Source organism: Pseudoalteromonas sp. TB64, assembly GCF_000498095.1.
Classification (GTDB): Bacteria; Pseudomonadota; Gammaproteobacteria; order Enterobacterales; family Alteromonadaceae; genus Pseudoalteromonas.
In genome coordinates this window covers 1-41,721 of sequence record NZ_AUTQ01000194.1, presented here as the reverse complement: position 1 = coordinate 41,721, position 41,721 = coordinate 1, and the positions used below count along the sequence as shown (strand labels likewise).

Sequence of the window (41,721 nt, the reverse complement as noted above, 5' to 3'; positions counted from 1 at the left end):
AGTAGTTCGCTCCTCGCTAGGCGTTGGCGTTTCCCGTCTCAGTGGGGTCGCATTATAGGGATAAACGAGTGAGGGTCAATACTTTATTTCAGCTTTTTGACAATTAAATGAATTTAGTATGAAAGCTATACAAATAAAGGTCTGCACAGGGTTTTATGCTCAAAAATCAGGCTGCATTTACAACAATAGCTGTGTAAAGCACTATCTCTGACTCATAACTTAATAACACTGTTATATATACAATATAAACAACAAGTACAGTTGTGCTTATTTTTAGACATTTACCTATAACAGGATTAAAAGTATTAAGCTTTTGATAGAAGCCTTTTAAGCTCACCAAACCCATACCAGCTATATACCTTTATCGTATTATTATAGAAGGAGTAAAATACTGTGTTCACTATATATAGTATTAGATACATTTTTTAATCTGTTGTGACAAAAAGCTATGAACTCAATTTATATTTAAAGAACGCTAAAAAGACAGTAAAACGATAATAGCTTTAGAGGTCTCGCCTATTACAACATTTGATAACTACATTCTGATAATAACGAATATGAAGGTTTTAATTAAAATTCACTTAAACGTGAAAATATTTTAAATGGATGGTGTCCGCGAGTAAATGCAGTTGAGTTTGCCGCACTCAAATTTTTGACATAAAAAAACCCCGACCAATTTGGTCGGGGTTATAAAAAGTGGTACCAGCGGCCGGACTCGAACCGGCACTCCTTTCGGAAGGGGATTTTGAATCCCCCATGTCTACCAATTTCATCACGCTGGCGTCATTTTTCTTTGACCTTCTAAACACGAGAAGATAAAGAAAAACCACTTTAGAGCTAAAGCTTATTAATGTGCCTTCGTCTCTATGCTAAGCATTATACAAACAATAAAGGTAGCAGCAAGCGTTTTATAGTATAAGTGTGATCAACCGCTTAACAATTAAGCAACCATTAACATTTTCAGGCAACTCATATATCTACACTTTGTTGAGACAGCATAGATCCTAGTATTTATTAACCTATTTGATAAACTAACGTACATATTAATAATGAGAGTATATTTATGTCTGGTGAGTTTCCACGAGCTGGTTTTTGGCGCCGATTTGCGTCGTTAATTTACGATGCATTAGTTGTAATTTCTTTATCTATGCTAACCGCCATACTCTATTTTGCGGTTATTCAAGCATTAACTTCTTTAGGTGTTATTGCCCAAACAGAAGACCCTGCTGCTTTGATACAAGATTCACCTTTATTGTATGGGATTAGAAGTGCATTATTTGTCGGTATAAACATTTTCTTTTTTACTTACTTTTGGACTAAAAGTGGGCAAACCATCGGAATGCGCGCATGGCGTTTAAAAGTACAAACCAAAAATGGTGACCTTATTAGTTGGTCGCAATCTATTATTCGTTGTTTAAGCGCATTACTTGGATTGGGTAATTTATTATTAATTATTGATTTTAAAAACAGAAAAGCGCTGCAGGATTACATCTCTAAAACAGAAGTTATTGCGTTAACTAAAGAAGAAAACAAGCGTATATATCGTGAGCTAGATTAGAGTTAAGCAACCTAAGTACTATGAGCGAAGCTTGAATAGATCACTAATAACAAAAAAGCGTGACCATTGGTCACGCTTTTTTGTTTTATCTTGTAAGTTATTATCTAAACTATCTTAAAAGCATTAAACCCGCTTATTCATTAAGTAAGTTGCAAAACCTATAAATATAATACTTGGTAATACCGCCCCAACAAATGCAGGAATTTGATAAACCATTACAACAGGACCAAATATCTCGTTTGTTAAATGAAAGACGATGCCTGTCACTACGCCCATTATTATACGTGCCCCCATAGTTACAGTACGAAGGGGACCAAATATAAATGATAATGCGACTAATAACATGACTGCAACAGATATTGGCTGCATGACCTTGCGCCAAAGGGCTAGTTCATAAGTACTCGTATCTTGCTCATTTTGCTGTAAATAACTTAAGTATGACCATAAACCAGTAAACGATAACGACTCAGGTTTTACCGATACAACACCGAGCTTTTCAGCAGTGAGTTGTGAAGTATAAAATTCCTCAGCTACCTGCTCAGTCGAAGTTTTTTCATCTGTAATTATTACCTTGTTTACATTACGCAGTAACCAACCATCTTTACGACTTACAGCTTCTTTAGCTTTGGTTATTTGCGTTAAATCTAACGATTTATCAAAATGATACATATGCACACCATGCAGCATACCGTTTTGATCAACATCTTCTATATTAATAAAGTTGTTGCCATCTTTAGCCCATACACCTTTTTGTGCATTATAAACATCGCCGCCGTGTATTGCTTGATTACGCATTTCTTTTGCATGCAGCTGTGCTTCGGGAGCACCCCATTCACCAAGCGCCATCATACAGATAGCCATAAATACAGCGGTTTTCATTACAGATACAATTATTTGAAGACGTGACATACCCGCTGCCTGCATAACCACCAGCTCACTATTTGAAGCAAGTGCCCCTAAGCCGGTTAAGCCTCCGATCAATGCTGCCATAGGGAAAAAAACAACAAGATCGCCAGGTATTGTATACAAAGTGTAGAGCATGGCGGTCATTAAATCGTAACTACCGCGCCCTACCGACTTAAGCTGTTCAATAAATTTAATTAAAGTACTTATACCCACAAGCACCAAAAGTGCAAAGCCTGTCGTTTGTAAAATACTGCGACCCAAATACCAATCAAGCATTTTCATTATGAGCCTACCTCCCGCTTAGTTATTACAGCTTTAAGCCAAGCGCCAAGTGGTCGTCCCTTAATTATTAATAACCCACCAATAAAGAGAGCACTTAAGTGAATCCACCATAAACCAATTGAAGGTGGTATTTTCCCGTCTTCTACTGCAAATTTAGCGGCGTTAAGTAAAATGAAGTAACCTAAATATAGGCTAATCGCAGGTACTAATTTGGCAAATTTACCTTGGCGAGGATTAACCACGCTTAAAGGCACAGCAAGTAATGTAAGTAACGGAATTGAAAGCGGTATGGCTANGCCACTGCGCTATTGACTCTGGTGTATTAATCGCAAGTAGCTGATTGGTAGGTACCGCTTCTAACTTACGTCGCTGATGTTCTATTTCTTGTTCTCGAATTTGTACGCTATAACCATCAAACTCAGTTAAGTTAAGTGCAGGTGTAGTGCCATCTGTTTCGTAACGTTTACCGTCGGTTAGTACTAATTGTTGTTCGCCATTTTGCGCTTCAACAACAACACCTTGCTCTGCATATACTAGGCGCGCAAGGTTATCTTTTTCACTATCGGGTAATTGTGCTACAAACACTTTATTTAGCTCTTTGCCGCCTTTCTCAATATTATGAATAAATACGACCGCTTTTTCATTACCGGTTTCTTGAAAACGCCCTGCTCTGAGTGCAGATAACCCGGCATCCGCTTTAGCTTGTTCTTTTAATTGATATTCTTGCTCACTTGCCCAAGGCGCTAAATACATAGTGAGCGCGGCGGCTAAAAAGGCAAGCCCTGCACTTGATATAAGTGTTACTCGCACAACATACCACTCACTTACCCCACAAGCTTTGAGCACGGTCATTTCGCTGTCGGCATATATACGACTGTAAGCTAAAATAATGCCTAAAAATATGCTCAGCGGTAATATAAGAGAAGCAAGTTGCGGTAACTTAAGCGCTATCATCGATAACACTAATTTAGCCGGAATGCTCCCCTCAGAGGCATCACCTAAAATAACAACTAACTTTTGTGACAAAAATATGGTCATTAAAGTTAAAAATACGGCGACCTGCGATTTTAAAACCTCAGCGGTCAAATAACGGAAAATAAGCAATGCTCGCCCCTGTTAAACATGGAATTTCACTACAATAGTGATAATTGGATAGTTAAATAGCTATTTTATCCAGTTTGATCTGGCAAATAGAGTATTATTATAAGCCATCAAAATTAATTATCCTACCTAAGTGCACGATATAATGTTGCATTAGTAGCCCTTATGCATATAAAGTTCAATTACACAGTAAGAGTCAGAAAAAATCAGCTAAAATGAGTATTATCTCTACATAAGCTGAGCGGGTAAGACTAGAAATTATTTTTTTAGCCCTTATTAATAGCCTAAATGACTCAAAATCAGGAGTGACAATGGAATTTAGCGTAAAAAGTGGTAGCCCAGAAAAACAGCGCAGCGCATGTATTGTGGTTGGTGTTTACGAGCCACGTAGGTTATCCCCCATTGGTGAACAACTCGATAAAATCAGTGACGGTTATATCTCAAATTTACTTCGCCGTGGCGATTTAGAAGGTAAACCTGGTCAAGTTTTATTATTGCATCATGTACCTAATGTATTAAGCGAACGTATATTGCTTGTAGGTTGTGGTAAAGAACGTGAACTTGACGACAAACAATACAAACAAATAATTTCTAAAACAATAAATACCTTAAACGATACAGGCTCGATGGAAGCGGTATGCTTTTTAACAGAGCAACACGTTAAAGGTCGCGATACCTACTGGAAAGTACGCCAAGCAGTAGAAACTACGCAAGATTGTTTATATACATTCAATCAATTAAAAAGTAAGAAAGTAGATCCGCGCCGACCACTTCGTAAAATTGTATTTAACGTATCAACGCGTCGCGAACTGACTATAGGCGAAAGCGCTATTGAGCACGGTTTGGCTATTGCAGCTGGTAGCAAGCTATGTAAAGACGTAGCGAATATGCCACCAAACATTTGTAACCCCGCTTACTTAGGTGAACAAGCACAAGAGCTTGCAACTAATTTTGACAACATTACTGTTGATCTGATTGGCGAAGAACAAATGGCAGAGCTAGGGATGAATTCTTACTTAGCTGTTGGTCGTGGTAGTGTTAACGAATCGGTTATGTCGATTATTAACTATAAAGGCGCAGCCGATGATCAAGCCCCTATTGTACTTGTTGGTAAAGGTTTAACGTTTGATTCAGGCGGTATTTCATTAAAACCAGGCGAAGGCATGGACGAAATGAAATACGACATGGGCGGAGCGGCAGGTGTTATAGGTGCGATGCGTGCACTTGCACAGATGCAATTACCCATTAACGTTATAGGTATTTTAGCTGGTTGTGAAAACATGCCTGGTCCGAATGCTTATCGCCCAGGTGATATTTTAACAACTATGTCGGGGCAAACTGTTGAAGTGTTAAACACCGATGCTGAAGGTCGTTTAGTATTGTGTGATGCGCTAACGTATGTTGAGCGCTTTGACCCAGATACCGTAATTGATGTAGCAACCTTAACAGGTGCATGCATTGTAGCCCTTGGCGCGCATGCCACTGGTTTACTATCAAATCATAATCCACTAGCACACGACTTATTAAAAGCGTCGGAGCAAAGTGGCGATCGTGCATGGCAGTTACCACTGTGGGATGACTATCAAGATCAACTAGATAGCCCATTTGCTGACTTTACTAACTTAGGTGGTCGTTCTGCTGGCACCATTACTGCAGCATGCTTTTTATCTAAGTTTACTAAAAAATATAACTGGGCACATTTAGATGTAGCCGGTACAGCTTGGAGAAGTGGCGCTAAAAAAGGCGCAACCGGTCGACCAGTACCAATGCTTACTCAATATTTATTAAATAGAGCAGGTGTGAGCGAAGCAGCTCAAGATTAAACATTAAATTAAGTTAAACCTGTTTATAAGGCGCCGTTTGGCGCCTTATTTATTTGTGTATTAATTGAAGCAAAACGCGTTATATGGCAAAATCTGCCTCTTAATTTATGTGTATCAACTTAATACACATTCAATGTCATGGGAAGCCCCGATACAATGAACATGAACGCACAATTTTTCGTTCTAAAGCAACAAGATGAATCGTTGGCAAAGCCAGATGATCATTTTGCTTTGGCAGCTCAAATTGCAGCCGATCAGTATCGAAATGGTCAACGTGTATTTATATGTGTAGATAACAACGAAACCGCCTGTGCCATTGATGAAATAATTTGGGCATTCGATCCCGACAGCTTTGTGCCACATAATTTACAAGGCGAAGGTCCTAAAGGTGGCGCACCTGTAGAAATAGGCATAACGCCTCCTGTTGGTAATCGTAAAGTTTTAATAAATTTGGCTAATAACTTGCCGGATTTTATTCGTCGATTTAACCAAGTTTTTGATTTTGTACCCGTAGAACCCGTTGCTAAGCAAGCTGCTCGCGAGCGCTTTAAAAAGCTGCGCCAACTCGGTGCCAATATCACCACGCAAGATATTAATAACTAAAAACACGTTTAGTTAAATAGCTAACCAACTAATTTAAGTACTTATTTAAGGTTCTGTGTAATGGATAAAACCTACAATCCGCAAGATATTGAACAGTCTCTATATCAAGACTGGGAACAAAAAGGCTACTTTAAGCCATCTGGTAAAGGCGTACCATATTCAATTATGATCCCGCCGCCAAATGTCACTGGTAGCTTACACATGGGCCACGCCTTCCAAGATACAATAATGGATACCCTAACGCGTTTTAAACGTATGCAAGGTAACAACACATTATGGCAAGTAGGTACTGACCATGCAGGTATTGCAACGCAAATGTTGGTTGAGCGTAAGCTTCATGCCGAAGAAGGTAAAACACGCCACGATTTAGGTCGCGAAGATTTTATTAATAAAATCTGGGAATGGAAAAAAGAATCGGGCGGAACTATTACCAAGCAGCTTCGTCGCCTTGGCGCATCGGTTGATTGGGATCGTGAACGTTTTACAATGGACGATGGCTTATCTGAAGCCGTTAAAGAAGTGTTTGTACGCCTTCATAAAGAAAACCTAATTTACCGTGGTAAACGCCTAGTAAACTGGGATCCTAAATTACACACGGCTATTTCTGATCTTGAAGTTGAAAACAAAGACAAAAAAGGCCACATGTGGAACTTACGTTACCCACTAGCTGATGGCGTTACAACACAAGACGGAAAAGACTACATTGTAGTAGCTACAACCCGTCCAGAAACCATGCTTGGCGACTCGGGTGTTGCAGTAAACCCAGATGACGAACGCTACATAGATTTAATTGGTAAAGAGATTTTATTACCAATCGTTAATCGTCGTATTAAAATTGTTGCTGATGAACATGCCGATAAAGATAAAGGTACGGGTTGTGTAAAAATAACCCCAGCGCACGACTTTAACGATAACGAAGTTGGTAAACGTCATCAAATGCCAATGATCAACATTTTCGATAAAGATGCAGCTATTCTAACCCAAGGTGAAACATACACCTTTGATGGTAAAGAAATTGAGTTTGATGCGCCAATTCCTGAGCGCCTACATGGGCTTGATCGTTTTGCAGCGCGTAAAGCGATTGTGGCAGAATTTGAAGAACTAGGCTTACTAGAAAAAATTGAAGATCATGGTTTAACCGTACCTTACGGTGACCGCTCTGGTGTTGTAATTGAGCCACTACTTACCGATCAATGGTATGTACGTGTTGCACCACTTGCTGAACCGGCAAAAGACGCTGTTAAAAACGGCGATATTCAATTTGTACCTAAGCAATACGAAAACATGTACTTCTCGTGGATGAACGACGTACAAGATTGGTGTATTTCACGCCAGCTTTGGTGGGGTCATCGTATTCCAGCTTGGTACGACAGTGAAGGCAACGTATTTGTTGGTCGCGACGAAGCTGAAGTACGCCGTGAAAACAACATTGCAGACAGCGTAACGCTAAGCCAAGACGAAGACGTACTTGATACATGGTTCTCATCAGCGCTTTGGACGTTCTCTACACAGGGTTGGCCAGAAAATACCGATGATTTAAAAACCTTCCACCCGTCTGATGTACTGGTAACTGGTTTTGATATTATTTTCTTCTGGGTTGCGCGCATGATTATGATGACGCTGCACTTTGTAAAAGACGAAAATGGCAAACCACAAGTTCCGTTTAAAACCGTGTATGTAACTGGCTTAATACGTGACGACAATGGCGATAAAATGTCTAAGTCAAAAGGTAACGTACTTGACCCACTAGATATGATTGACGGCATTGAACTTGAAGACCTAGTACAAAAACGTACTGGTAACATGATGCAGCCAAAACTTGCCGCTAAAATCGAAAAAGATACGCGTAAAGTATTTGCAGGCGGTATTGAAGCACACGGCACCGATGCCCTTCGCTTTACCCTTGCTGCAATGGCATCTACCGGTCGTGATATTAACTGGGATATGAACCGCCTTGAAGGTTACCGTAACTTCTGTAACAAATTATGGAACGCGAGCCGTTACGTATTAATGAATACAGAAGAGCAAGACTGTGGTTTTGCAAATGGCGCTCAAACAGAGCTTTCATTAGCTGATCGCTGGATTTTAGGTCAATACGAAGCTACCGTTAAAACCTATACTGAACACCTAGATAACTACCGCTTTGACTTAGCTGCTAACACGCTTTACGAATTCACTTGGAACCAGTTTTGTGATTGGTACTTAGAGCTAACTAAGCCGGTATTATTTAAAGGCAATGAAGCGCAGCAACGTGGTACACGTAATACACTTATTACCGTACTTGAAAGCTTACTGCGTTTAATGCACCCAATGATGCCATACATAACAGAAACTATTTGGCAACGTGTTGCACCACTTGCAGGCATTGAAACAGCAAATACCAGTATTATGGTTCAGCCGTTCCCAGTATATAATGCAGCAAGCGTTGATGCTAAAGCGATGGACGATTTAGAGTGGGTTAAACAATTCATTTTAGCGATTCGTAATATTCGTGGTGAAATGGATATTAGTCCAAGTAAGCCACTTAATGTATTACTTGCAAATGCATCGAGCGACGACGTGCGCCGCATTGAAGAAAACAAATCATTTTTAGCATCACTTGCAAAAATTGAAGAGTTTACAATGCTTGAAAACAAAGATGACGCACCTGCATGTGCAACGTCTTATGTTGGCAACCTTGAAATTATGATCCCAATGGCAGGCTTAATTGATGTAGAAGCCGAGCTTTCGCGTATTAATAAGCAGCTCGAAAAAGCCGAAAAAGGCCTAGCACAAGTGCAAAACAAACTCGCTAACGAAAAGTTTGTAAACAACGCACCTGAAGCGGTACTTGCTAAAGAAAATGCAAAACTGGCTGAGTTTAGCGACGCTAAAACTAAGCTACTTGAGCAAAAAACTAAAATAGAAAGTTTATAAGCTTTCATAAAAATGCCTATTAACACTATTTAATAGGTATTAAAAAAGCCGCTCACTTATTAAGTGAGCGGCTTTTTTTATGCCCAGAGACTAAACCCTAAACATCTATACAAATATTAAAATTTGTAGTTGTACTGAGCACCAATTAATACTGCATGACCTTTTGATTCAAAAGACCATTCACTGCCAGAATCATCAGCTTCAGTAAAGTTTTGTGTTTTACCACGAATAATACTCGCACCTAAATCAACGTTAGAGTTTTGATCTATTGTGTAGTTACCACCAAACGAGAACCAAAAACGATCTGTATCTGGAATCGAAATTGATAGGTGTGTTTGTGATACAGGCGACTCATCAAATGCAACACCGGCACGAAGTAATAAATCTTCATTTAGTTGATAGTCAGCACCCACAGAGTAACGGAATGAATCACTGAAGCTTTCATCTTTTTCAAATCCAACAAACTTATCACCAGTTGGTGCTGTTACTTGTGCTTCTAAAGACTCAAAGCTACTCCAGCCAGTCCATAATACACTGTAGTGTAAACCTAATTTGTCGTCTAACTGATGAGAACCAGAAAACTCAGCAATAGCTGGTAAAGTAATTTCTACTGAACCAGGAAGCTCAGCACCACCAGTACCACCAGCGGCGGCTGGTAATCCGTTAGAAAAATCGCCATCAAACGTAATATCAGTTTCTGTACGGTAGTTAAAACCAAAACGGCTATTTTCATCTAACTGATACATTAAACCTACGTTTAAGCCAAAGCCAGTGTCGTCACCTTGAAGGTTTACTGCATCAGTACCAAAATCAAAGCCACTTGCATTTGCACCCACTTTACGAATAACAGTCGCATCAGCATAAATAGCATTTAAGCCTATACCAAAGCTAAATTGCTCAGATACTTTATATGCAACGCTTGCATTAAGGTTTACTGTAAATATTTCTGTCTCACCAGCAATTTGACCAGCTACATAATCATCTTGAAACTCTGTAGATAAACCAAAGTTAGAAAATGCACCAAAGCCAATCGATACTCTGTCGTTGTATGGCATAGTAAAGTAAATTGCAGGAACAATAGCGCTAGGAGCAATACTGTCATCATCTAATGCATTAGGATCAATACCGTTATTAGTGCCTTCACCTTCAATGCTTACATCAGGGATAACACCAATAGCTGCAACGCTTAGTTGCTTTTCTTTAAATAAAGTCATTAGTGCTGGGTTACGAGCAACAACAGACGCGTCGTCTGCAATAGAAGCTTCACCAGCATATGCACGGCCTAAACCCGATGCATTTTGCTCTGATAATTGAAACGCAGCTGCAAAACTGTCAGCTGAAACAAATGCAAGCGAAGCTGCAATAAGAGTTTTAGTAAATTTCATTGTTGTGTCCTCACCAAACGAACTGTTTGGATAACTATGTGTGTTGTTATTAGGGTTTCAAACCTTGTCACACTACCTTAATTTTTTGTAAAAAACTCTATGAATAAGTTAAAAAACAGCAAAAAACATGATTTTTAACGGCATTTTAACAACTAATTAAAACTCATCGGACTAGAAGTGTGCTATTAGAGCATATACTCTAAATGTAATTAGTTATCATTTAGATTGACTTGAAAAATTTAGCAATTTACACTGAGTATAAAATAACAAAGGGAATAAAATAGTGACCATTTCACTCATTGTGGCTGGACTTTTTTTTTGTGGTGCAAGTGTGTTCTGCTTTTACAAGGCTAACTACTGTGCATGTACCCAAGCAGGTCAATGCGATAATCCAGTAAACCATTATTGGCTTGGGGCTATGCTTAGCGCATTAATTTCATTAGCGCTTTGTTGCTTAGCACTGCATGTAGAGCTGGGTACTTTATTATGGTTAACGCTAATGGGAAGTTGTTTTTTAGGTGCGTTTATTTCAGCTAGGCAATATAAGTATAAGCAGTGCAAAAAATCTACGCTAACAAATGCTCCTTCAATAAACGAGATAAGTTAATTTGGTAGTCAAGTGGCTTAACACTCGCTAAAATTTTAAGCTCTTGAGTGTGCTCACTCAAATCGATGTCCTTTGCTGTAATATGATGTTTATGCTTAGCATTATAAAATAGCTTAATTTTAGGCTTAATAGGATTAAGTACATTCCCCTCAAGTACTAACGCTAAACGTTCGTTTGTTAACTTAACAATAGTGCCTACTGGATGAACACCTAAGCATTTTATAAATCGTTGTACTAACTCTCCATCAAATAACTGTTTATTGGCTAATAAATAACGTAATGCATTAATAGGCTCATCGCCCTCTTGATGAGGTCTGTCGGCAGTCATTGCATCATATACATCAACTATTGCCATTATACGTGCCGGACGGCTTAGTTTTTCAGCTTCTATTCCTCGAGGATAACCAGAGCCATCTAATCTTTCATGATGATTCACTATCATATCGAGCATAAGTGGTGTAACGCCCTTTTCACCCTTAACTAAAGCTAAACCTTGTGCTACATGTTTTTTAATTGCCAGCAGTTCATTATTCGTAACTTTAGTTGGTTTTGAGAATATACCTTGAGGTAATTTGGCTTGACCTAAATCATGGAGTAAAGCGCCCATGGCAAGTTCTTGCACAACAGCTTGTTTGTATCCCAAATATTTAGCAAATACAGCGGTAAAAATGGCGCAGTTAATCATATGACGCCAGTTGTAACTGTGTTTATCTTTGATACGAGTAAGAATACTCATAGCATTAGCGTTACGAAAAACAGAACTAACTATTTCATTAGCAATTTCATCAAGCACCTTCATATTGATAGTAAGACCTGATGTTAGATCACCATATAAGGATTGTAATTTTCGGTTATTTTGCTCATAGCTCACACTTGCTTTAGAGAATTCTTGCTCTATAGTTATAATTAATTTAGCTTTTTCAGGCTTTAGCTGACTGTTAGACGTTTTAAGTTTACTTTGCGGTTTATATTTGGCGGGTATTGCAGCATCACCTTTAGCAAAATCAATTAAAAGCTCAAGCACTCCCTCTGCAACTAAACGCTTAATAATAGATTTATCGCGCACTAAGCCACTTGTTTTAATTTTTATGCTGTTGACCCCTTCATGTTGCTTAGTAACGCTATCGACATACATGCCAGGTACAAGCTCTGATATAGGTAAAGTAATAAGCATAAAAGTGAGTTTTTCTACAAAAAATAAATATGTGTATTAAATAACACCTATCAACCCTAAAAGTCTACTTTTTGAGTTAATGGTAATGATAAATAACTAACACCGTAACTTGTAGTTCAATTTAAGTATTGTTGTAACGAGCGTTACTTTCTCTATGAGTAAAACTAAATCTTATTGATATTTAACTAATCATTATAAAAAATCGAACTTAATTAACCTAATTTGAACATAATATTGTTTAACCTCGGTCTAAATAAATATAACAACTAATAGCAGCTTTAAATATTTAAGAGTATTAACGTATATGACAAAACTAAACCAACCTGTATCAAATTTAAGTGTGGCAGCAATAAACACCGCTTCGCCATTAGGTCATATATTAAAAGTAGCAGCTCCGTTGCTCGACAGTTTATTAGGCATAAATAAACTACGTAATATTTACCTCTCTAATAATTTATCGGGTTTACCTAAACAAGAGTTTAGCGAGAAGCTTTTAAATGTATTAGGTATAAATGTAATTGGTGCTCAAGGTGTAACAAGTAAAATACCTCAGGAAGGTCCTTGTATTGTGGTTTGTAATCATCCTTATGGGATGATTGAAGGCGTGATTATTGCCAAGTTATTAACTAATTATCGTAAAGATACAAAAGTAATGGCTAACGTAGGTTTAAAAATATTTAAAGAAATAGAAGAGTATTTTATATTTGCTAATCCACTAAAGCCAAAAGCAGCTATTAATACTTCCGCTATTAAGCAATGCTTTAAACACATAAATAACGATGGTTTACTTGTTGTATTTCCGGCAGGAAGAGTCTCATTTTTTCAATCTGATAAACAGCGCATAACCGATGCTGAATGGAATAGATTAGCAGCTCAACTAGCACTAAAAACACAAGCCCCTTTATTGCCTGTTTTTATTAGTGGCGAAAACAGCCCAGCGTTTCATAATTTAGGACGAATTTATTACCGTTTTAGACTACTCATGTTGGTGCGAGAATTACTTAAAATACAAAAAAGCACTATTAGCTTAAGTGCTGGTAATTTACTAACATCAAAATTATTAGGTAAGTTTGACCAAACTGTCGACGTTAATGACATAGCTCGTTTGCAGTGTTATTTAAATGATGAACGTTACATAACACCTTGGCAAGATGATAACCAATCAACTCAACTTAAAGCAATTATGCCCGATGTTGATAAAACAAAAATGACGAACGAACTATCTAACTTGCCAAGTGAGCAGCATTTAGTCGATTTTAAAAACTACTCTGTTTATTACGGTTATCAACAGCAAATACCTAATTGCGTAGCGGAAATAACTCGCCTTAGAGAAATAACCTTCCGTACATTAAATGAAGGGAGTGGCGAGCCGTGCGATACCGATAAATTTGACGCAACCTATATGCATTTGTTTATTTATGATCATAAAAATGAAGAAATCATTGGGGCTTACAGAATAGGTCAAACTGATTTATTACTAAAAAATAATGACATAAGCGCTTTATATTTGTCGCAAATGTTTAACTTTGAACCCTCTTTTATTAATCAACAACAGCCATGCTTAGAAATGGGTCGCTCATTTATAGTTGAAGAACATCAAGGGAGCTACCATGGGTTGTTATTGTTGTTTAAAGGGATTGGTGTGTATATGGCGCAAAACCCACGTTACCGAACATTATACGGCACGGTTTCACTCAGTAAGCTTTATGATCCTCGCTCTGTAGCAATTATTGACCATACAATGGTAAATAATAAAGATGGCGTAAACGCAAATACACCTTTTGATAATAAGATTCACCCAGAATTTACCGATTTTATTAATAACCGCACATTAAACATAGAGCAAGTATCAACTTTAGTAATGGGGATAGAGACCGATAAAAAAGACCTGCCTATTTTATTAAAGCAATACCATAAGCTAGGCGCTCAATTTCATTGCATGGGAATTGATAGCAACTTTAATCACACTCCAGGGCTACTTTTGAGTGTTCACTTACCTAGCGCTCCGGAAAAGCTATTAAAGCTCTACCTTGGTAATAAAAAAGATAATTACGTAAACTACCCAGAAGCTGCTTATACTCATTCGCTTAATTAAATAGTCTATTTTGAGGTGAAAAGATCTTGACGATAACAAAGTAGAAATTTGTTATTTAGTTGTTCTCGCCAATTGCCCTGTGTTGCTCTATCTCCTGTATTCAGGTAGTCGTATATCAGAGATTTTTAACGCAGTTAGCGTCAGGTTTAATTCTTCAAATTGATTAAGTACTAATCCACTAAAAAGCCGAAGCAATTAATTGCTTCGGCTTTTTAAGTATTCATTTAAGCGCTATTTGATATAAATTACATGACTTATGATGTAGCTGATTTTAGACAATTAACACTACTAATTCGTTGAGATTGCTTATCTAAATAATCAAAGCTAATAGTATTACTTACCTGAATATGGCTAATGCTGACAGTCATAGCATCATCTCGGTGCATATTAACGCCATATTGACCTTGCTTATCTTTACTATAGTGAAATGCTAAAAACTGCTCGCTTACTGGGTGTCTTAAATCAATCATTTTTTTAAATTGTTGTAGTCGTTTTTTAGTTACGACCTCTAATTCAACCCCTGATGACGTAACAATCGGTTCAATTTCGCATTGAGTTAACTGCTTAGCATCCCACCTAATAAAAGTAACATCGTTATTATTTAGTGATAATTTAGCGGGGAAAATACACAACTTAAATGGTGCATATCCCGATAAATCTAAATTTTGTAGTTGCTGTAAAACACTTACATTATTGTTCAATAGTAATGGTATTAAAGCTCCCCGACTGTATTTAACTGCGTCTATATCAAATACACTTTGGTAATCGTTTAATAATGCTAACGTTTGCCCAAAACTCGAAACCCCCAACCATGTACCACCACCTTGCGGATCGGTTGGATAGATTACATTACCATTATGCTTTTTTGGCGGTAATGCCTTTGTTCGCGTTTTTTGTTCATCACGATTAAAAAACAACTCATAACCATCTTCAGTTAAAAAGTAGCTTAAAGTGCACATTTAATTTTGAGTCGCCTTAGTTTGCATTTGTTGATTTTTTTCTCTTAAAAAAGTAGCCGTACTTGGCGCTAAGCCAAAGCTTTGATCGAATTGTGATTTTTGAGCAAATGATATTTGCGAAATCATCGCATAATGATGTACTGCATGACTGCCTACAAAAATAAGCTCTCGTGCTAATGAAGTCGTTACTGTTTGTACATTTTTGCTTTTAATCGAAACTTCAGTTGAAAGTAATAATGGTTCATTAAAATTACTTTCACTGAGCTGTTCAATCCACGATGCTATTTCATCAATTTTACTGATTGCTGCCTTTGGACAACTTTCAATATCACCGCCTCTTAACCTATAATCATAGTCAACACTTTTCATATTAAAGCCAACCAGTAATGATTGATAATGATCGATAATATGGCGCATATGCGAGCCTGCCGAACTAATAAAGTTAGGAGTAACGATTTGCGAATAATCCTCTTTAGTTACACCTTCAAGATAAGCGCGTCCTTGAGCTAGTATTTCTAATTGACTATTTAACATTGAATCGACTTTCCCCATTTACTACTGCAATCGTATATGAATCACATAACGTTGAGTAAAATTTTAATAATTTGTATTGTATGATTTACTAGAAAGCTGTTTTTATAATTAACTTTCAAAATTTATCAGGAAAATGCATTTTATTGATTTTCTATTTAATAAATTAGGAATATAAAAACGAACATTTGAAATAATAAGAGTAGATAGTGGGGGAATAAATAACAAGGTTATACTAAACAATATAAAGCAAATGGCGCTCTCGGTAGGGATCGAACCTACAACTCAGCCTCCGGAGGGCCACGTGATATCCATTTCACCACGAGAGCACATTTGTTGCCGCCACACCAACTCGCGATATCAGTGCTTTAGCATGCGCAATAATAAAGAGATCTTACGTTAAATGCTAGCAACATTAGTTTACATGCCTATTAATTAAGCTGTTTTAAATAAAACACTTCACAATAATGTAAAAACACGCTATTTATTAATATTCGATAAGAAAGGTAACGCTTTAGCAACATTTTACTATAATTGTCGCTGTGCATATTTTTAACACGAGGAAGTAATTATGAGTTTAATGTCTACTGAGCAAGTTGCTGAGTTTTTAGGTGTAAAAGCAGAGCGAGTAAAACGCCTAGCCCGAGAAAGTTTATTAATAGCTAAATCGCAAGATGAAAACGGTGAGCCACAATTTGATACTGATGAAGTAACTAAATATAAAGAGCTGGCAGAGCGTTTTGGTGGGCTTTAAATAGAATAAAAAGTAGTTAAGGTTTTATCTTATTTTGGCTAATTAGGTCATCAAGCTGCGCGCGTAATTCAACATTTTTATTACTTATAGCGCGTTGCTCATACCACCCTACACATAACACCAAATAAAGAAGCTTATAGTTATTAAGTTTATCTATTGATTGAGTAAACTTAAACTCCCCGCTTATACATTTTTTATAATCAGCTAATAATATGCTTTCACTGTGCTCACTTAAGTTAAAGCTAACAGCAAGGGATGCTAAGTCAAAATATACATCATTAGTTTTGGCGTACTCAAAATCAATTAAGTACATGCCAGTGGCGTTTACTATTATATTTTCTTTAACTAAATCGTTATGACAAAAGCCTTCATCAAATGACATCCTTGAAATTACTTTTAATGCGGCTTCAATTTGCGGTTGGTATTGTTTATAAACCAACGATTGTTGATAACAAAATAGTTCTTTAGCGATATCCATTGGTTCAGTTTTAATATCGTAATTATGCACTTGAACTAGTTTATTGATTAAACTGCGCGGAATACTCGATATATGTGATTGAGCAACATCACCTTCAATATAATTAAAGGCTGCATATTGATTTACTTTGTCTAACCAAATAGGTGCTGGGCATACACTAAAGCCACTTAAAAGACGCTGTGCTTCAAGCCCTATATTTGGCCAATGGCTTTTATAGCACTTTAATAAGTAGCTTTGGTGTTCAGTGCGTATTAAAAAATTGTGATTACTAAAGCCATTAATTATTCGTTCACATTTAACAATGCTCTGAGCCTCTGTAAACGCACTACATATTTTAATTAACTCAGTCTTAGTAATCATCTATTAGAGCTGTGCAACAGGCTTAGCTTGGCTTTGTTCGTATTCTTCATACCAAGTTTTAAAGCCCCACGCCGCCATAATGGTATAAAAGATAAAGAGTGCTAGCGTTGGGTAATAGCCTTTTTCGTAATATAAATACATAGACGCGGCATCTATTACAATCCAATACAGCCAGTTTTCGAGGACTTTTTTAGCCACTAAGTAAGTAGTTACTACTGCAAAACATGTTGTAAAGCTATCAAGATAAGCAAAATCGGCATGAGTATAGTTTTGCATAACGTAACCAATAGCTATTGCAGCTACGGTTGTTAAACTAATTAGAACTGCATGACGATTTATAGACCACGATGTAATATTTAAATTTGCAGCTTTGCCTTTACGCCACACAACCCAGCCAAATACAGCCATGTACATATAATAAAAATTAAGTAATGACTCCATAAGTAATGCGCCATTCCAGTACATTATTGTATAAATAAGCGTGCTAAAAAAAGCAGCAGGCCAACACCATAGGCTTTCTTTTATTGCTAATAATAAGTAGGCCATAGACAACCCTACCGCAATGTATTCCCAATGCGACATTGCTGTAAAACCACTTAAGGTTTGTGTTAAAAAGTCCATATTATGCAGTTACCGTTTAGTTGTGCAGATTGTTATACCAATCTGCTTATATACGGGGTCTATTTAACGTTAAGAAAATTACGCTAGAACTAGGCAAAAATTTTTGTATCTAGTTGTTCTAAATAAAAAAATTTTAACGACGTTATAGTGCAATTTAATTCGTTAAATTGATCAAAGATTTATGCAGGTTGGTATTATAGGTTATTCAGGCGATAAATCGCCAGAGAGAAACTTACATACAAAAATAGCTTTACCAAACTCTTCATATGAACGTTTAATTTCGGTATTTAACACCTGCATTACTAAATCATAATCACCAAAAATTTGAGTTGATAGTGTATTTGTAATCACTTTTAAGTCATCGTATTCATTTAATCGGTCAATAAAGCCCTGAATAAACGGGATGTAATCTTGGTGCAATGGGTATTTACTGATCTCTACTGATAATTTCATTTTAAACTCTTTATATTAATTATTTGATTTCAAAAAATCGTTCAATGCCAGTTCAATACAGTGTAAAATCACCGTAACACTCAATCGAAATGAGCTAAATATGGCACGCAGGATCACTTATACATTTAAAAACCAACCACGCGAGATTAATTTTGCTAAAGATAAATACCACGACATGTATCAAGCAATTGCTGCTGCTGAAGGTATTGACCTGACTAATTACTTAAGCATGGTACAACAAATAGAAATGACCTCAAAAGGGTCGGTCTCTGTTCGTAACTTTCGCGACCAAGAATTTGCCCGTATGGGCTTTAGCGATATTTACTTTATAAAAGAGTAAATATCGTTTTATGGTAATTTATACCAATTACATTAAATTAGTGATCTATTTAATACGCTAAAATGATCATGTTTTTAATAAAATTGGTATTAGTTAGCTGTATTAACGCTGATACTCATAACTTACGCGCGGTGTAATATTACATAACAGCTCGTAAGGAATAGTATCAGCGCATAGTGCTATTTCTTCTACTGGTAGCTCAGGACCCCACATAGTAACCCTATCGCCCACTTTAATATTGTGTTCATTAGCGCCTATATCTACGCTAATCATATCCATAGCTACACTGCCAACAATACCATAACGCTGCTTACCAATTATAACTGGAGTGCCTTCTTTAGCATGCCTAGGATAGCCATCACCATAACCCATAGCCACAACAGCTAACTTGGTTGGTTTATCACTTTTCCAACGACCTCCGTACCCTACTGCTTCATGGGCTGGTACATTACGCACTGCAATTACACGCGTAGTTAAACGCATAACAGGCTTTAACTTGTGTTGCTGCCCAACGCTATTTGCTATTGGTGATACGCCATATAACATAAGTCCAGGACGCACCCAATCACCATGACCATTTGGCCATGCAATAATACCTGCAGAGTTTGATAAGCAATGTGCTTGGTCAATGCCATTCACTAAATTATCAAATAAGGTAATTTGTTGAACCGTTTTAGCATTATCAACATCATCAGCACACGAAAAGTGGGTCATTAAATTAACGGTATTTTTGGCGTTAGGCGTTTTTTGTAAACGGTTATAAAACTCTTCAAACTGCTCAGGCGCTATACCTAAACGGTGCATACCCGTATTTATTTTTAACCAACATGTAATTGGTGCATCGAGCGTTGCTTTTTCAAGTGCTGCTAATTGATATTCATCATGAATAATAGTCTGAAAATTATTAGCGAGTAATAAAGGTAAGTCCGCTTTATTAAAAAATCCCTCTAGTAAAACTATTGGCTTTGTTAAGCCTCCAGCTCTAAGTGCTAAGGCTTCATCTACACGAGCTACAGCAAATGCGTCAGCATCATTTAAATGCTGCGCAATCGTTACTAAACCATGACCATAAGCATTCGCTTTTAAAACAGCCATTACTTTGCTATTTGGAGCAAAGCGTTTAACTTGCGCAAGGTTATGCGCAAGTGCCGTTAAGTTAATTTCAGCAGTCGCTAAACGCATTAGTAATCGTCATCTACCGCAGGACCCGCGTAATTATCAAAGCGAGAAAATTGACCTTGGAATGTTAAACGTACTTTACCAATTGGACCGTTACGTTGTTTACCTATAATGATTTCGGCAATACCTTTGTCGGTACTGTCTTCGTTATAAACTTCATCACGGTAAATAAACATGATTAAATCGGCATCCTGCTCTATCGAACCTGATTCACGTAAATCTGAGTTAATTGGGCGCTTATCGGCACGTTGCTCTAGCGTACGGTTTAACTGCGAAAGCGCAACAACCGGGCATTTTAGCTCTTTTGCTAATGACTTAAGTGAACGCGAAATTTCAGCAATTTCGAGTGTTCGGTTATCAGCAAGGCTTGGTACACGCATTAACTGCAAGTAATCGACCATGATCATGCTAATACCGCCGTGGTCACGCGCAATACGACGTGCACGAGAACGAACATCTGTAGGTGTTAAACCTGATGCATCATCAACGTACATTTTGCCTTTTTCCATCAACAAACCCATTGTTGATGAAAGTCGTGCCCAATCGTCATCATCTAACTGACCAGTACGTACTTTAGTTTGGTTAATACGACCAAGAGACGCTAGCATCCTCATCATTATTTGTTCTGAAGGCATCTCTAGAGAGTAAATAAGCACTGGTTTGTCTTGAGTCATTGCGGCATGTTCAGCAAGGTTCATCGCAAATGTGGTTTTACCCATTGAAGGACGTGCTGCAACAATAATTAAATCGGATGGCTGTAAGCCGGTCGTCATTTTATCAAGATCGGCATAGCCGGTGCTCACACCCGTTACACCATCTTGTGGCGATTGATAAAGCTCTTCTATTTTATCAACGGTTTTTTCAAGGATGCTATGAATGCTTTGCGGACCTTCATTATTTTTTGTTCGTTGCTCAGCAATTTTAAACACTTTGCTTTCGGCAAAATCGAGTAGGTCGTGACTGGTACGCCCTTCGGTATTAAAACCTGCTTCTGCAATTTCATTTGCTACGCCAATCATTTCACGTACCACAGCGCGCTCACGCACAATGTTTGCATACGCGTCGATATTTGCTGCACTTGGGGTATTTTTAGCAATTTCGGCTAAATAAGCAAAACCACCAATTCCAGCTAATTTATTATTTTTTTCTAAACTTTCAGAAATAGTAATTAAATCTATCGGATCGCCAATTTCAGCAAGTGCCGTCATCGCCTCAAAAATTAACTTGTGCGTGCGGGTATAAAAATCCTGTGATACAACAAGCTCAGCTACGCGGTCAAAAGCTTGGTTATCAAGCATTAAGCCACCTAAAACAGATTGTTCAGCTTCTATTGAATGGGGAGGAACTTTAAGAGTATCGACTTGCTTATCTGGTTTGGCCATAACTTCACAGTAGTAAAATTGAATGGCTCTATTCTATCGACTTGCAGGGGCTGTGCAAATAGAAAAGCAGGAAATCTTTTCCTGCTTTTTGTAACTCAATAGCTTAATTTATCTATATCAACGGTTATTTCTTTCTAAGCTCTATTCGCCCGCTAATCGTATCCATTTCAACGTTCGCATTACCGCCATGAATACTAAATTCTAAATCACTTGCTGGACCATATTTAGCCTTTTGCACTTTATTGCTGTTGAGCTCATTTATTATTTTGCCATTCGCATGTGCTTTAATTTCAAACTTAGCGGATACATCGGCTGCAAAGAAAAACTCAGCATCGCCACTTACCGATTCAAAACGTACATCGCCGCCCTTTAAAAGCTCTTTAATATGTACTTCAGCTTCACCATTTACAGTATTAATCCGTAAGTTTTTAACAGCCGATAGCGTAAAATCTATATCGCCATTTACGTTTTCAAGGCGCACATCATTAGCACTTGAAATTGATTTAATATCACCATTAACCGCGCTAAAACGCAGCTCACCACTTGACTGCCTATCGTTAATTTCGCCATTTACGGTTTCAAATTGAATATTACCGCTTAAGTTTTCTGCATTTACATCACCATTAACGGTGGTTAATTTAACATTACCGACAATAGTATCTACAGTAATCTCACCATTAACCACATCAACCTCAGCGCCGTTTTCAAGCTCTTTTGCAATAACCGATGCATTTACGCCAGCAAATTCAAGCGCACTGCTTTTTGGCATAAATATAGTTAATTTTGATCCATCACCGTTATTTCCCCAGCTCATTTTACGCGGCATTTTTACAATAAACTCAGTTTTATCGCCACTCGTTTTAAGCTCATAACCATCAGCTTTGCCATCAAGTTCACCTGATACTTTAAATACGTTTTTATCCCATCCGGTTATATTTATATCGCCACGCTGGTTTTCGATAAAAATAGTGCCGCCATTTGGTACGTCTATTTGCTTATCTATTTTTTCACCTGCAAATACCACCAGTGGAAATAAGCTCAACCCTAATAAAATAGCTTTCATGTCGTACTCCTAAATATGTTGCCAACGAGGCGCGTGCACCTTGTTAATCAAATCAAGTTGTTGTTGATATATTTGCGCTAACATTGTCAGTAACGCTTGGTTTTGTGGTTCATTTTCAAGAGCTTGCTTTATGGCTTGCTCTGCTTCTTCTAATTCTTGTAATTGTATTTGCCAATTACTGGTAAGTGCTTCTTTATTTTTGTATTCAACCAACAAACTATTTTTTTGCGCTGAAAAGTAATCACTTATCGCAACTACAGGTTGTGGTTCAGGCGTTATATAAAATATATTTACTGCAACTAAAGCCGCAATTGTACAGGCTGCTATTACCGTTATTTTTGGCCAAATAACAGTGTTTATTTGTGCTGTTTTGCTATTTATAATTGCTCGCTCAACACCTGCCCACAAGTCTTTTTGTGGTGCTATATCTTTATCAAGCGTATTTAGCGACTCGTTTAAGTAGTTGTTAAAATTAGGTTTATTCATTTTCATACCACTCTTGTAATAACTGCCTAGCACGATGATATTGCGATTTACTTGAGCCAACAGCCATACCTAATTGCTCAGCTATTTCCTCGTGCCTGTAACCTTCAATTGCAAACAATACAAATACCATACGCGCACGTTCAGGTAGCCTTACTATTAGCTTATCTAGACCATTTAAACCTTCACAGTCATTAGCCGATTGCTCATCCATACCACTGTGCTCAATACTCACCACTTTTTGCAGCCAGTTTTTTTGCCTACGTAAGTAACTAATTGCTACATTACTTGCAACACTGTAAAGCCAAGTAGAAAACTGCGAGCGACCATCAAACAGCGCTATTTTATGCCACACCTGCACAAATACTTCTTGAGTGGCATCTTCGGCATGCGCTTGATCGGCTAATAAACGTAAACATAAGCCATAAACTCGCTTTACATGTAACTCATAAAGAGTTGCGTATGCAGCTTGATCACCCGATTTAATACGCTCAATCAATGCAGCTTCGCACAAAGGCGTTTGTTCGGATTTAACGTGTAACATCCGTAATGTCGCCTTTTAATTATTATTAGTGAGTTAGTGTATTGATAAGTTAGACGTAATGACAGTTCGGAAAGGTTTAAATGAAATGAAAAAATATTGAAGAAAAAAGAATTGCTTGTACAAGGTTTTATTTAACTGCGGCTTAATTAATAGCTTATACATAAAGTTAGCTAAATTACAGACACAAAAAAGCCGTGCTAATAGCACGGCTTTTGTCGCTTAATTAAAAATTAAGCTTCAGCGATTACGATTACTTTAATAGTAGCCGTTACGTCTGAGTGAACTGAAATTGATACGTCAAATTCACCTGTCTCACGGATAGTACCTAGAGGCAAACGAACTTCTGACTTAGCAACTTCAACACCAACAGCTGAGATAGCGTCAGCGATGTCACGAGTACCGATTGAACCGAATAACTTACCTTCGTCACCAGCTTTAGATACTAATGTAACTTCAGCTAATGCTTCTAGTTTTTCAGCGCGTGCTTGTGCAGCAACTAACTGTTCAGCGATTTTCGCTTCAAGTTCTGCGCGACGTGCGTCAAAAGTTTCAATGTTAGCTTTAGTCGCAGGAACTGCCTTACCTTGAGGGAAAAGGAAGTTACGTGCGAAACCAGATTTAACTACAACCTGTTCACCTAGGCTACCTAGGTTAGCGATCTTATCTAGTAGAATAACTTGCATGTTTCTACACCTTTTAAAAACTGTTAATCCGCTGCTTACTTATGTAAGTCAGTGTATGGAAGAAGGGCTAAGTAGCGAGCACGCTTAATAGCAGTTGCTAGCTGGCGCTGGAATTTTGCGCTAGTACCTGTAATACGGCTAGGTACGATTTTGCCACTTTCTGTAACATAGTTTCTAAGAGTAGCTAGATCTTTGTAATCGATTTGTTGTACGCCTTCCGCTTTAAAGCGGCAAAACTTACGACGTCTGAAATAACGTGCCATGAGATTAATTCCTCAAATAATTCTTTCGATATGCTGAGCATGCAAAACCAATTGGCTAAGGCCGTTACGGCCTTCGTGGCGATTTAAAAAACCACTCACTTGCAATGCCTGCCCAACGTGCAAATGTTGAGTCTGTTGTTGCATTTGCTTTCCACTGGCAACTACCTGAAGCCTTACGTAACTATTACGGTTAAGGTCTGCTTCGGTTTGCATTGATTTATGTTCTATAACAAAAATACAATGCTTTATGCCAGCAGGGCTTTGGCTAAACTTGGGAGTTTTACAAACTACCCCAGATAAAACCAGTTGATTCATAAAAGGGCTAACCATTTATATTCATCACCAGTTAAACGCCATGCTTGGACTCAAAACAATTAAGCAGCTGGTGCTTCTTTCTTCTCTTCTCTTGCAAGAGGAGACGCTTCAGTTACAGCACTTTTAGTGCGAACAACCAAGTTACGAAGCACTGCATCGTTGTAGCGGAAAGTAGTTTCTAGCTCGCTGATTACTTCAGTTGGTGCTTCAACGTTCATAAGAACATAGTGAGCTTTATGAAGTTTGTTGATTGGGTAAGCCAGTTGACGGCGGCCCCAGTCTTCAAGGCGGTGTATAACACCATTTGCTTCAGTGATTGAACCTGTGTAACGTTCGATCATACCAGCAACTTGCTCACTCTGATCAGGGTGAACCATGAATACGATTTCGTAATGACGCATGGATATTCCTTACGGTTAATAGAGCCTTCTACCGTTTCGGCCGGTCGGTTTAAGGCAAGGAATTAATAGTTTAAAAGCCGAAATGAGCGCGCATTTTACGCTTAGTAGGATAATTAAGCAAGCATGTTTTTAACGCTTTATTAGAAAGAGCTTACTAAATATTTTACTCACATCAACAAAAAGGTAGGTACTTAATACTATTACTGTAAACGCTGAGCTTGAACGTGTAAAAACCGTGGTTTTTTTATTACTTAAGCTTTAAGTTTGCCTCGAAAATATAAGTATTTACTCAAACTAAAAGTCGTGCAATTATTAAGCAATACATTATTGAATAAGGATATTTATGAAGTATTTACTATCGCTTGTATTAATACTTACTTTTGTTACGTCTTCTTTAAGCCTCGCAGAAACTACTGCAACGGACATAACCGTTGGTAAAAAAATCATCTTGTCCTCAAAAATACTTAACGAAGACAGGCCCATTAGAATTTACATCCCTGAAAATATAAAAGATGATGAGCCGTTGTATGTTATTTATTTGCTTGATGGTGTTGAGCATTTTCATACGGCTTCCGGTGTTATTAAATCGCTTATTGATTACGAACAGATTCCTAACGCGGTGCTCGTTGGCGTTGACACAACCAACCGTGTTCGCGATTATTTACCACAAGTACAAGGCGAGCCTAAAACCGAGTTTCAAACTTTTGTTAAAAACAAATGGTCTGATGCGGGGCAAACCGACAAGTTTTTAAAGTTTGTGTCTGATGAACTCATGCCATACATAAATTCTCACTACTCAACTAACGGCTACAACACGTTAATTGGTCACTCTAATGCAGGAACGTTAGCGCTTTATACGCTAGTTAATCAGCCAGAGTTATTTAATAACTATATAGCTATAAGCCCTAACAGTTGGTGGAGTGATGAAGAGTTAAAAAATAATATTACAAAATACTCTAAGAACCCGAAAGGTAATCAAGCATTATTTATTAGCGTAGCAAGCGAAGGCGCACGCTTTTATACAGGCGTATTAAACACTTTAGTAAATTTAGAACAACAAGCGCCCGCACAACTTGAATGGGAATATAAGCACTACCCATCTTTTACTCATATGGGCACTATACTCCCAGCACTGAGCGATAGCCTAATCCACTTATTTAGTGACCTAATTTTTAACGTTACTGATGAGCATGGAAAATTTGCAGATGTATCGCTCATTACAGGTTACTACCAAGCACTTAGCGATAAGTACGGATTCAAGCTTAAAATTCCAAAAGATGTATATGTTGAATTTGCCCATAGCCAGCAAAAGTTTGATAACACAGCTAAAGCTATAATCACACTGAAACAATTTACTACCGACTACCCAAATGCTACTTATTCTCACATGCGTTTATCGCAAGGCTACACTGCTAACAAACAGTTTAAAGAGGCAGTTACCAGCATGAAACACGCACTAGAACTTGCTAAACAAAACTCGCGCGACCCACTGTTAATTGATGCGCTCAAAGATATGGTGAAAGAAGCACAAGAGAATTTGTAGGTGGAAATAAGGAGCTGTGATGACAACTTTAATTATTGATGAACACTCTGGTTCCTGCGACTCAATGTGGTCTGACCAAAATGGGCTTGAAGTACATGTTCCAGTTAACAAATACTTATTCGTACCCACATTAGATCCTTTTGAATTACATCAATCTGAAAAAATCGGTGCTCCTAAAATTATATTTTATTGTGGTTCATACGAGCAGATAATACTACACCAGGCATTTTCTTTAGGAATATTAGACGAAAGCCAATACTCAACTTATGCAAATAATGCTGTTTTATCTGGTCATAGGAGCTTTGGTTATGTAGAGATTTTACTTGATGGCTGGGAGCCTATTTCACACGATAATATAGAAAACAGATTGGGAATTTTATACGGTGGAACTGGCGGTAATCATGCTTCACTCCATTACACTGAATGTTACAGCACTAAACTCGCCGTAGAAGAAGCTATCAAAATAGACCCAAGGTCAGGGCCACCTATTTCACATTATTACCACACGCTCAATGGAGAAGATTATTTTGAAAATTTAGATTATACTGGTAATAAAATTGTTCAAAATGTATACTCATTAACAAGTGAATATATTATTTCAATGCAAATGGGTGTATTAGGAGGAAATATGAAAGACATTAAATACTCTGGCTGTACTACTTCCGCCACACAGGAAGCTCCGGCAATAAATATTTCTAGTGTAATTAGTCGAGCTCAAAAGTCGCGTAGATTAATATCTCGGAGAAATAGAGACACATCAGGAGTGAAATTTCGCTCGGATATGGAGATAACTCCTGAAAAAGTTGAGTTTAAGATGATAAAAGCTTAATTAATCCTCTATTTTATAAAGAAAAACCGATGTTTAAATTAAACATCGGTTTTTCTTTGACTGAAAGCTAAAAACTGACTACTTTACTTTATCCGTTGGGTTTTGCTTCGCTCTACCCAACCTACGTTATTTGCCTATCGCTTCTTTAGCGAACAGGTGCTTGATTGGTCCAAGGTTATCAACTAACGACAGCCCGACTCCGCGAATAAGTTTTTTAAGCGGGTTAGCACCTTCAAATAGCTCTTTTAAACCTTGCATCATAGCTATGTGTTTTTGTGCATCGAGCTTACGGGTGCGCTCGTAATCTCTAAGTGCACGAGGGCTGGCAAATTCTTTAGTATCGCTGCTTAATAACTCAATTAAATAAGCGGCGTCTTTTAGGCCTAAGTTCATGCCAAGACCTGCGAGTGGATGAATAGTGTGTGCAGCATCGCCAATGAGTACCACTTTGCCTGAAACCCATTGTTGGGCGTAGCGCATTTTAAGTGGAAATGCAGCACGTTTACTTTGTACTTCACACAAACCACATTGACCGTCGATGGCTGCCNATTAAAGTCGCTGTCATCCATTTTAAGTAACTCATCACAATGGCTTGGGCTTGTAGACCATACAATAGAATGAGTATTGGCATCACTCAAAGGTAAAAACGCCAAAGGTCCTGTTGGTAAAAAAACTTGGCGTGCGGTGTTTGCATGTGGCTCTTTGGTTTTTATTGTCGCGACTAATGCATGGTGATCGTAATCTTTAAAGCTAAGTGCCATATTAAATTGCTTACGAATAGCTGAGTTTGCACCATCGGCCGCCACCAGCAGTTTTGCAATAATTGGCTCACCACTTTTTAAGGTAATAAATACATCCGATTCACTTTGATGTATTTGCTGATATTGCGTATCGAACATTAACGTGGCATTGCTTTGTTGTTCAAGCTGTTTTATTAGCGCATAACGAATAACGTCGTTTTCAACAATATGACCTAAATACTCGAGATCAAGCTGTTCGTTATTAAAGGTTATTTTACCAAAGCTGTCGGCATCGCGAACATCCATATGTGTATATGTACATGCTCGCAGTGCAGTAATATCTGCCCATACGTTCAATTGCTCTAACAAAGTTTGACTTGCAATACTCAGCGCACTTACACGTGAGCCATATGTATCTGCAGGTAATGCTTGCGTTGGTGCTGCGTCTAACACAACCACGCTTATATTTGCTTTTGCCAAACCAAGTGCCAGTGTTAGCCCCACACAACCGCCACCTACAATACAAACCTGTGCTTGCTTCATAAACGCCTACCTTGTTTAACTTGCCCCATTAACTGTTTAGCTAATGGTGCTTTTAATGCTGGAAATAAACCCATCGAAAACAACCCAATACTGCGCCCAAGTGCTAGCACGCGTGATGAGTTTGAAAATAACCTAACGAGTGCATCGGTTAAGGTCATCACGGTTTTTATGTCATCGCGGCGCTTTTGCGAGTATTCATGGGTAAAGGCATAACTACCTAAATTATGCAGGCTGTTTGCGATTAAATCGTTAAGTACTTGCACGTCGCGTAAGCCTAAATTAAAGCCCTGCCCTGCAATAGGATGAATAGCATGAGCAGCATTACCAATCACGACTGTACGATGCGCAGTAAGTGACTCTACTTGCCCGTACACTAATGGATAACTTGTGCGCTTACCCACTTTGGTGAATAGGCCTCCTCGGTAACCAAAAGCGCTTTGTAGTGCACTTAAAAACGCTTGCTCACTAAACCCCATGTGCTGCTCAACCTGTTCTTGGCGCATACACCACACTAACGAATAACGGTTATTGCTCATTGGTAATAACGCTATAGGACCATTTTGCGTAAAACGCTCAAAAGCTTCGTTATTATGTCCATCGCCAACTTCTATATTGGCAATTATTGCACCTTGATCATAAGGCTGAGTATTAAAACCAAGCCCAAGTAGATTGCGTGTTGGTGATTGCGCGCCATCAGCAATAACTAATAGCTTTGCATTTAATTGCTCGCCACTTTGGAGGGTAAGTATATTGCTATGCAGTGTTTGCTCAATTGCGGTTACGCTATCGGGGCAATATAAACTAATATTTGACTGCGTTAAACGCAGGTGTAGCGCACGACCAAACGGATTAACCTGAACCACATAACCTAATGAAGGTTTAGCAAACTCATTGCAATTAATGTGCGCTTTACCAAAGTGACCTCGATCAGACACACTCACTTTTTTAATAGCAGTCATGTAAGTTGCACTTTGTTCAAATAAATTAAGGCTTTGTAAATACTCTACCGATTGCTGAGCTAGTGCTATGCTTCTGTCGTCAAAGCTTGGATGATAGTCGCCATTAACTTGATTAGCCTCTACAACCGCAATATTTAACGCGGGGTTAGTTTTTGCCACACTTAATGCGCAGCTTGCTCCCGCTAAACCACCACCAATAACAACTACATCAAACTGCTTAGCCACTAGATTCTCCGAGCTTTATAGGTTTTTAGTACTTTGCATAAGTGCTTCTATATCACTAATTTTTTTAGGTACGCTTAAGGTTAGGTTTTCGTGACCCGTTTCGGTAACTAATAAGTTATCTTCGATACGGATACCAATGCCTTTGTATTTTTGCGGTGCTGTTGAGTCTTCGCTTATATAAAGCCCAGGCTCTATAGTAAGTACCATACCTGGTTCGAATGCACGTTCAACATTATCTACTTTATAATCACCCACATCGTGCACATCTAAACCAAGCCAATGTCCTAGTCCGTGCATGTAATATTCTTTGCACGCCCCTTTAGCCATTAACTCATTAAAGTCGCCGGCTAAAATACCTAAATCGAGCAAACCTTGGGTCATTACTTCCATTGCTAGTTTATTAGCATGCGACATATAACCACCGGGTTTTACCTCATCAAAAGCAACTTCTTGCGCTTTAAGTACAATATTATAAAGCGCGGCTTGCTCTTCGCTAAATTGACCATTTACCGGAAATGTACGAGTAATATCGGCGGCGTAACCTTGTAACTCGCACCCAGAGTCTATAAGTACCAGATCACCATTTTTTAATACGTCGCTATTTTGCGTGTAATGTAAAATATTGGCGTTGTCGCCACTACCAACAATTGTGCCGTAAGCTGGGTGTGGTGCGCCATTTATTGCATAATGGTGATGTAGCTCTGCTTCTAATTGAAACTCAGTAGCACCCACATGCGAATAACGCATAGCGCGCATATGGCCTCGAGCGCTTATTTCGCAGCCCTCGCGCATAATTTCTATTTCGCTTGGCGATTTAAATAAACGCATTTTATGAATAATACTGCGCACATCTTTAATTGTATCAGGCGCTTTATTGCCTTTTTTAGGAGCGTTTCGCAGGCTGTTTAACAAAGAAAACACCTTACCGTCAAAAGCCGGATACGTGCCTTGTGCGTAATACAAAGCCTGCTGATTGTTTACTAAATTTAGTATCTGTTCGTTTAGTTCACTTAATGCGTAGGTAGCATCAAATAAGTATTCACTTTTAGCTTTATCAAAACCAATACGGCGACCATGCCAAATTTCAGCAAGTTTGTCTTTATCAAGGCAAAATAGCGTACTGGGTGTATCGCTGTTATTACATAGTACAAGTACAGCGTCGGGTTCGTTAAAGCCTGTTAAGTAAAAAAAGTCGCTATCTTGCCTAAATGCATATTCGGTATCGCGACTGCGCGTAACTTCGCTCGCAGCTGGAATAATAGCAACGCTATTTTCATCCATTTGTGCAAGTAAGCGTTCGCGACGTGCTTTAAATTCTGACTTTTGTACTTCAACCATTATTAACCAACCCGTTTTACTTTTTAAAAGTGAATGCTTAGTGAAGTGTTTTTTTAGTACTTTGCGTGCTTTGCTCTTTACCTAGCTCTGCAAAGCAAAGTAATGCCGACACGCGCACGTATTCAACTACTTCATGCAGAGCTTGGCTGTCTTCTTCGGTTTCTTCAAAGGTAGTATCTAGGCGAGTAATTTCGCTAAAGTCGGTAATTACCTCTTTAACATCTACCGATAATTTACCGTAATCTTTTTGTTTTAAACCAAAACCAAGCATAAAGCCCGCTACCCATGATACGAGACCATTAGCCTGATCGATGAGTGTTTCATCGTCACTTGGTAAAAACAAATCAAATTGAAACTCTTCATCATTAAAACTGGCAACTACTTGCTTATAAATAGTACCAAAAAACTGCTTTAAATCATTACTAAACGATTCACCATCGTTAAATACGTCGCTTAATAGCCCTAAGTATTCTTTATCGTCAATGGCTAAACCGCATGCTAATAAACCACTAATAACACCGTGCGCTTCGGCAGGAGATACAAATATTTCGTTTTTTTCTAAAAGTAATTGGGCTTTTTCGTAATCAGGTAAATCGCTCATAATTAAATCTTCGCTTTTCTAGTTAAGGTAATGCTACCACTGGGTAAAAAGCAACTCCAATTAATTGTATGATCAAGCTCAAAAACCATGCGATAAAGTAAATAATGGGTTAAAGGTGCCGGAAAACTAAGCGAACGGCATAATTTTTTGCGTTTGGGGTTTAAGGATTGGGTTATGTCTTATATACTTAAATTGTTCCCTGGGATACCGGAGCTTGGTTAAGTCCCTGAGCCGATAAATTTTATACCAGGGTTTCTGTTCGTCTACTATTGTGCAAGCTCGGCATGTACCGAGAAGCCTACGGTAAACCGCAGATTCCCGCCCTGAAACCTTCTGGTTTCAGGACTGAAACCGAGTACCGTATCTTGGGGAACACCTTTCTTAAAGCTTAAAATTAAGCTCTGCATATATTCTTTCTTTTCTTGTTAAACCTAAATTTTTGTTAATTCCTACAAAGTTAAGCAAAACATTGCTGTAATCATTCTAGTTTATTAAAACAAGCACCTTTAAAATAAAAAAACTGCAGGTAATTACTTACCTACAGCTTTAATTATCACAATGTTTTATTTAAAAAACTATTTAACCTGAACTCAGGTTATTTAAACCAATTTTGAAAACGCTCCATTAGCATGTAGTTTATTGGTACTAGTAATAGAGTAATGAAAGTTGCAAAAATAATCCCGAAAGCTAAGCTCACCGCCATTGGTATTAAAAACTGTGCTTGAGTGGCTTTTTCAAACAGTAATGGCATTAAACCAATAAAGGTCGTTAAACTGGTTAGCATTACAGGGCGAAAACGCGATGCACCTGCAATTTTAACCGCATCTAATAACTTTCCACCTTCACTACGCTTTTTATTAATAAAATCAACGAGTACTAATGAGTCATTAACAACAACACCTGTTAACGCAAGCATTCCCAGCAAACTCATAATGCTTAAGCTCATTCCCATAATCCAGTGCCCTACTACCGCACCTATCATGCCAAATGGAATTACACTCATCACTATAATTGGTTGTAGGTACGATTTTAGCGGTATAGCTAATAACGCATAAATAATAAAAAATACAAACACAAGTGCCCAAGCCAATGACCCAAACGACTCTCGTTGCTCTTTAGCTTCGCCTTCTAGTTTGTAATCTACTCCAGGGTACTGCTGCATAAGTCCATCTAAATACTCCGTTAGATCAGCTTGCAGCACAGTCATGTTAGTATTATTTTTTTCGATATCGGCTGTTACGTTTAATGTGCGGTAACGGTCTATTCTATTAATAGTTGATGGACTTTGCCCTGCGGTAAGTGTTGCCACATGCGACAATGGCACAGAGCCACCAGTAGGCGTATTTATAAGTATATTTTGTAAATCTGCAACTGAGCGACGCTCTTCAATAGGTAGGCGTACCATTACACGTACGTCATCCCTGCCTCGCTGAATTCTCTGTACTTCTGAGCCAAAAAACGAGTTACGTACTTGCCCTGCTACATCTACTCTATTTAACCCTAGCGCTAAACCTTGTTCGGTCAGCTCTATTTGCAACTCTTCTTTACCGTCAGACATGCTATCTGCAATATCAAACACAGTTGGATAAGTTGCTAGGCGAGTTTTAATATGATCAGCAACATCTTGTAAAATAGTGAGTGATGTACCGTTAAGCTGCACGTCAATAGGGTCAGAACTTCGCCCTGTTTCAGCTCTAAATGTTAAACTTTCAGCGCCTGGTATTACGCCAATTAAATCGCGCCATTCACTAGCAAGTTCCAAGGATCCGATATCTGATTCACGTTTTTCGGCAGGGGTTATCTCAAAGCGTACAGAACCTGAATTAGATACACCGCCACNGCCTGTTGTGGCTAATATATTTAAAATAACGCTTTCGTCAGTATCTGGGTCGCGGTATTTATCTTGTAATTGCTGCGCCTTTTTCGACATATCAATTACGTATTTATTAGTTACTTCAAATGGCGTACCCGTTGGTAATGTTAAATTAACGACTATTGTTTCACTTGGTATGCGCGGAAAAAATACAAACTTAGTCCAACCACTGGTGATCATAGTTAAAATTATAACAAACACACCAATAAACAAGCTTACCGAAGCCAATTTATGGCGTAGTGCTAAGTTTAAAGTGGGTTGATAGTATTTTAAAATCGCGTTTTCAAATCCATCTGCAAAACGCTGTTGAATAACATCAAACTTTGAAGGTTCGCCTTTTTGATGGCGTAGTTTTATATATTTTAAATGTGCTGGTAATACAAATTTAGATTCAATAAGTGAAAATAGTAATACCGGAATAACTACTACCGGTATTTGGGCAAATAAAGCACCACGCGCACCTTCAATAAAGGCAAGAGGCAAAAATGCAGCTACGGTGGTTAGTACACCAAATGTTACTGGTGTTGCTACTTCTTGAGTACCTAAAATTGCAGCTTGTTCGCCCGACTCTGCTGTTTTTAAATGGGTGTAGACGTTTTCACCGGTAACTATGGCGTCATCAACAACAATACCTAGTACCAAAATAAAACCGAATAAGCTCATTATATTAAGCGTTACGCCAAATATAGGCATTGCTATAAATGCGCCCATAAACGAAACCGGAATACCAATAAACACCCAAAATGCAATTGCAGGGCGTAAAAATAAAGTAAGTAAAGCCAGTACTAAAATACCGCCTTGTAACGCATTAGTAGTAAGTGTAGCAATTCGGCTTTTAACTATTTCTGAATCGTCATCCCAGTAACTTAGTTCAAACCCTTGTGGTACAGAACTTTGTTGCTCTTTTATATAATTTTTAACATCGTCAGCAACAGCAATAGCACTTTGCGGACCTATACGATAAACATCAATAAAGGCTGCTTGTTTACCATTAAAGCGCGTGCGCACTGGGGTTTCTTCAAAATCATCTTTTATAGTTGCTATATCACCTAAGCGAATAATAGTGCCATCAGCTTGGTTTTTAACAACAATGCTGGCAAATTCATCTCTACGGTACGCTTGCCCTTTAGAGCTTATAAGTACATCGCCGCCTTCCGTTTTTAAGTTACCAGCAGAAATATCAGAACTCGAATTTGCAATAGAACTTGATATTTGAGCAAGACTTAAATTGTATTGACGAAGTGTATCTTGGCTTACCTCTATTGCTATTTCGTAATCGCGTACGCCACTTAGCTCTACCTGAGTTACATTTGGCAGACGTAGTATTTGGTCCCGAACCTGCTCAGCAAATTCTAGCGTTTCTTTTTCACCGTAATCACTCGATACACTAACAGCAATTACATCTCGTATACGCTCAGCTAGAGCAACAATTGGGTTTTCAGCATCACTGGGAAAAGTATTAATAGCATCAACCCGGCTTTTTATATCAGCCAATAGTTCGCGTGGATCATACCCTGTTTCTACTTCTACTGTTACCGAGCCAGAACCCTCAGAAGAGCGGCTAAATATTTGCTTTATGCCCTCTAAATCTTGAACGGCTTCTTCTATACGAATTGTTACGCCTTGTTCTACATCCTCTGGGGTCGCGCCACGTAAACTTACGTTTATACTAATCATATCTGTTTCAAACGAAGGAAATACCTCAAGTGGTATTTTACTCGATAAACTAAACAGACCCGACAGTAGCAACGTTACTAGCAACAAATTAGCAGCAACGTGGTTTTTGGCAAACCAAGCTATCATTGTTTATCTCCTTGCTTTGCTGCACGGCGTTTTTTTAACTCTTCAACACTAATATCCTGCTCTTTTGCTTTTTCCTCAAGTTGCTCAGTTGATAAGCGCTTTCCTTTACCTTGCCTATTAGCTCCTCGGCTTTTAGGCTGCTCAGCACCAGCCTCACCTAAAATACTTACTTGTGTACCAGAACTCACCTGCCCAAGCGGCGTAACAACGACCCTATCATTCGCTTGTATACCGGTTTTGATCATTGCTTGTGTAGCATTTTGCCAAGCGAGTGTAATATCTTTACGTTTAAGTACACCCTCTTCAACAACATAAACGTACGTCCCTTGATAAATAGTACTGTTAGGGATTATAAGTGCGTTAGGTATTGTTTTACCTGTGATTTGCGCTTTTATATATTGTCCTATTTTTATAGGATACTGATTATTAGCAGTTGATTTATATGGGTCATTAATTTTAGCAACAACATAAAGCTGTTGTGCACTCTCATCTATTGCACCTTCAGTGCGAGATAGTTGTCCTTGCCAGGTTTGTTCACCAACCAAGTCAGATCTAAATTGAACTACCGAGCCGCCTTGATTCTTAGCGCCATCGCGATATTGCTCAGGTAAATTTACGAACGGAAGATCTTTATTTTTAATTGGTAAACGAATTTCTACGCTGTCTATTGCGTAAATAGTAGCAAGTTGCGTGTTATTACTAACAACCTGACCTAAATCAACACTACGGCTAAGTATTCGCCCAGCATATGGTGCTGTAACTTCTGTACGTTCTAAATCAAGCATCGCTTTTTCAAGCGCTGCTTGCGCCGATAAAACTTCAGCTTCTGCTGCTGCTAACTGAGGCTCACGTAATACTAAGCTATTTGCTTGTGTTGAATCACCAAGGCGCTTCCAATCAGTAATAGCTTGTTGTCCGCGCGCTTTTTCTTCCAGTAAGCCTTGCTCTGCTGTTAATAAATCAGCTTGTGCTGATTTAACTTCAGCCTGATGATCTCTATCATCTAACTTTAAAAGCACGTCGCCTTTTTTAAAAAAACCGCCTTCTCTAAATTCATTACTTACGTTAATTATTTGTCCTGATGCCTGAGCTATTAACAAACTTTGAGTACGCGGCTTAACAGTGCCATAGCTATCCACCATTACTTGGTAGCTTTGTGGCTTAATATCTAGCACAGCAACACTTATAATAGCCTTTGGTGGCGAGCCAGAACGTTTAGTTTCTGGCGGGTTAGCTTTAATAAACATAACAATTAAAAGGGTGGCAACAATAACCACTGCTGGAATAATAATTTTTGCTGTTTTAGTTTTCATCGTTATTGCTCTTTAGTTCACTTGAGGGTTTTGCAAAATCACCACCAAGGGCAACGTGTAAGTTAATTCTGTTAGCTATTAATTGGTTTTTAATGTCGATTAAAGAGCTTTGTGCATCGAAAGAACGGTCTTGTGCGTCAAGTACAGTAGTGTAAGTTACTAAGCCACTTTGATATTGCTCAAACGATAACTGCTCTGCTGCAAGTGCGTTTTCTTGCGCCTCAAGGGTGCTGCTATATTGTGACTTAAGAGACTGCTGCTGTGAAATCGCATTTTCTACATCACCAAATGCATCGTAAAGTGTTTGCAAATAGAGTTGCTCTTGCTTTTGTGTATTGAGCCTAGCTATTTCTTCATTCGCTTTTAAGCGTCCACCTTCAAAAAGTGGTGCAGAAATACTACCAAGCAGCGACCACGCGAGGCTTGATGGCGAAAATAAATCGCTCACTCTGTCGGTGCTATCACTTAAGGTGGCTGTTAAATTTAGACTCGGAAAGCGTTGCTTATGTGCATAAGCCAATGAGGCATCAGTAGCTAAAAGTTCATACCAACTTGCACGTAAAGTTGGTTTACGCGTTATAAGTTCAGAAGGTAAACCGAGCGGAATTTCTGTAGTAATAACAGGCAAATCACTACTTGCGGTAATAGCACCTTTTGGATATTCACCTAATAAGCGCTCAAGTACACGCGCCGAAGCCGTTAAGTTCGCCGTTTGAGTAGCAATGCGAGCGCGTTCAGTATTGAGCTCATTTCGGGCTAAATATACATCGAGTGCTTCGTTTATACCTTGGCGGTAACCCGATTCTATAATATCAAGGCTCTGCTGGGCATTCGCTTCTCTGCGTTTAAATAAATCGAGTAATTGTTGCGATGTAACAACATCAAACCAGCCTGTTACCACATCAGCAACGAGTTGCTGTTTAGCTTGCTCAAATCGTGCCTGTTGCGCTAAATAAGTAAGGTTAGCTTCACGCTTTGAATCAGAAAGCTTGCCCCATAAGTCCACCTCATAAGTTAGCTCTAGACTTACTGAACTTGCATTATCGTAGCTCACTGGGCGGTTGTCTTTACTGCGGCTAGTACGCGTTGATAAATCAAGGCTAGGCCAAAGCGCAGCACCCGATACAATAAGTTGCTGTTTTTGAATTTCTACATCGTAGCTAGTTTGTAAAAGCTGTTGGTTGTTTTTAAGTGCTTGTTCTACAAATTTGTTAAGCGTAGGGTTTTGTAACTGTGTAAGCCACTGCTCTTGTACTGTTAATACCGAGTTTGACGCTTTTTGTTGCCATTGCTCTGGCACATTATTAGGTGCTTGGTCTCGCTGCGACGAATTTAAATTACTCGCACAGCCACTGAGCAGCATCACACTGATTGCCAATAAGGTTGGCTTGCATTGCCAAATCATAATTAAACCTGAATTACTGCTATTTATGAACGTAATTCAAGCACTTTGGCAATATTTGCTCAACTTACTTTACATAACATTACATAGCTAGCGATGAACTAACATAATTGATAGTTATACGGTAAAAATAGACAAATGATCAGCACTTTTCAATGCTAAAAATAGAAATATAAACGCTACGTATTAATATTTAAAGCAGAGGTAGGTATGTATTTTTAAAATCTACCTTACAAAAAATACAGTAGAAGCTAAAAAGCCTCGCATAAACGAGGCCCTTAAATACAACTAACTAAGATACTTTTTTAAATCATCAAAGTTATCTTTATCTATTTTTAACGACTTTAATATTTTTTGTACGTTTCTACCGCATTGGTTGCCCTTTACTCTAAGAGGGTTAGAAAAAACGAGGTCGCCGACTAATTTATTATTTTGCATTTTCCAATCAACATAAACCGCTAACGAGCGATCGCCATCCCATTTATCACTAGTTGCCCTATAATTAAGTGCCTTACATGCAAAGTAAATATCTTTACCTACAACATAATGGTCAATTTTTACAAGCTTAGACATATAGTAATTAGCTGATTGCGTAATATTATGATCTGTTTCAAGTATAAATTCAGCTATGCCTGAATCTTTAATTTTAATATCGTTAACCATGCTGTTCGCTTTACCAGGGCCTATATTAGTACCAGCATAAACATCAATTTTTTGTTGTTTATTTAAAATTAATATACCCGATTTCTTTCCAGATATTCTGTTTAAGAGTTCAAACTTCCAACCTAATGTAATGCACTTAGGCTCAGTTCTTCCTTTTCTCTCAAAGTTAATTAGCATTTCATCTTCGAATGATTTTTTAATTCGTAATGTAGATTGTTTAATTATTGTAGGGGCTTGAATACCAAATATTTCTATCGCTCTTTCGAGTCGCATTTTATTTTCTAAAAAGTCTGCATTATGTTGCTTTACTGATATTTTGAACTCTTTGGTTTCACTAGCGCTTTTAGCAAGGATATAAATATCAGTTTTACATTCTCCTTTTTCTGATCTTGGTTTTCCGATATTTAGCACTGTGTAGCTTTCATTATTAAATTCGAATATTTTACTGTTTTTAAACAACTTTATGAGTGAAATTTCAGTGTTTGAATAATTTATTATACCCATTTTAATCCTTTAATATATTCGAGTGAATTAAATTGAGTATATCAAACAATTAATATATGTCTGTATTTCGATTACTATTTAGTCAAATCATAAAATAAAAACGAGTTCAAAAAACAATCAGCTATTATTAAACATCATCAGAAAAGTTAGTCCCTACTCCACTATCTTTAAAATTATCAAAGCTATTAATGAATGCAAAAGGTATAAAATGAGTCATCGAAATATTTACTTGAGGAAAAATTGAGGTTGCTTATTCTTTTTAAGTTTAAGTACAACTCCTAGCCTTAACAATTTTCAATTTTCAATTTTCAATTTTCAGAATATACAGTTCTAAAAAACGTGAATACGTAGATTTTTTACATAAAAAAACGACCAGCAAAAGTTACATGGTCGTATTAAATTATTTTTTAAACATAGTAAATAGTTAGACTACTTTTTTATATTCATCTCTAAATGCTTATATATACTTTTTGCAATTTCTTTTGCAAAACCAACCGCAACGGCGTTACCGATCATTTTATAACCATTTGCAACATTTTTATAATAAAAAGTAAAATCATCAGGAAACCCTTGAATTCGGGCGCATTCCCTAACACTCAGTCGTCTATAATCATGTCCATCTACAAATGAAAATTTATTTGTCTCAACCTTTGTCATTACAGGCGCACTAGGATGAATTGGTGCGTGTCTTCCACCGGCTTGAATAGTAAATGACGGTTGATCCCATGTTCTAACTCTATTTCTAGACATAAACATTGTAGAAAAACCACCAATCATGTATTCGTGATTTGGTATTGATAGATCTAAATTTGGTTTTTGTTTTTCTTGAGCCGGTGTGGCTTTGCCATCTAAATCTTTAATAATATCTTTTAAAAATACTTTATCCGCTAAAGGCTCTGGAAAAGTAAAATCAATATTTAAATCTTTTCTAAATCCGATAAAAATAACTCGCTTTCTATCTTGTCCTACACCGTAGTCAGCTGCATTGAGTAATTTAAAAAATAAATCATACCCTGCCTCAGAAAAAGTATTTTTTATACCTTCTAGCGCATCACTGTGTTTTGGATGCAGCATACCGCTGACATTTTCAGCAAGAAAAAACTTTGGCTGCTTGTCTTTAAGAATACGAATGAAATCAAAAAACAACTGACCTCTATGATCGTTTATACCTCTACGCGCACCAGCTTCACTCCAGCTTTGACAAGGTGGACCACCAATAATCCCATCACAATCAGGAACTTCACTAGAATCAACAATAGCAATACTACGGCGATCAAGAGGTGTTGATAAATGGTTTTTTTCGTATGTTTCCCAAATATCTTTATCATATTCGTTTGCATATACAATAGAAAAACCAGATTGTTGAAAACCTAAATCAAGTCCACCTGCACCTGAAAAAAATGATGATACTTTATACATAGAATTATAATTTCTTCTTGATATCTAGAGAGCAAATATAGTTTAAAATAAACTGTATGTAAACACAGCACTTATCCATTTATAATAACATTTGGTATTAAGTATTTCTACGAAATACTTAGCCCTAAACATCTCGCAAAGATGTGTTAGGAGTACAGTTTTTAAATTTAATATGCTGCTAAGAATTGTTCAACGGGGTTTAGTAACGCAGTGTAGTTTTTACTATTAGGAAGTAGCTTAAAGCTTAGATAAAGATACAAAAAAGCCCTAACCAAGGTTAGGGCTTTTTGCTTCTTACGAAAAATGGTGCCGACTAACCGAGTCGAACGGTTGACCTACTGATTACAAGTCAGTTGCTCTACCAGCTGAGCTAAGTCGGCACACAAAACTGTGTGCTAAGGCACTTTCAATTTTAAAGATTGAGAACTTTATAATGCACTTAAAATAAAAAGCCTTGCATAAGCAAGGCTTTAAATAAATGGTGCCTCGACGCGGAATCGAACCACGGACACGAGGATTTTCAATCCTCTGCTCTACCGACTGAGCTATCGAGGCACATAAACTGTGCGAGTTAATTGCAAAAAACTCTACATTTAACTTTAAAAAATGGTGCCGACTAACCGAGTCGAACGGTTGACCTACTGATTACAAGTCAGTTGCTCTACCAGCTGAGCTAAGTCGGCACACAAAACTGTGTGCTAAGGCAC

Annotated in this window: 35 protein-coding genes, 5 tRNA genes, 1 other RNA gene and 2 pseudogenes; 11 read left to right on the top strand and 32 right to left on the bottom strand. The window is 38.0% G+C overall.

What is annotated here, in order from left to right; all coding sequences use genetic code 11:
• Positions 1 to 697: 697 nt before the first annotated feature.
• Positions 698 to 782 (bottom strand) — tRNA-Leu (locus L647_RS0116290).
• Between the two features lie 281 nt (positions 783 to 1,063).
• On the opposite strand from L647_RS0116290, the gene L647_RS0116285 reads away from it, so the two are divergent.
• On the top strand, positions 1,064 to 1,558 hold the full coding sequence (locus L647_RS0116285) for an RDD family protein (protein WP_024611997.1): 495 nt from the start codon (positions 1,064 to 1,066) through the stop codon (positions 1,556 to 1,558).
• 123 nt (positions 1,559 to 1,681) lie between these two features.
• Here the strand turns inward: L647_RS0116285 and lptG are convergent, their stop codons facing one another.
• Together lptG and lptF are read right to left on the bottom strand one after the other, a co-directional pair.
• The gene (gene lptG / locus L647_RS0116280; protein WP_024611996.1) at positions 1,682 to 2,749 is read right to left on the bottom strand and encodes an LPS export ABC transporter permease LptG; all 1,068 of its coding nucleotides are present in this window, start codon (positions 2,747 to 2,749) and stop codon (positions 1,682 to 1,684) included.
• Positions 2,746 to 3,850: pseudogene (gene lptF, locus L647_RS01000000124420) on the bottom strand (LPS export ABC transporter permease LptF). The gene lptG and the pseudogene lptF overlap by 4 nt, the downstream one beginning before the upstream one ends.
• 308 nt (positions 3,851 to 4,158) lie before the next feature.
• Between lptF and pepA the strand changes: the two are divergent.
• The 3 genes from pepA to L647_RS0116260 all read left to right on the top strand — a co-directional run bounded on the left by pepA (position 4,159) and on the right by L647_RS0116260 (position 9,189).
• Complete coding sequence (pepA, locus tag L647_RS0116270) at positions 4,159 to 5,670, top strand: leucyl aminopeptidase (protein ID WP_024611995.1); 1,512 nt, start codon at positions 4,159 to 4,161, stop codon at positions 5,668 to 5,670.
• A 156-nt stretch (positions 5,671 to 5,826) separates the two neighbouring features.
• Complete coding sequence (locus tag L647_RS0116265) at positions 5,827 to 6,273, top strand: DNA polymerase III subunit chi (RefSeq protein ID WP_024611994.1); 447 nt, start codon at positions 5,827 to 5,829, stop codon at positions 6,271 to 6,273.
• Positions 6,274 to 6,333: 60 nt separating this feature from the next.
• Entirely contained in the window at positions 6,334 to 9,189 is a 2,856-nt protein-coding gene (locus L647_RS0116260) for a valine--tRNA ligase (RefSeq protein ID WP_024611993.1), read from the top strand.
• A 116-nt stretch (positions 9,190 to 9,305) separates the two neighbouring features.
• Here the strand turns inward: L647_RS0116260 and L647_RS0116255 are convergent, their stop codons facing one another.
• Positions 9,306 to 10,574, bottom strand: coding sequence for an outer membrane protein transport protein (locus L647_RS0116255; RefSeq protein ID WP_024611992.1), 1,269 nt, complete (start codon positions 10,572 to 10,574; stop codon positions 9,306 to 9,308).
• 283 nt (positions 10,575 to 10,857) lie between these two features.
• Between L647_RS0116255 and L647_RS1000000126505 the strand changes: the two genes are divergently transcribed.
• Complete coding sequence (locus tag L647_RS1000000126505) at positions 10,858 to 11,181, top strand: hypothetical protein (RefSeq protein WP_076917060.1); 324 nt, start codon at positions 10,858 to 10,860, stop codon at positions 11,179 to 11,181.
• Here the strand turns inward: L647_RS1000000126505 and L647_RS0116245 are convergent.
• On the bottom strand, positions 11,141 to 12,355 hold the full coding sequence (locus tag L647_RS0116245; protein ID WP_024611991.1) for an HD-GYP domain-containing protein: 1,215 nt from the start codon (positions 12,353 to 12,355) through the stop codon (positions 11,141 to 11,143). The genes L647_RS1000000126505 and L647_RS0116245 overlap by 41 nt on opposite strands.
• A 304-nt stretch (positions 12,356 to 12,659) precedes the next feature.
• Here L647_RS0116245 and L647_RS0116240 point away from each other — a divergent pair, with 304 nt between their 5' ends.
• A complete protein-coding gene (locus L647_RS0116240) occupies positions 12,660 to 14,450 on the top strand; it encodes a GNAT family N-acyltransferase (RefSeq protein WP_024611990.1) in 1,791 nt (596 codons plus the stop codon).
• A 254-nt stretch (positions 14,451 to 14,704) separates the two neighbouring features.
• On the opposite strand, the gene L647_RS0116235 is transcribed toward L647_RS0116240, so the two are convergent.
• From L647_RS0116235 to L647_RS0116225, 3 genes are all read right to left on the bottom strand, one after another.
• Positions 14,705 to 15,409, bottom strand: coding sequence for an NRDE family protein (locus L647_RS0116235; RefSeq protein WP_024611989.1), 705 nt, complete (start codon positions 15,407 to 15,409; stop codon positions 14,705 to 14,707).
• A complete protein-coding gene (locus L647_RS0116230) occupies positions 15,410 to 15,943 on the bottom strand; it encodes a hypothetical protein (RefSeq protein ID WP_024611988.1) in 534 nt (177 codons plus the stop codon). It abuts the gene before it with no gap.
• 251 nt (positions 15,944 to 16,194) lie between these two features.
• Positions 16,195 to 16,269 (bottom strand) — tRNA-Arg (locus tag L647_RS0116225).
• Positions 16,270 to 16,511: 242 nt separating this feature from the next.
• Here L647_RS0116225 and L647_RS0116220 point away from each other — a divergent pair.
• Positions 16,512 to 16,694 (top strand): hypothetical protein, encoded by a 183-nt coding sequence (locus tag L647_RS0116220; protein ID WP_024611987.1) that lies wholly within the window; start codon positions 16,512 to 16,514, stop codon positions 16,692 to 16,694.
• A 16-nt stretch (positions 16,695 to 16,710) separates the two neighbouring features.
• On the opposite strand, the gene L647_RS0116215 is transcribed toward L647_RS0116220, so the two are convergent.
• The 3 genes from L647_RS0116215 to L647_RS0116205 form a co-directional block, all read right to left on the bottom strand.
• The gene (locus L647_RS0116215; protein ID WP_024611986.1) at positions 16,711 to 17,532 is read right to left on the bottom strand and encodes a phosphotransferase; all 822 of its coding nucleotides are present in this window, start codon (positions 17,530 to 17,532) and stop codon (positions 16,711 to 16,713) included.
• A gap of 3 nt (positions 17,533 to 17,535) precedes the next feature.
• A complete protein-coding gene (gene pnuC / locus L647_RS0116210; RefSeq protein ID WP_024611985.1) occupies positions 17,536 to 18,153 on the bottom strand; it encodes a nicotinamide riboside transporter PnuC in 618 nt (205 codons plus the stop codon).
• Positions 18,154 to 18,354: 201 nt separating this feature from the next.
• The gene (locus tag L647_RS0116205) at positions 18,355 to 18,606 is read right to left on the bottom strand and encodes a hypothetical protein (protein ID WP_007587304.1); all 252 of its coding nucleotides are present in this window, start codon (positions 18,604 to 18,606) and stop codon (positions 18,355 to 18,357) included.
• 100 nt (positions 18,607 to 18,706) lie between these two features.
• On the opposite strand from L647_RS0116205, the gene L647_RS0116200 reads away from it, so the two are divergent.
• Positions 18,707 to 18,946, top strand: coding sequence for a DUF2960 domain-containing protein (locus L647_RS0116200; RefSeq protein ID WP_024611984.1), 240 nt, complete (start codon positions 18,707 to 18,709; stop codon positions 18,944 to 18,946).
• Positions 18,947 to 19,048: 102 nt separating this feature from the next.
• Here the strand turns inward: L647_RS0116200 and alr are convergent, their stop codons facing one another.
• The 9 genes from alr to rpsF form a co-directional block, all read right to left on the bottom strand.
• A complete protein-coding gene (gene alr, locus L647_RS0116195; RefSeq protein ID WP_024611983.1) occupies positions 19,049 to 20,128 on the bottom strand; it encodes an alanine racemase in 1,080 nt (359 codons plus the stop codon).
• Positions 20,128 to 21,507: a replicative DNA helicase gene (gene dnaB / locus L647_RS0116190; RefSeq protein WP_024611982.1), complete on the bottom strand. Its 1,380-nt coding sequence runs from the start codon at positions 21,505 to 21,507 to the stop codon at positions 20,128 to 20,130. The genes alr and dnaB overlap by 1 nt, the downstream gene beginning before the upstream one ends.
• A gap of 124 nt (positions 21,508 to 21,631) precedes the next feature.
• Positions 21,632 to 22,570, bottom strand: coding sequence for a DUF4097 family beta strand repeat-containing protein (locus L647_RS0116185; RefSeq protein ID WP_024611981.1), 939 nt, complete (start codon positions 22,568 to 22,570; stop codon positions 21,632 to 21,634).
• Between the two features lie 9 nt (positions 22,571 to 22,579).
• Positions 22,580 to 23,062 carry a hypothetical protein gene (locus L647_RS0116180; RefSeq protein ID WP_024611980.1) on the bottom strand — a complete coding sequence of 161 codons (483 nt, stop codon included), beginning with the start codon at positions 23,060 to 23,062 and terminating at the stop codon, positions 22,580 to 22,582.
• Positions 23,049 to 23,597, bottom strand: coding sequence for a sigma-70 family RNA polymerase sigma factor (locus L647_RS0116175; RefSeq protein ID WP_024611979.1), 549 nt, complete (start codon positions 23,595 to 23,597; stop codon positions 23,049 to 23,051). The genes L647_RS0116180 and L647_RS0116175 overlap by 14 nt, the downstream gene beginning before the upstream one ends.
• 230 nt (positions 23,598 to 23,827) lie before the next feature.
• On the bottom strand, positions 23,828 to 24,280 hold the full coding sequence (gene rplI / locus L647_RS0116170) for a 50S ribosomal protein L9 (RefSeq protein ID WP_002962755.1): 453 nt from the start codon (positions 24,278 to 24,280) through the stop codon (positions 23,828 to 23,830).
• A 35-nt stretch (positions 24,281 to 24,315) separates the two neighbouring features.
• A complete protein-coding gene (gene rpsR / locus L647_RS0116165) occupies positions 24,316 to 24,543 on the bottom strand; it encodes a 30S ribosomal protein S18 (RefSeq protein ID WP_006793721.1) in 228 nt (75 codons plus the stop codon).
• A 12-nt stretch (positions 24,544 to 24,555) separates the two neighbouring features.
• A complete protein-coding gene (gene priB, locus L647_RS0116160) occupies positions 24,556 to 24,873 on the bottom strand; it encodes a primosomal replication protein N (protein WP_024611978.1) in 318 nt (105 codons plus the stop codon).
• Positions 24,874 to 24,917: 44 nt separating this feature from the next.
• On the bottom strand, positions 24,918 to 25,259 hold the full coding sequence (rpsF, locus tag L647_RS0116155) for a 30S ribosomal protein S6 (RefSeq protein WP_024611977.1): 342 nt from the start codon (positions 25,257 to 25,259) through the stop codon (positions 24,918 to 24,920).
• Between the two features lie 343 nt (positions 25,260 to 25,602).
• Here rpsF and L647_RS0116150 point away from each other — a divergent pair, with 343 nt between their 5' ends.
• Together L647_RS0116150 and L647_RS0116145 are read left to right on the top strand one after the other, a co-directional pair.
• The gene (locus L647_RS0116150; protein ID WP_024611976.1) at positions 25,603 to 26,802 is read left to right on the top strand and encodes an alpha/beta hydrolase-fold protein; all 1,200 of its coding nucleotides are present in this window, start codon (positions 25,603 to 25,605) and stop codon (positions 26,800 to 26,802) included.
• 19 nt (positions 26,803 to 26,821) lie between these two features.
• On the top strand, positions 26,822 to 27,631 hold the full coding sequence (locus tag L647_RS0116145) for a hypothetical protein (RefSeq protein ID WP_024611975.1): 810 nt from the start codon (positions 26,822 to 26,824) through the stop codon (positions 27,629 to 27,631).
• A gap of 126 nt (positions 27,632 to 27,757) precedes the next feature.
• On the opposite strand, the pseudogene L647_RS01000000124415 reads toward L647_RS0116145, so the two are convergent.
• The 4 genes and pseudogenes from L647_RS01000000124415 to L647_RS0116125 all read right to left on the bottom strand — a co-directional run bounded on the left by L647_RS01000000124415 (position 27,758) and on the right by L647_RS0116125 (position 32,037).
• A pseudogene (locus L647_RS01000000124415) lies at positions 27,758 to 28,914 on the bottom strand (FAD-dependent monooxygenase).
• The gene (gene ubiH, locus L647_RS0116135; RefSeq protein WP_024611974.1) at positions 28,911 to 30,098 is read right to left on the bottom strand and encodes a 2-octaprenyl-6-methoxyphenyl hydroxylase; all 1,188 of its coding nucleotides are present in this window, start codon (positions 30,096 to 30,098) and stop codon (positions 28,911 to 28,913) included. Before ubiH ends, L647_RS01000000124415 begins: the two are co-directional and overlap by 4 nt.
• Before the next feature lie 15 nt (positions 30,099 to 30,113).
• Positions 30,114 to 31,436, bottom strand: a complete 1,323-nt coding sequence (gene pepP / locus L647_RS0116130; RefSeq protein ID WP_024611973.1) for a Xaa-Pro aminopeptidase — start codon at positions 31,434 to 31,436, stop codon at positions 30,114 to 30,116.
• Between the two features lie 37 nt (positions 31,437 to 31,473).
• On the bottom strand, positions 31,474 to 32,037 hold the full coding sequence (locus tag L647_RS0116125; protein WP_024611972.1) for a UPF0149 family protein: 564 nt from the start codon (positions 32,035 to 32,037) through the stop codon (positions 31,474 to 31,476).
• Between the two features lie 193 nt (positions 32,038 to 32,230).
• On the opposite strand from L647_RS0116125, the gene ssrS reads away from it, so the two are divergent.
• Positions 32,231 to 32,413: non-coding RNA, 6S RNA (ssrS, locus tag L647_RS1000000125395), on the top strand.
• A 219-nt stretch (positions 32,414 to 32,632) separates the two neighbouring features.
• On the opposite strand, the gene L647_RS0116120 is transcribed toward ssrS, so the two are convergent.
• From L647_RS0116120 to L647_RS0116085, 8 genes are all read right to left on the bottom strand, one after another.
• Positions 32,633 to 35,713, bottom strand: coding sequence for an efflux RND transporter permease subunit (locus tag L647_RS0116120; protein WP_024611971.1), 3,081 nt, complete (start codon positions 35,711 to 35,713; stop codon positions 32,633 to 32,635).
• Positions 35,710 to 37,026 carry an efflux RND transporter periplasmic adaptor subunit gene (locus L647_RS0116115; RefSeq protein WP_024611970.1) on the bottom strand — a complete coding sequence of 439 codons (1,317 nt, stop codon included), beginning with the start codon at positions 37,024 to 37,026 and terminating at the stop codon, positions 35,710 to 35,712. The genes L647_RS0116120 and L647_RS0116115 overlap by 4 nt, the downstream gene beginning before the upstream one ends.
• Complete coding sequence (locus L647_RS0116110) at positions 37,016 to 38,431, bottom strand: TolC family protein (RefSeq protein WP_024611969.1); 1,416 nt, start codon at positions 38,429 to 38,431, stop codon at positions 37,016 to 37,018. The genes L647_RS0116115 and L647_RS0116110 overlap by 11 nt, the downstream gene beginning before the upstream one ends.
• 285 nt (positions 38,432 to 38,716) lie before the next feature.
• Positions 38,717 to 39,595: a hypothetical protein gene (locus L647_RS0116105; protein ID WP_024611968.1), complete on the bottom strand. Its 879-nt coding sequence runs from the start codon at positions 39,593 to 39,595 to the stop codon at positions 38,717 to 38,719.
• A gap of 429 nt (positions 39,596 to 40,024) precedes the next feature.
• The gene (locus L647_RS0116100; protein ID WP_029880520.1) at positions 40,025 to 41,014 is read right to left on the bottom strand and encodes a DNA cytosine methyltransferase; all 990 of its coding nucleotides are present in this window, start codon (positions 41,012 to 41,014) and stop codon (positions 40,025 to 40,027) included.
• A 304-nt stretch (positions 41,015 to 41,318) separates the two neighbouring features.
• A tRNA-Thr gene (locus L647_RS0116095) sits at positions 41,319 to 41,394 on the bottom strand.
• A 99-nt stretch (positions 41,395 to 41,493) separates the two neighbouring features.
• Positions 41,494 to 41,569: transfer RNA gene (locus L647_RS0116090), tRNA-Phe, on the bottom strand.
• A 52-nt stretch (positions 41,570 to 41,621) separates the two neighbouring features.
• Positions 41,622 to 41,697 (bottom strand) — tRNA-Thr (locus tag L647_RS0116085).
• Positions 41,698 to 41,721: the final 24 nt, after the last annotated feature.

Excerpts from the sequence above, each read along its gene's own strand:
- pnuC (WP_024611985.1), bottom strand. The coding sequence starts at position 18,153 with ATGGACTTTTTAACACAAACCTTAAGTGGTTTTACAGCAATGTCGCAT.
- L647_RS0116265 (WP_024611994.1), top strand. The coding sequence starts at position 5,827 with ATGAACATGAACGCACAATTTTTCGTTCTAAAGCAACAAGATGAATCG.
- L647_RS0116230 (WP_024611988.1), bottom strand. The coding sequence starts at position 15,943 with ATGTTAAATAGTCAATTAGAAATACTAGCTCAAGGACGCGCTTATCTT.
- L647_RS0116235 (WP_024611989.1), bottom strand. The coding sequence starts at position 15,409 with ATGTGCACTTTAAGCTACTTTTTAACTGAAGATGGTTATGAGTTGTTT.
- L647_RS0116260 (WP_024611993.1), top strand. The coding sequence starts at position 6,334 with ATGGATAAAACCTACAATCCGCAAGATATTGAACAGTCTCTATATCAA.
- L647_RS0116150 (WP_024611976.1), top strand. The coding sequence starts at position 25,603 with ATGAAGTATTTACTATCGCTTGTATTAATACTTACTTTTGTTACGTCT.
- L647_RS0116205 (WP_007587304.1), bottom strand. The coding sequence starts at position 18,606 with ATGAAATTATCAGTAGAGATCAGTAAATACCCATTGCACCAAGATTAC.
- pepP (WP_024611973.1), bottom strand. The coding sequence starts at position 31,436 with ATGGTTGAAGTACAAAAGTCAGAATTTAAAGCACGTCGCGAACGCTTA.
- alr (WP_024611983.1), bottom strand. The coding sequence starts at position 20,128 with ATGCGTTTAGCGACTGCTGAAATTAACTTAACGGCACTTGCGCATAAC.
- rpsF (WP_024611977.1), bottom strand. The coding sequence starts at position 25,259 with ATGCGTCATTACGAAATCGTATTCATGGTTCACCCTGATCAGAGTGAG.
- L647_RS0116255 (WP_024611992.1), bottom strand. The coding sequence starts at position 10,574 with ATGAAATTTACTAAAACTCTTATTGCAGCTTCGCTTGCATTTGTTTCA.
- L647_RS0116115 (WP_024611970.1), bottom strand. The coding sequence starts at position 37,026 with ATGAAAACTAAAACAGCAAAAATTATTATTCCAGCAGTGGTTATTGTT.
- L647_RS0116285 (WP_024611997.1), top strand. The coding sequence starts at position 1,064 with ATGTCTGGTGAGTTTCCACGAGCTGGTTTTTGGCGCCGATTTGCGTCG.
- rpsR (WP_006793721.1), bottom strand. The coding sequence starts at position 24,543 with ATGGCACGTTATTTCAGACGTCGTAAGTTTTGCCGCTTTAAAGCGGAA.
- L647_RS0116240 (WP_024611990.1), top strand. The coding sequence starts at position 12,660 with ATGACAAAACTAAACCAACCTGTATCAAATTTAAGTGTGGCAGCAATA.
- L647_RS0116175 (WP_024611979.1), bottom strand. The coding sequence starts at position 23,597 with ATGTTACACGTTAAATCCGAACAAACGCCTTTGTGCGAAGCTGCATTG.
- L647_RS0116145 (WP_024611975.1), top strand. The coding sequence starts at position 26,822 with ATGACAACTTTAATTATTGATGAACACTCTGGTTCCTGCGACTCAATG.
- dnaB (WP_024611982.1), bottom strand. The coding sequence starts at position 21,507 with ATGGCCAAACCAGATAAGCAAGTCGATACTCTTAAAGTTCCTCCCCAT.
- L647_RS0116105 (WP_024611968.1), bottom strand. The coding sequence starts at position 39,595 with ATGGGTATAATAAATTATTCAAACACTGAAATTTCACTCATAAAGTTG.
- L647_RS0116100 (WP_029880520.1), bottom strand. The coding sequence starts at position 41,014 with ATGTATAAAGTATCATCATTTTTTTCAGGTGCAGGTGGACTTGATTTA.
- L647_RS0116215 (WP_024611986.1), bottom strand. The coding sequence starts at position 17,532 with ATGATTACTAAGACTGAGTTAATTAAAATATGTAGTGCGTTTACAGAG.
- L647_RS0116245 (WP_024611991.1), bottom strand. The coding sequence starts at position 12,355 with ATGCTTATTACTTTACCTATATCAGAGCTTGTACCTGGCATGTATGTC.
- L647_RS0116185 (WP_024611981.1), bottom strand. The coding sequence starts at position 22,570 with ATGAAAGCTATTTTATTAGGGTTGAGCTTATTTCCACTGGTGGTATTT.
- L647_RS0116180 (WP_024611980.1), bottom strand. The coding sequence starts at position 23,062 with ATGAAAATGAATAAACCTAATTTTAACAACTACTTAAACGAGTCGCTA.
- rplI (WP_002962755.1), bottom strand. The coding sequence starts at position 24,280 with ATGCAAGTTATTCTACTAGATAAGATCGCTAACCTAGGTAGCCTAGGT.
- L647_RS0116200 (WP_024611984.1), top strand. The coding sequence starts at position 18,707 with ATGGCACGCAGGATCACTTATACATTTAAAAACCAACCACGCGAGATT.
- L647_RS0116125 (WP_024611972.1), bottom strand. The coding sequence starts at position 32,037 with ATGAGCGATTTACCTGATTACGAAAAAGCCCAATTACTTTTAGAAAAA.
- pepA (WP_024611995.1), top strand. The coding sequence starts at position 4,159 with ATGGAATTTAGCGTAAAAAGTGGTAGCCCAGAAAAACAGCGCAGCGCA.
- priB (WP_024611978.1), bottom strand. The coding sequence starts at position 24,873 with ATGGTTAGCCCTTTTATGAATCAACTGGTTTTATCTGGGGTAGTTTGT.
- L647_RS0116220 (WP_024611987.1), top strand. The coding sequence starts at position 16,512 with ATGAGTTTAATGTCTACTGAGCAAGTTGCTGAGTTTTTAGGTGTAAAA.
- L647_RS0116110 (WP_024611969.1), bottom strand. The coding sequence starts at position 38,431 with ATGATTTGGCAATGCAAGCCAACCTTATTGGCAATCAGTGTGATGCTG.